45 protein-coding genes and 1 rRNA gene are annotated in these 49995 nt (G+C 51.4%); 39 read left to right on the forward strand and 7 right to left on the reverse strand.

Annotation, left to right across the window (positions count from 1 at the left end):
• Positions 1 to 311 precede the first annotated feature (311 nt).
• The 8 genes from livH (at position 312) to IV04_RS13130 (ending at position 8497) form a co-directional block, all read left to right on the forward strand.
• Positions 312 to 1238, forward strand: a complete 927-nt coding sequence (gene livH, locus IV04_RS13095) for a high-affinity branched-chain amino acid ABC transporter permease LivH (protein WP_037403687.1) — start codon at positions 312 to 314, stop codon at positions 1236 to 1238.
• A complete protein-coding gene (locus IV04_RS13100) occupies positions 1235 to 2518 on the forward strand; it encodes a high-affinity branched-chain amino acid ABC transporter permease LivM (RefSeq protein WP_037403639.1) in 1284 nt (427 codons plus the stop codon). Before livH ends, IV04_RS13100 begins: the two co-directional genes overlap by 4 nt.
• A complete protein-coding gene (gene livG, locus IV04_RS13105; protein WP_037403637.1) occupies positions 2515 to 3282 on the forward strand; it encodes a high-affinity branched-chain amino acid ABC transporter ATP-binding protein LivG in 768 nt (255 codons plus the stop codon). Before IV04_RS13100 ends, livG begins: the two co-directional genes overlap by 4 nt.
• 4 nt (positions 3283 to 3286) lie before the next feature.
• Complete coding sequence (gene livF, locus IV04_RS13110) at positions 3287 to 3988, forward strand: high-affinity branched-chain amino acid ABC transporter ATP-binding protein LivF (protein WP_037403636.1); 702 nt, start codon at positions 3287 to 3289, stop codon at positions 3986 to 3988.
• A 45-nt stretch (positions 3989 to 4033) separates the two neighbouring features.
• The gene (locus IV04_RS13115; RefSeq protein WP_037403635.1) at positions 4034 to 5221 is read left to right on the forward strand and encodes a PLP-dependent aminotransferase family protein; all 1188 of its coding nucleotides are present in this window, start codon (positions 4034 to 4036) and stop codon (positions 5219 to 5221) included.
• Positions 5222 to 5369: 148 nt separating this feature from the next.
• A complete protein-coding gene (gene ugpQ, locus IV04_RS13120; RefSeq protein ID WP_037403634.1) occupies positions 5370 to 6107 on the forward strand; it encodes a glycerophosphodiester phosphodiesterase in 738 nt (245 codons plus the stop codon).
• A 412-nt stretch (positions 6108 to 6519) separates the two neighbouring features.
• Positions 6520 to 7332 carry a molecular chaperone gene (locus IV04_RS13125; RefSeq protein WP_051916792.1) on the forward strand — a complete coding sequence of 271 codons (813 nt, stop codon included), beginning with the start codon at positions 6520 to 6522 and terminating at the stop codon, positions 7330 to 7332.
• A gap of 142 nt (positions 7333 to 7474) precedes the next feature.
• Positions 7475 to 8497, forward strand: a complete 1023-nt coding sequence (locus IV04_RS13130) for a fimbrial protein (protein ID WP_081893213.1) — start codon at positions 7475 to 7477, stop codon at positions 8495 to 8497.
• A 96-nt stretch (positions 8498 to 8593) separates the two neighbouring features.
• Here IV04_RS13130 and IV04_RS13135 read toward each other — a convergent pair whose 3' ends face one another.
• Both IV04_RS13135 and IV04_RS13140 read right to left on the reverse strand, forming a co-directional pair.
• Entirely contained in the window at positions 8594 to 9076 is a 483-nt protein-coding gene (locus tag IV04_RS13135; protein ID WP_037403074.1) for a hypothetical protein, read from the reverse strand.
• Positions 9069 to 9860, reverse strand: a complete 792-nt coding sequence (locus IV04_RS13140; RefSeq protein WP_161782095.1) for a winged helix-turn-helix domain-containing protein — start codon at positions 9858 to 9860, stop codon at positions 9069 to 9071. The genes IV04_RS13135 and IV04_RS13140 overlap by 8 nt, the downstream gene beginning before the upstream one ends.
• Positions 9861 to 10260: 400 nt before the next feature.
• On the opposite strand from IV04_RS13140, the gene IV04_RS13145 reads away from it, so the two are divergent.
• The 8 genes from IV04_RS13145 to IV04_RS13180 all read left to right on the forward strand — a co-directional run bounded on the left by IV04_RS13145 (position 10261) and on the right by IV04_RS13180 (position 19012).
• Complete coding sequence (locus IV04_RS13145; RefSeq protein WP_037403067.1) at positions 10261 to 11055, forward strand: hypothetical protein; 795 nt, start codon at positions 10261 to 10263, stop codon at positions 11053 to 11055.
• Positions 11056 to 11471: 416 nt separating this feature from the next.
• Positions 11472 to 12011 (forward strand): fimbrial protein, encoded by a 540-nt coding sequence (locus IV04_RS13150; RefSeq protein WP_037403065.1) that lies wholly within the window; start codon positions 11472 to 11474, stop codon positions 12009 to 12011.
• A 47-nt stretch (positions 12012 to 12058) separates the two neighbouring features.
• Entirely contained in the window at positions 12059 to 12799 is a 741-nt protein-coding gene (locus IV04_RS13155) for a fimbria/pilus periplasmic chaperone (protein WP_037403063.1), read from the forward strand.
• A gap of 50 nt (positions 12800 to 12849) precedes the next feature.
• Positions 12850 to 15417: a fimbria/pilus outer membrane usher protein gene (locus tag IV04_RS13160; RefSeq protein ID WP_081893214.1), complete on the forward strand. Its 2568-nt coding sequence runs from the start codon at positions 12850 to 12852 to the stop codon at positions 15415 to 15417.
• A gap of 2 nt (positions 15418 to 15419) precedes the next feature.
• Complete coding sequence (locus IV04_RS13165; RefSeq protein WP_037403060.1) at positions 15420 to 16154, forward strand: molecular chaperone; 735 nt, start codon at positions 15420 to 15422, stop codon at positions 16152 to 16154.
• A gap of 36 nt (positions 16155 to 16190) precedes the next feature.
• A complete protein-coding gene (locus tag IV04_RS13170) occupies positions 16191 to 17213 on the forward strand; it encodes a fimbrial protein (protein WP_037403058.1) in 1023 nt (340 codons plus the stop codon).
• Positions 17214 to 17336: 123 nt separating this feature from the next.
• Entirely contained in the window at positions 17337 to 18011 is a 675-nt protein-coding gene (locus tag IV04_RS13175; protein WP_037403055.1) for a hypothetical protein, read from the forward strand.
• Positions 18012 to 18151: 140 nt separating this feature from the next.
• Entirely contained in the window at positions 18152 to 19012 is an 861-nt protein-coding gene (locus IV04_RS13180) for a carboxylate/amino acid/amine transporter (RefSeq protein WP_037403052.1), read from the forward strand.
• 3 nt (positions 19013 to 19015) lie between these two features.
• Here IV04_RS13180 and metR read toward each other — a convergent pair whose 3' ends face one another.
• Positions 19016 to 19966, reverse strand: coding sequence for an HTH-type transcriptional regulator MetR (gene metR / locus IV04_RS13185; RefSeq protein ID WP_037403050.1), 951 nt, complete (start codon positions 19964 to 19966; stop codon positions 19016 to 19018).
• 231 nt (positions 19967 to 20197) lie between these two features.
• On the opposite strand from metR, the gene metE reads away from it, so the two are divergent.
• On the forward strand, positions 20198 to 22474 hold the full coding sequence (gene metE, locus IV04_RS13190; RefSeq protein ID WP_037403048.1) for a 5-methyltetrahydropteroyltriglutamate--homocysteine S-methyltransferase: 2277 nt from the start codon (positions 20198 to 20200) through the stop codon (positions 22472 to 22474).
• Between the two features lie 51 nt (positions 22475 to 22525).
• Here the strand turns inward: metE and IV04_RS13195 are convergent, their stop codons facing one another.
• Positions 22526 to 23362 (reverse strand): dienelactone hydrolase family protein, encoded by an 837-nt coding sequence (locus tag IV04_RS13195; protein WP_037403045.1) that lies wholly within the window; start codon positions 23360 to 23362, stop codon positions 22526 to 22528.
• 317 nt (positions 23363 to 23679) lie between these two features.
• Between IV04_RS13195 and udp the strand changes: the two genes are divergently transcribed.
• The 14 genes from udp (at position 23680) to hemB (ending at position 37131) form a co-directional block, all read left to right on the forward strand.
• Positions 23680 to 24441 carry a uridine phosphorylase gene (gene udp / locus IV04_RS13200; RefSeq protein ID WP_037403042.1) on the forward strand — a complete coding sequence of 254 codons (762 nt, stop codon included), beginning with the start codon at positions 23680 to 23682 and terminating at the stop codon, positions 24439 to 24441.
• A gap of 284 nt (positions 24442 to 24725) precedes the next feature.
• Positions 24726 to 25508, forward strand: a complete 783-nt coding sequence (locus IV04_RS13205; protein WP_037403041.1) for a tyrosine-protein phosphatase — start codon at positions 24726 to 24728, stop codon at positions 25506 to 25508.
• Between the two features lie 89 nt (positions 25509 to 25597).
• Positions 25598 to 26128: a DedA family protein gene (locus IV04_RS13210; protein ID WP_037403039.1), complete on the forward strand. Its 531-nt coding sequence runs from the start codon at positions 25598 to 25600 to the stop codon at positions 26126 to 26128.
• Between the two features lie 293 nt (positions 26129 to 26421).
• Positions 26422 to 27210 (forward strand): histidine phosphatase family protein, encoded by a 789-nt coding sequence (locus tag IV04_RS13215; RefSeq protein WP_081893215.1) that lies wholly within the window; start codon positions 26422 to 26424, stop codon positions 27208 to 27210.
• A gap of 136 nt (positions 27211 to 27346) precedes the next feature.
• Positions 27347 to 28612, forward strand: a complete 1266-nt coding sequence (locus IV04_RS13220; RefSeq protein ID WP_235212862.1) for an OprD family outer membrane porin — start codon at positions 27347 to 27349, stop codon at positions 28610 to 28612.
• A 209-nt stretch (positions 28613 to 28821) separates the two neighbouring features.
• Entirely contained in the window at positions 28822 to 30354 is a 1533-nt protein-coding gene (gene rmuC, locus IV04_RS13225) for a DNA recombination protein RmuC (protein WP_037403081.1), read from the forward strand.
• Between the two features lie 80 nt (positions 30355 to 30434).
• Entirely contained in the window at positions 30435 to 31190 is a 756-nt protein-coding gene (gene ubiE / locus IV04_RS13230; RefSeq protein WP_037403031.1) for a bifunctional demethylmenaquinone methyltransferase/2-methoxy-6-polyprenyl-1,4-benzoquinol methylase UbiE, read from the forward strand.
• A 13-nt stretch (positions 31191 to 31203) separates the two neighbouring features.
• Positions 31204 to 31812, forward strand: a complete 609-nt coding sequence (locus IV04_RS13235; protein ID WP_037403029.1) for an SCP2 domain-containing protein — start codon at positions 31204 to 31206, stop codon at positions 31810 to 31812.
• Positions 31809 to 33440: a ubiquinone biosynthesis regulatory protein kinase UbiB gene (ubiB, locus tag IV04_RS13240; RefSeq protein WP_037403027.1), complete on the forward strand. Its 1632-nt coding sequence runs from the start codon at positions 31809 to 31811 to the stop codon at positions 33438 to 33440. Before IV04_RS13235 ends, ubiB begins: the two co-directional genes overlap by 4 nt.
• 102 nt (positions 33441 to 33542) lie before the next feature.
• Positions 33543 to 33806, forward strand: coding sequence for a Sec-independent protein translocase subunit TatA (gene tatA / locus IV04_RS13245; protein ID WP_037403024.1), 264 nt, complete (start codon positions 33543 to 33545; stop codon positions 33804 to 33806).
• Positions 33807 to 33809: 3 nt separating this feature from the next.
• Positions 33810 to 34346, forward strand: a complete 537-nt coding sequence (gene tatB, locus IV04_RS13250; RefSeq protein ID WP_037403022.1) for a Sec-independent protein translocase protein TatB — start codon at positions 33810 to 33812, stop codon at positions 34344 to 34346.
• Between the two features lie 3 nt (positions 34347 to 34349).
• Positions 34350 to 35120 carry a Sec-independent protein translocase subunit TatC gene (tatC, locus tag IV04_RS13255; RefSeq protein WP_037403019.1) on the forward strand — a complete coding sequence of 257 codons (771 nt, stop codon included), beginning with the start codon at positions 34350 to 34352 and terminating at the stop codon, positions 35118 to 35120.
• 191 nt (positions 35121 to 35311) lie between these two features.
• A complete protein-coding gene (gene tatD, locus IV04_RS13260) occupies positions 35312 to 36094 on the forward strand; it encodes a 3'-5' ssDNA/RNA exonuclease TatD (RefSeq protein ID WP_037403016.1) in 783 nt (260 codons plus the stop codon).
• A gap of 14 nt (positions 36095 to 36108) precedes the next feature.
• Positions 36109 to 37131, forward strand: coding sequence for a porphobilinogen synthase (gene hemB, locus IV04_RS13265; RefSeq protein WP_037403013.1), 1023 nt, complete (start codon positions 36109 to 36111; stop codon positions 37129 to 37131).
• A gap of 41 nt (positions 37132 to 37172) precedes the next feature.
• On the opposite strand, the gene rfaH is transcribed toward hemB, so the two are convergent.
• Positions 37173 to 37661: a transcription/translation regulatory transformer protein RfaH gene (rfaH, locus tag IV04_RS13270; protein WP_037403010.1), complete on the reverse strand. Its 489-nt coding sequence runs from the start codon at positions 37659 to 37661 to the stop codon at positions 37173 to 37175.
• Positions 37662 to 37905: 244 nt separating this feature from the next.
• Here rfaH and pepE point away from each other — a divergent pair, with 244 nt between their 5' ends.
• The 3 genes from pepE to fre are packed head-to-tail and all read left to right on the forward strand — an operon-like array spanning position 37906 to position 40945.
• Positions 37906 to 38631, forward strand: a complete 726-nt coding sequence (pepE, locus tag IV04_RS13275; RefSeq protein ID WP_037403007.1) for a dipeptidase PepE — start codon at positions 37906 to 37908, stop codon at positions 38629 to 38631.
• A gap of 41 nt (positions 38632 to 38672) precedes the next feature.
• Complete coding sequence (gene ubiD, locus IV04_RS13280; protein ID WP_037403005.1) at positions 38673 to 40193, forward strand: 4-hydroxy-3-polyprenylbenzoate decarboxylase; 1521 nt, start codon at positions 38673 to 38675, stop codon at positions 40191 to 40193.
• Between the two features lie 50 nt (positions 40194 to 40243).
• A complete protein-coding gene (gene fre / locus IV04_RS13285) occupies positions 40244 to 40945 on the forward strand; it encodes an NAD(P)H-flavin reductase (protein WP_037403004.1) in 702 nt (233 codons plus the stop codon).
• 226 nt (positions 40946 to 41171) lie between these two features.
• On the opposite strand, the gene fadA is transcribed toward fre, so the two are convergent.
• Positions 41172 to 42335 (reverse strand): acetyl-CoA C-acyltransferase FadA, encoded by a 1164-nt coding sequence (gene fadA / locus IV04_RS13290; RefSeq protein WP_037403002.1) that lies wholly within the window; start codon positions 42333 to 42335, stop codon positions 41172 to 41174.
• Positions 42336 to 42345: 10 nt separating this feature from the next.
• Positions 42346 to 44538 (reverse strand): fatty acid oxidation complex subunit alpha FadB, encoded by a 2193-nt coding sequence (gene fadB / locus IV04_RS13295; protein ID WP_037402999.1) that lies wholly within the window; start codon positions 44536 to 44538, stop codon positions 42346 to 42348.
• 331 nt (positions 44539 to 44869) lie between these two features.
• Here fadB and pepQ point away from each other — a divergent pair, with 331 nt between their 5' ends.
• The 5 genes from pepQ to IV04_RS26580 form a co-directional block, all read left to right on the forward strand.
• Positions 44870 to 46201 (forward strand): Xaa-Pro dipeptidase, encoded by a 1332-nt coding sequence (gene pepQ, locus IV04_RS13300; RefSeq protein ID WP_037403078.1) that lies wholly within the window; start codon positions 44870 to 44872, stop codon positions 46199 to 46201.
• Positions 46201 to 46812 (forward strand): IMPACT family protein, encoded by a 612-nt coding sequence (locus IV04_RS13305; protein ID WP_037402996.1) that lies wholly within the window; start codon positions 46201 to 46203, stop codon positions 46810 to 46812. Before pepQ ends, IV04_RS13305 begins: the two co-directional genes overlap by 1 nt.
• 36 nt (positions 46813 to 46848) lie before the next feature.
• Positions 46849 to 48300 (forward strand): Trk system potassium transporter TrkH, encoded by a 1452-nt coding sequence (gene trkH, locus IV04_RS13310; protein ID WP_037402993.1) that lies wholly within the window; start codon positions 46849 to 46851, stop codon positions 48298 to 48300.
• A 21-nt stretch (positions 48301 to 48321) separates the two neighbouring features.
• Complete coding sequence (hemG, locus tag IV04_RS13315) at positions 48322 to 48843, forward strand: menaquinone-dependent protoporphyrinogen IX dehydrogenase (protein ID WP_037402991.1); 522 nt, start codon at positions 48322 to 48324, stop codon at positions 48841 to 48843.
• A gap of 447 nt (positions 48844 to 49290) precedes the next feature.
• Positions 49291 to 49995 (forward strand): 16S ribosomal RNA (locus tag IV04_RS26580); the annotation flags it as partial.

Below are 49995 nucleotides of genomic sequence, written 5' to 3' on the forward strand. Positions count from 1 at the left end.
CGCTGCTTGCAGCGGCCCCGAAGGAGCGAGGCCCAGTATGGGCCGAGTAACGCAGCCAACACCCAAGCAACTTGAAGTATGAAGGGTATAGTATGCCAATGCTTAAGGTGGTGCCCTCTCCCAGTGGGAGAGGGCCGGGGTGAGGGGCAATGGCTGCGCTAATCTCCTCTCACCTTAACCCTCTCTTTCTGTAAGGAGAGGGTTAGCCTTGACTTAAGTATCTACAAGCCGGGTTATTCCCGGTGCCTGCTGCTTTAGCAGGCCGTTGGGCCGATATTTACGGCCACGACAACACCTTAGAAGGCCAGAGTATGTCAGAGCAGTTTCTCTATTTCCTGCAGCAGATGTTCAACGGCGTCACGTTGGGCAGCACTTATGCATTGATTGCCATCGGTTACACCATGGTTTACGGCATTATCGGCATGATCAACTTCGCCCACGGCGAGGTGTATATGATCGGCAGTTATGTCTCATTTATCGTTATCGCCGCTCTGATGATGATGGGGATCGACGTGGGCTGGCTGCTGATCGGCAGTGCCTTCCTGGTCTCTATCGTCATTGCCAGCGCCTACGGTTGGAGCATTGAGCGCGTGGCTTATAAGCCAGTGCGTAACTCCAAGCGCCTGATCGCGCTGATCTCCGCCATCGGGATGTCGATCTTCCTGCAAAACTACGTCAGCCTGACACAGGGCTCACGCGATGTCGCGCTGCCAAGCCTGGTCACCGGCCAGTGGGTGCTTGGCGAAAGCAATGGCTTTGCCGCCACCATCAGCACCATGCAGATCATCATCTGGGCAGTGACTTTCCTCGCCATGCTGGCGCTGACGCTGTTTATCCGTTATTCACGCATGGGCCGTGCCTGCCGTGCCTGTGCAGAAGATTTGAAGATGGCCAGCCTGCTGGGCATCAATACCGACCGGGTGATTTCGCTGACGTTCGTGATCGGTGCCATCATGGCGGCGGTAGCCGGTGTGCTGCTCGGGCAGTTCTACGGCGTGATTAACCCCTACATCGGCTTTATGGCCGGGATGAAAGCCTTCACCGCCGCCGTGCTGGGTGGGATTGGCAGTATTCCGGGGGCGATGATCGGTGGGTTGGTGCTGGGCGTGGCCGAAGCGTTGACTTCCGCTTATTTGAGCACTGAATACAAAGATGTGGTGTCTTTTGCCCTGCTGATCGTGGTGTTGCTGGTCATGCCGACCGGGATTCTCGGGCGTCCGGAGGTTGAGAAAGTATGAAACTCGATCTGCTTAACGCCTGTATCGCCACGGTAGTGCTGTTTATCATGGCGTCCTTCCTGATGGGGATGCAACTGAGCCTTGATGGCACCAAGCTGGTGGTGCACGGCGCTGCCGAAGTGCGCTGGATGTGGATTGGCATCGGTTGTGTGGTGGTGTTCTTCTTCCAACTGTTGCGCCCGCTGATGCAGCAGGGGCTGAAAAAAGTCTCCGGCCCGTCGTTCGTGTTACCGAGTTTTGATGGCACCACCACGCGCCAGAAGCTGCTGGCAGCGGCGATTATTATCGCAGCGGTGGTCTGGCCGTTTCTGGTTTCACGCGGCACGGTGGATATCGCTACCCTGACGCTGATCTACGTGATGCTCGGCCTGGGCCTTAACGTGGTGGTTGGCCTTTCTGGCCTGCTGGTGCTGGGCTACGGCGGTTTTTACGCCATCGGTGCCTATACCTATGCGCTGCTGAATCACTATTACGGCCTGGGATTCTGGGAGAGCCTGCCGCTGGCGGGCATAGTGACAGCCATTTTTGGTTTTATTCTTGGCTTCCCGGTACTGCGACTGCGTGGTGACTATCTGGCGATCGTTACGCTCGGCTTCGGTGAGATCGTGCGTATCCTGCTGTTGAACAATACTGAAATTACCGGTGGCCCGAACGGCATCAGCCAGATCCCGAAACCAACCTTCTTTGGCTTGGAATTTAGCCGCAGCGTGCGCGATGGCGGCTGGGATACCTTCCACAATTTCTTTGGCCTGCAGTACGATCCCGGCGATCGCATCGTGTTCCTGTATCTGGTGGCGTTGCTGCTGGTGCTCCTGACGCTGTTCGTGATCAACCGCCTGTTGCGCATGCCGCTGGGGCGCGCCTGGGAAGCGCTGCGTGAAGATGAGATCGCCTGCCGTTCTTTGGGCCTGAGCCCGGCCAAAATCAAGCTGACCGCTTTCGTTATCAGCGCCGCGTTTGCCGGTTTTGCCGGGACGCTGTTCGCGGCGCGCCAAGGCTTTGTCAGCCCGGAATCCTTCACCTTTGTCGAGTCGGCGTTTGTGCTGGCAATTGTGGTGTTAGGTGGCATGGGCTCGCAGTTTGCGGTGATCCTGGCGGCGATCCTGTTGGTGGTTTCCCGTGAAATGATGCGCGACTTGAATGAATACAGCATGTTGCTGCTGGGTGCCTTGATGGTCTTAATGATGATTTGGCGACCACAAGGTTTGCTGCCGATGAAGCGGCCGCAGTTGAAGCTGAAAGTGGCAGAAACCCAGGCAACGAAGGGGGAGCAGGCATGAGCACTCAACCTTTACTGGCAGTCGAAGGGCTGTCGATGCGTTTCGGCGGCCTGTTGGCGGTCAATAACGTTGCCTTGGAACTGAACGAAGGCGAGATCGTGTCATTGATCGGCCCGAACGGCGCGGGGAAAACCACGGTGTTCAACTGCCTGACTGGGTTCTACCGCCCAACCGGCGGTACTATCAAACTGCGCGATCGCCACTTGGAAGGGTTACCTGGCCAGACGATTGCGCGCATGGGCGTGGTGCGTACTTTCCAGCACGTGCGGCTGTTCCGTGAAATGACGGTGATTGAAAACCTGCTGGTGGCGCAACATCAGCATCTGAAAAGCGGTGTATTTGCCGGTTTGCTGAAAACCCCGGCATTCCGCCGTGCCGAAGCCGATGCACTGGAACGGGCCACGGTATGGCTGGAACGCGTCGGCCTGCTGGAAATGGCTAACCGTTCGGCGGGTAATCTGGCCTATGGCCAGCAGCGGCGGTTGGAGATTGCCCGTTGTATGGTGACACGCCCGGAACTGCTGATGCTGGATGAACCGGCAGCGGGCCTGAACCCGAAAGAAACCGACGAGCTGGATGCGCTGATCGTAGAGTTGCGTAACCAGCATAAGGTCTCGGTGCTGCTGATTGAGCACGATATGAAACTGGTGATGGGGATTTCCGATCGCATCTATGTGGTCAACCAGGGAACCCCGCTGGCGCAGGGTACTCCGGCAGAAATCCGCAATAACCCGGACGTGATCCGGGCCTATCTGGGCGAATAAGCATATGTTGTCATTTAATCAGGTTTCCGCCCATTACGGCAAAATTCAGGCGCTGCATCAGGTCAGCCTGAATATTCAACAGGGTGAGATCGTTACCCTGATCGGCGCTAACGGTGCCGGTAAAACGACGCTGCTCGGTACGTTATGCGGTGAGCCGCGTGCCAGCGAAGGCACCATCCAACTGCTGGATCAGGACATCACCCAATGGCAGACCGCACGCATTATGCGTGAGGCGGTGGCGATCGTGCCGGAAGGGCGGCGGGTGTTCTCCCGCATGACGGTGGAAGAGAATCTGGCAATGGGCGGCTTCTTTGCCAACCGTGACCAGTACCAGCAGCGTATTGAGCGGGTGTTCAGCCTGTTCCCGCGCCTGCTGGAGCGCCGCAGCCAGCGTTCCGGCACCATGTCCGGCGGTGAACAGCAGATGTTGGCGATTGGCCGCGCACTGATGAGCCAGCCGAAACTGCTGCTGCTCGACGAGCCTTCACTCGGGTTGGCCCCGATCATCATCCAGCAAATCTTCGACATCATCCAGCAACTACGTGAAGAGGGGATGACCATCTTCCTGGTGGAGCAAAATGCTAATCAGGCGTTAAAGTTGGCGGATCGTGGTTATGTGCTGGAAAATGGCCGCGTGGTGTTGGAAGATACGGGGGCGGCATTGTTAGCCAACGAAGCAGTCCGTTCGGCATACCTGGGCGGTTAGGCTGTTCCCCTACAAACTAGACATTTTCAGGTAAGAGAAGAATCGATGAAGACAGAAGGACTCCTCGCGCAGCGCATGTTGAAGGTAAAAAGCTCAGCAATCCGTGAATTGCTCAAGCACAGTAAAATGGAAAATGTCATTTCGCTGGCGGGCGGCATTCCTTCTGATGCGCTGTTTGATTTCGAAGGATTGAGCATGGCCACACAGCAGGCGATTACTGAACAGGCGAAAAGCGCTTTTCAGTATGGATTAACTGAAGGCAGCTACCTGCTGCGTGAGCGCATCTGCACCCTTTGTAGCGAACGTGGTATCAGCGCCAAACCGGAAGATGTGCTGGTCACTGCGGGCTCTCAGCAGGCGCTGGATCTGGTGATGCGCGCGGTGGTTAACCCCGGCGATGTGGTTGTTGTGGAACGCCCGACCTATCTGGCGGCGTTGCAGACGCTGGAGCTGGCAGAGGCCAACGTGATGTCGGTTTCTTCTGACCGTGACGGCATGGTGGTGGAAGAGCTGGCAGAACTGCTGAAAACCCAGAAAATCAAAGGGGTGTATGTGGTGCCGAACTTCGGTAACCCGACCGGCCTGACTTTGAGCGCCGCCCGCCGTGAGCAACTGGTGAAACTGGCGGATGAACATAACTTCCTGATTATGGAAGATGACCCGTACGGTGAACTGCGTTTTACCGAAGAGCGCAACGCCACGCTGTATCAGGTTTCACAGCAGCTTCTGGGCCACACCGATAACGTGATTTACACCTCGACGTTCTCCAAGATCCTGGCTCCGGGCCTGCGCCTGGGCTGGGCTATTCTGCCGCCGTATCTGCTGCACAAGATCGCTATCATCAAGCAGGCAGCCGATCTGCATGCCAGCTCGCTGTCGCAGAGTATCGCTGAATGCTATCTGGGCCTGAACCGTTTACCGGCACAGATTGAGAAGATCCGCACGGCCTATAAGCAGAAATGCGGCATTCTGGCCGGATTGGTGGAAAAAGAGCTGGGTGATGTGATCAGCTTTGATATGCCAAAAGGCGGCATGTTCCTGTGGGCGCGTTTCCGCCAGCCGTTCAACGCTACCGAATGGCTGAAAACCACCCTGGATCAAGGCGTCGTGTTTGTGCCAGGGGAGTACTTCTTCTCTGATAAACCCGATCACTCCACGTTCCGCCTGTCGTTTGCTACCGCGACAGAACAGCAAATGCAGGAAGCGGTTGCCCGCCTGCGCCGCGCGCTGTAATCCCTTGGCGGCGTGGAGCACTCCATGCCGCCTATCATTGCTGCATCTGCAGTTCCAAATGGATGTTGTCTCGGGCCGTGCATATGTCCCCTGATTTCAACATGAGTTCCGCGCTCGCTCCTGCGGGCAGCAGATTACGGATGAAATGATGATCACAACCTGGCCTTACCCTCATATCGTTGCTCATCGCGGCGGCGGTTCTTTGGCACCGGAAAATACTCTGGCAGCGATCGATGTTGGTGCGCGTCACGGCCACAAGATGATCGAATTTGACGCTAAGCTGGCGCAGGACGGGCAGATCTTTCTGCTGCATGACGACACGCTCGATCGCACCAGCAACGGATGGGGTGTGGCGGGTGATCTGCCGTGGGAAAAATTAGCGCAGCTAGATGCTGGCAATTGGTACAGTTCGGCATTTAAAGGTGAACGCCTGCCACTGCTGGCAGATGTGTCCGAGCGCTGTAAGCGGCACGGCCTGATGGCGAATATTGAAATCAAACCCACATTAGGCGTGGAGGACGAAACGGGTCGAGAGGTCGCTTTGGCGGCTCGTCTGCTGTGGCAAGGCCAGACCGACCCGCTGCTTTCTTCGTTTTCCGTAGACGCGCTGGTAGCCGCGCAGAGTGCGGTACCAGAGTTACCACGTGGGTTGTTGCTGGATGAGTGGGATGACAATTGGCGCGAACTGACCACCAGGTTGGAATGTGTTTCGATACACCTCAATCACCACCTTCTGACCATCGAGCGGGTAAAAATGTTGCAAGATACCGGGCTACGCATTCTGGTGTATACCGTCAACAGCCCTGAGCGTGCGCGTTTATTGTTGAACTGGGGCGTGGACTGCATTTGTACCGATCGGATAGATTTAATCGGCCCAGATTTTTGATTGTCCGATGAATAAATCTGCGGTGCTTGAAGTTCGGTGACATGACGAATGTTTCAAATATAGATTATCTTTTATTGCTCCTGATGAGGGAGGCCGCAAGAGCACTATACCCTTCATACTTCAAGTTGCTTGGGTGTTGGCTGCGTTACTCGCCCCTTCGGGGCCGCTGCAAGCAGCGTTCAAATCTGCCAAGCAGATTTGTCACTCACCCCAGGAACGATCTTGAGTAAGCTCCTGGGGATGATGAGCCTCAAAGAGGCTCACCCTGCGGGCCAGCGCAGGCGCTGTTCAAATGGGTCGTAGACCCATTTGTCGTTCCGTTGCCGCCTACAGGCAACTCGAATTATTTTGGGTATAAGACTATTCTTTTTTTCTATCTCTATTGACATCCATCAGGATATGCTACCATTTTATGGTAAGCATTCATTGTGTAAATAAAAAAGGCTCTAGAATTGTGAAATACCGTGAAAATTCTGTGTCGGATTTATTCCGAGTCGGCATTTTATTGAGCCTAATATTTCCATTCTCAATGCGTGCGGCGGTGCAGTTTGATAATACTCGTGTTATTTTCCCGGCTAAAGAGCGTGAAGTTAGTATCAGGCTGATAAACAAAGGGAATGAGCCTGGATTGATGCAGGCTTGGGTTGATAAGGGTAACCTTGATATACAACCAGACAATGCGGATGCACCGTTTCTCGTTATGCCTCCAATATTCCGTTTAGACCCTAAAGAAGCAAAAAGCGTACGCATAATATTTGCAGGTGAAAAATTACCCCAGGATCGTGAGTCGCTCTATTGGCTTAACTTTCTTGAGGTCCCAGCTATCCCAAAAGAGAATGGGGTTGATTTTATTCAGTTTGCATTACGCTCTCGGTTTAAGTTGTTTTATAGGCCGATAGGTTTGCCTGGCAATCCCTCTGAAGCAATTAAACAGGTAAGATGGAGCATCATTGAGAAAGATGCCGGTCGTTATGCGCTCAAAGGTGAAAATCCCACACCATATCATATTACTTATCGATGGCTGAAACTATCTTATAGCGGTAAAGATTATGATATTGATGCGGGTATGATTAACCCTTTCACACAACGGGAGTACACGCTAGGTGAAATAGCTGTGGAGGGAGGGGATGGAAAGCTTCGCTATCGTGGGGTGAGTGACTACGGTATTTCGTCAGAGCAACAGGTTGTTGTTCAAAAGGTATCGATGAATAGAGCTAGTCCTTGATATATGACGAGTAATGAAAGTTATCCGTACATGGCTGTCATTATTTAATCTGCTTGAATTATTTTATATATAAATAAAGTAATTTCTCCCGTGTTTTAAACGGGTGAAATAATAGTTATCTTTGATTTTTTTGAGGTTTTTCATGCGAAAGATAGGGTGGCAATTTCTATTGCTATGTTTAGTGTTAGCCATAGTCAAACCAACTTTAGCCGCCTGTTCATTTACAGGTGGTGGAGCTGGCAATGCGGTAATAGATTTACCCTCAACACCTATTTCGATTCCGGATGATACAGCGAACGGTACGGTGTTATGGAGTTCAGGCTGGAAATGGTTTACAACAGGCCAGATAAATTGCACCACCAATGGTAAAGTTATGGGGATACTTTCTAGTGAAATTAGTACACCCTCGCCTATTCCTCGAGTTCGCGCTACCAATGTACCAGGCATTGGTGTTGTCATCTTCTGGTGTAATAAAAATGTCACGTCATGCCCAACCGATCCTTGGGGAAGCGGCTCTGTTGGTGGAGGGATCAATAGCGGGTGGTCTGAGCTATCAGCACTAGACTGGCAATTTACCGCAGGCAAATATGATCCTTTCACTCAGGTTTGGGCCTATCTGGTCAAAACGGGCAAAATTGAACCTGGTGTGCTTTCAATAGCCGGGACAAGTCTGGCTCAATACGATGGACTGGTCACCAGTAGAATCACTTTTGCTGGCACAACGAATGTTTCCAGTCGTTCTTGTGTGCAAACTAGTCCTTCTGCGATTAGGCTTGAACTGCCAACAATAGCAAAAAATGAATTCGGCAAAACGGGAACTCCACTCATTGCGGGTAAGGAACGTGCTTTCAATATTTCGCTGACATGTGATCCTTCACTTAATGTGAAGTTAAGCATTGCTTCGAATGGCAGTCCGGTGCAAAACGTACTTACCAATAGTATTGGTGGAAATATGGCAACAGGGATAGGTATTCAACTCTTTCAAGGTGGTGTGAGTAGCCAAACGGTGATGCCATTAGATGTCAAAAAAGACATAACGACAACCGCTTCGTCTGGTAACAATCAACCCGTTACTATCCCCCTTACTGCACGCTATTATAAGTTCGGTAATATTATTCCTGGTCAGATCCGGGTTTCTACCACCTATACGCTTACTTATGAGTAAACATGCTTATACTCGACTTTAGCTGAATATGGTTACCAGTACCTTATGTGTTCGTAATTACTCACTTTTTGAGGTGAGTATAAAAACAATATCCCGTTATTTGGGTGATACGGGGGTATCTCGGTCGCAATAGATTATTGTGGTATCTGCTCTTACAAAAACATAGCCGGAGGCATTTTGCCTGTAAATCTCCAGTTGCAGGCCGCTATTTTCAAGTAGGTAAAAATCGGGGAGTAACGTTCTCATAAATGCGGTGTATTCAGAGTTGTAAGGATCTTTGGAAACCAACAGATAACTATTGCCGGAGCGAATATAGTTGAAATCAAAAATGCGATCTATTCTTGCTATTTTATTACCATTTTTTATCAGGTTAAATGAACCTCTAACTTTGCCTTTCCCACCATTAAACACAAAAGATATGATGCCAGAGATAGTTCTGTCATCTAATTTTGTTTCAAAATTGCTTTCACAAGAGAAATGCTCCATCGGGTAGTTTTTATAATAATCAATGGCAATATTAGCCGTGGCCGTGAGTGCAACGAGGAGTAGTAAGCATTTTAATAACTGTACTTTAGTCATAGCTGACCTCTCTTAATAGATTATAAGAGTGGCATCTTACACCGGGTGTGAGTATATCTTTATCGCATATCACCATAGAAACCTGCGGTTTAGCTCGCGGCATAGTTAAATAAATCTTACTTTGTGCTTCACAGGGTATAGGATAATTTTTGACAAAAGAAAGGTATCTTTCTTCTGCGTTGTCCATGCCTGGTCTGAAGATCTTACAGCCGTTTATCTCGGCAAATTGGGAGTAATGATCAAAATATCCCATATGTGACTGATGATGATGATTTTCAAAAATGGAAAATGTCATCAGCCCCAGTGCCAACGCGACAAGAGCGCTCAGAAATAGGTTTGAAGTGAGCCATTTTAATTTTCCCGCACTTTGAATCCTTTCTGTATTTGCGGGGAGTATGGTCAACGTAGTGGAAGGCACGCTTAAGTCAACGTTATCATTTTCTATTTCTTGTACGTTGACAGTATCTGCAATAACGATTCCCTGTTTTGAAATTGTTTTCACAATGCCATCTAGATCCAAGCTTTTCAGCGCTTTACGCAGCAATGAAATGTTTTGATACAGCGTATTAGCGCTAACATAAGCCCCCTGATTCTTCCAGACAGATTCAAATAACACCTTCTGACTGATTACGTTATAACGGTTGGTGAGTAAAACCTCAAAGCACCGGCTGGCGGGAACATTCAATTGCACAATATCTTGCGGGCTAGTCACAAGATGCCGCCTTAGGTAATGCAATTTGGGATTGAAGATAACACTGTTATCAATAAGGTAAGCTTTGCTCATCGCCGCTCCGACCATTTGCAGATTCTTTGTGAATTGCTCAATACAACCATCATACTTCATGTCGCTTGGGGATACTTGGCCCTCGCCATGGCGCCTATCGCAAGTGCTGCTCAAATCGGTCTCTGAGCTATTTGTTGTTCTGTTGCCGTCTGCCAGCAACTCGAATGATTTTGACTTTATTCAAAATAATTATATCTTAAATTTCTTGATTAAGAAAATTCTTGAACGGATTTTTTTCTTAATTAAGAAATTTAAAATCAAATAACCTTATGATTTTAATCTATTTTTCTGTTTGTCTCCCACGGAATCTAAAAAGGTCTTATTCAGAGCAAAATTGATTACAACGTAACCATCCTCTCCCCTATCATTCACCTCGCTAACCCATTATCTGGCAACCTGGATGTCACAGCCTCACTCAATAAGTGTATTGAATGTATTGGATTCACTTGTCGAAGCATGGGTTTTTCTAAAACGTAATGATGATTTTTTGAATGAAAACGCGAGGAGTTGGGTGAATAACAACCACTTTACTATGAGTGCAGCTTGGTATCCTGAGAATATCATGGTGTTTGATAAGAATTTACTCTCAAGGAGAGCCATTTTAGCTACCTTGAGAGACGCTTATCCGACAAGTAAGATGAGTGAAAGTAATAGCTTGAGTAAGATATTGGCATCGCTTACCGATGAGGCTTTGTTACAACAGCCTGCTCTATTGGTGATTGATTTCTCTGGTGACAAAGAAGCTCCATTATTCTTCTTTAATCATTTGGGAGTATGGTTTGCTGAGCATCCTCACTCTCAGTTAAAAATATTATTATATACCTCTGTAGAGGATTGTTTCTTTATTTCAGCAATGGCAAGTTTTATCTCTGGTGGAATACTTTTGAAGTCGGAGTCGGTGCTATCTATGCCAAAAATGCTGAATAACTTCAGCCAACATAGCCAGGTTGTATTGAGTGATGCAGTGAGCAAGTTGGTTGGCGAATATAATTTACCCTTGTTGACCGATAAGGAGCTACAAGGTTACTTTGCTGAACTTGCTGAACATCGGTTGGTATTAAGTTCACTAAAAACTGCAAGCAAGTATAAAACATTCTATAGCCGACGTTATAACACCATAGATAAGTTAGGATTTAAAAATGTGAAGCAATACTATCTTTATATTTCAAAAATAAGCAGCATGTTGTGCAAGTGACCTTTGTAAAAATATAAGTCCTGATTTTTTTGTTAAATAAAAGTTCAGTCGTTAACATTTATTTTATTTTTTAGGATTTTTCTTTTTTTCAGGGTAATTTTTAGGATAATTCTTTTGTTAATAACACTGTCACTAAGACTATTCTTTAAGGTTCGTCTATGAATAGCGTTTTTTTGAGGGTATATTATGCAGCGAGCTTAGGGTAGTAGCGTATCAAATGAGCGTAGTAGACAAACAAACAATAAATAAAGGCAATGACGTTTATTGTTAGGTTTTAACTCTGCTCGTATCACAATGCTTCCTATTTACAACAGAAAACCTCAGCTATTTTGCAAACCTCATTTAATTACGAGGTGGTTTTTTGTATTCAGGAAGTACAGTTTATGACTTGGTAAATAAAAATTTGGAGTTTCAGTATGAAAAAGAATTTCTATGTTAGCGTTATGGCCGTAATGGCTTTGGGCTTGGCAACACATGCTTCAGCGGTTGATGGCACTATTACTTTTGAAGGTGTGGTTAACGATACAACCTGTACTTTGGATACCAATAGCCAAAATATGTCAGTACTCCTGCCATCGGTGACTTCAACAGACTTCACCGGGGCGAATACTGCGGCTAATTCATCTGCCGTTAAATTCAGCCTGAACGCAACAGGCTGCGATGTGGGTGCAGTGAGCGCTTCTGTATTGTTTGCTACTGGCGGTAATGTTGATAGCACCAATGGTAACCTGAATAATAGCTTTGCGGGTGGTACTGACGCACAAATTCGTATTTATAAGGCTGATGGCACTACGCCAATTAATCTGGCTAACTACGGTGAATCTGCAAGCAACAAAGGTAATATCGTGAGCGGTAACGCGACTATCGATTTCTATGCCAACTATTTCAGCAAAAATGCTAAACCCAGTGCTGGCGTGCTGAAAACCAGCATCCAGTACAGCATGCAGTATCTGTAATCCCTATACCCCGGGATAATTCCCGGGGTTTTTATAAAGGCTATACGATGAAGTCTCTTTTTTTTCTTTGCAGCACACTGCTACTGAGTGTTGCTACCTATTTGTTTTTTCCCTGCATGGCCAATGCTGCCGTGTCGATTGATGGCACCCGAATTGTTTACCCTGCTAAAGCAAGCGAAATAACCATAAAAATGATGAATAAGGGAAATTCGCCTTCATTAATGCAGATTTGGATCGATCGTGGCAACCCGGAAACTCAGCCTCAGAATAGTGATGCGCCTTTTGTGATTACGCCGCCGATTGTGCGTATAGACCCTAAGAATGGGCAAAGTATACGCCTGATGTTTACCGGCGAAAAAGTACCGCAGGATCGAGAAACCCTCTTTTGGTTCAATGCATTGGAAATTCCGCCTGTAAGCGCAGAACAGGATAAAAGCTCGCTACAGATTGCGGTGCGCTCTCGTTTAAAACTGTTCTATCGCCCAGCGGGCTTGGCAGGTGATGCGGCGAGTGCGCCAAACCTGGTGAAATGGCAGATTATACCTACGGCTAAAGGGGGTTATACATTACGTGGGCAAAACCCGACGCCATATTATGTTACTTACAGCAAATTGAATTTACAGTCTGGCGGGCAACATTACGATCTGGGTAATGGAATGATTGCACCTTTATCCAGTGAAGAATTCAGTATTAAAGGCATGCAGAGTCATTCCAAACAATCTCAGCTTATTTATCGCCCCATGAGTGACTATGGCGTTGGTGCTGAAAATAAAACCACTGTTCAGTGATAATTGAAGATAGGTATATCAGTATGTTCAGTAAGGTAAGAGAGACCTCGATGGATTGTGGTAATAAAATTTCTTCTATAAGAATATCGCCTCTTATCGTTTGGCTTACACTTTGCTCATCATGCTTAACCTATGCGGTGACAACCGCTTCTGCTATTGCCGATGATGATCTTTCTACGCGTTTCAACACGGATTTTTTGGTCAACAAGAACGGTTCTCCGTTAGATCTATCTGCTTTTGAGCGTGGTAATCCAGTTAATTCCGGTAACTATCGGTTAGACATTTATATCAACCAAAAATCTATCGGGATACAGGAAATTACCATTGGTAAAAATGAAAGTAATGAAACTTATTATTGTTTCAAAATGGCTAACATTGAGAGCCTAGGCATTGATTTTGATAAATTGCCTAATAAACATCACTATGCTCAGAGCGAGCAAGAGTGTGTAGATATCAAGAAATGGGTGCCAGACAGCAACATTGATTTTGAGCAATCGAATTTGAAGCTAAAGGTCAGCATCCCCCAGGCTTATATGCAACAGTTTGATAATAACTATGTGACTCCAAGTAAAGCTGATGCGGGTGTCACTGCAGCATTTATCGACTATAACGCGAATGCCTGGCGAGCATTAATGCAGGGTAATGCGCAGACACAATATTATGCGGGATTTAACACCGGGCTTAATCTGGCACATTGGCGTTTGCGCCATAACGGCTATTACAATCAGAGCACTGGATCCATAGAGACTCAGCGCAAATATACGTCGATCAGCAGTTATTTACAGCGTGATATTGCCGCACTTAAGGCTCAATTAACGCTGGGCCAATATTATACCGCGCCAGACTTGTTCGACAGCGTATCTTACAGCGGGATCCAATTGGCTTCTGATAAGCGCATGTTGCCCGATTCCCAGCGAGGTTTTGCGCCGACCATACGCGGTACCGCAGAGAGCAATGCAAAGATCACTGTGCGTCAAGGGGGCAATATTCTTTATGAAACCAGCGTTGCGCCAGGGCCTTTTGTCATTGACAAGCTGTATGGCAGTGGTTACGACGGCGATATGGAAGTGACGGTCACCGAAGCTGATGGTCGTCAACGTACTTTTGTTATCCCGTTTGCTACGGTGCCGCAGTTATTACGACCCAGCATCGCCCGTTTCAACGCCGTGTTGGGGAAATATCGTGACGATCGCTTGAATAAAACGCCAGAATTTTTCCAAGGGACCTATCAACGTGGGATATCTAACCTGCTGACGGCGTATAGCGGGGCGATTGTATCGCAAGACTATCAGGCTATGCAGGTCGGTCTGGCGTTGAGTACCACGTTGGGGGCTTTTGCTGTAGACGCAACGCAATCAAATGCCGCTATTCCTTTGTCGATCAACGAGAGTGCTCAGCAGGCCCGTGGGCAGAGTTACCGTTTTACCTACAGCAAGCTGTTGGAAACGACCCAAACCAACTTTACGGTGGCTAGCTACCGTTTCTCGAACAAAAACTACTACAGCTTTAGTGACTACGCACTGGCCGCAGGTAGAACGGATAACGATATGCCCGCGCCTTCTCGCCAACGCAGCCGGGTGCAGGCCAACGTCAGCCAAAACCTGGCTGAGGGCTTTGGTAGCTTTTACCTCAGTGGCTCGATTCAGAACTACTGGAGTGCCGATCAGGGCAGGGACATGACCTATCAGTTGGGGTACTCCAACGCCTTTGGCTGGGGAGGGTTTAACCTTTCTGCCGGGCGCAGTCGTTCTGCATACGGTACCAGTGAAACGCAATACATGTTGAATTTCTCGCTGCCTCTGGGGCGCAACACGCATTCCGCTCATTTGAGTACATCGCTGACGCGTAGCGCTCAGGGAGGATGGAATACACAAACCGGTATTTCTGGCTCATTGGGTGAAGAGAATCTGCTGAGCTACGGTGCTTATGCCAGCCGCAACTATCACAACAACGTGAATAACTACGGTGGCAACGCACAGTATCGTGCCGATAAAGCGATATTGACGGGCAGCACCAGCAACGGTAGCGGGTACTCGCAATACGGTTTGGGTGCCAGCGGGAGCCTGGTGATACACCCTGGTGGTGTCACGCTGAGCCAGGTACAGGGTGAAACCAAAGCCGTCATTTCTGCACGTGGTGCCAGTGGCGCGGCGTTGCTTAACAATAAAGGGGCGTACATTGATCAGCGTGGGTATGCCGTTACCGCAGGATTAACACCGTACCGAGAAAATACCGTCACGCTTGATCCCAAAGATATCTCGGACAGGGTGGAACTGAAAGTCACTGAGCAGAAGACGGCACCACAATATGGCGCTGTCGTTATGCTCGATTACCCGACGGTGACTGGCTACCCGCTGTTATTGGTATTGCGCGATGAGGCGGGTAATCAGCTTCCTTTAGGGGCTGAGGTTTTTGACCAACAGGGTAACGGTACAACCTTTGTCGGACAGGGGAGCCGAGTATTCCTGCGTGCCAGCGAATCGCGTGGGCGTGTGCGCGTCCAATGGGGCCAAAGTGCCGATCGCCAATGTCTGGCGGATTATATTTTGCCCAGCAACATGGCTGAGGGAAAAACCAACATGGTGCATTTAACCGCCATCTGCAAACGCCAAGGTTAAACATGAGACTGACTATTGTGTTATTGGCTCTGGCAGGGGGTCTGTTAGCGGGCATCACGTTGGCACAGGCCAGCCTGACCGTGGGGGGAACCCGGCTGATCTACCTGGAAAGTGCCAAAGAGGTGAAGGTACCACTGAGTAATCCAGAATCAGCAGAGAAACTGGCACAGGCCTGGGTCGATGATGGCAACCCGGAGACTTCGCCTGACAGTGCAGATGTCCCTTTTTTGATTATTCCTCCTTTAACACGTATTGAGGGAAAAGGAACACATAGATTGCAGTTGATATTTACGCAACAGAAAAACTTGCCTAAGGATAGAGAGTCATTGTTCTGGTTTAACGTGTTGGATATCCCACCACTCAAGACGGCACAAACGCAAAATTATGTTGAGCTGGCCTATCGGACGCGGATTAAATTATTTTACCGCCCTTCTGCGCTTACCGGCAGCGTAGGACAGGCCGCTGAGTCAATCGTCTGGCAGTTGATTACGGACGCCAAGGGTTATCGATTAAAAGGGATAAACAGCAGCCCCTATTACGTCTCGTTAAACCGCGTAACGTTGAACAATGCCGGGCAGCGTTATAGCCAGGAGGGTGAAATGATTGCACCGGCAGGCAGTACCGAATTTATATTACCGGAATTACCCACATTCTCTGCAGAAAAAGCCAGTATTGAGTATGAGTGGATTGATGATTATGGCGCAATACATCATCAGCGTGGCGTATTGCAGCATTAATACTGCTCATTAATTTAACGATTTGGATTATTCAGAATGTACATAAGCATCTGCTATAAAAAGCTGGGCTATACCATGGTTTTTCTGGTCGCCAGTCTCTTGCCGCTACGCACGGTTTTAGCCGTATGTAACTTTACCAGCGGTAATGGCTTACAAAGTTACACGATAAAATTAGGGTCCGCACAGATGACTGCCGATAATATTGTATTGGCCCGCGATCAATTCAGTACTGGTGCCACGATCGCCTCTGGTGAGGCTGCCAATGCCGTATCTGGAACGTATGCGAATTGCAGCGGGTCCAATCCTTATTCCTATTATGTTAGTGGTGCGACAGGTAGCACCGTCGGTGGCGTGAGCAATGTTTTCCCAACCAATATTCCAGGGATTGGCCTGCGTTTTTATTCGCGTGATAACGGGGGCAAAAACTATCGTTTTGGCAACCAGGGAACGGGGGGCTCAAGCAGTTCAATCACGTGGGGATGGAACCAGAACGGGAACACGTTTTGGGGCGTTGAGGCTATTGTTACCGGGCCGGTCAGCAGCGGGACCTATAATGATGGCCTACTGGCGGTATTTAGCCTGGGGGGGTTAACCGTTCTTAATGTGCGCATCGCTCCTTTTAGCGTGACAGCCAGCAGTTGTAATGCAGCGACCACGCAACCGATGGTTGATTTGGGGACCCACAGTAAAAAAGAATTCCCTACTCAGGGTAGCATTGCGGGCAAAACCCCTTTTACGATTGAGCTAAGCGGTTGTTCAACCAGTGGGTTATCAAGCGTGGCTTACACGTTAACTCCGTTAAACAGTCTCGTTAATGCCAACCAGGCAGTCATGGGGATCAATGCCATGCCGGGGGCCGCTACAGGTGTCGGAGTACAAATCATGAATCAAAGCGGAACGCCTGTGAGCTTCAATAGCGCGACCAATGTATCGTCATTTGTCCCTGGCAGTCAGGTGGTGACTATTCCCTTTCAGGCGGCCTTGTATCGTACCTCTTCGACGCCGATTGTTCCTGGCCTGGTCCGTGCACCTTTAACTTTTACCATGACGTATCGTTAATCATTCGCGCAATTCTTAGCGTCTGGCAATGAGTCACCGGGTGGCGTATTTTACTCTCGATAATGACTCATCAACCAGGGTAGAAATAATTTATTTTAATGGACTTCTCTGGGGAATATTGAGATGGAGCTTTCCACTTTTAAAACATGGCGTCCTAATAATATCGTTGTTTTTGATAAGAATACCTATTCAAGAGAAGGTATTGTTGATACGGTGAGTGGGATTTACCCTCTAAGCGATATTGTCTGCTTTGACTGTATAGTCAAAGCGTTGGATTTCTCTATTCAGCAGAGCCAGCAGCAGACATCCTCGCTGATTATTATTGATTTTTCTGGTGACAAAGATTCCCCATTATTTTTCTTCAGTGCGATGAGCGCATACTTTGCGCATAAACAACAGCGTGATTTAAAGGTGCTGTTATATACCGCTATTGAAGATCAATTTTTTATCGCGGCCATGGCTAAGTTTGTCTTCGGTGGTATTGTTTTTAAAAGTGAACCAGTTCTGTCAATGAAGCGGGTGCTTTATTCTTTGAGCCATGATAGCCGTGTAGTACTCAGTGAAAAAGTCAGTGGTTTATTGTTGGATTATCGAGTGCCTAAGGTGTCGTATAATGAGCTGCAGGGATATTTCTCGGAAATCGGCGAGCATCGACTGGCACTGAGTTCACGTAGAATTGGCAGTAAATATAAAACATTTTATTCAAGAAGGTATAACACAATAGCCAAAATAGGCTTTAAAAGCGTTAAACAGTATCATATATATATTTCAAAAATAATCGGCAAGCTGTCAGAGTGAAAAGGGTGGGCGAGCAGGGCTCAGATGCCGCTCAACGCTTCGGTTGGTTGTTTATTATGCAAACGTAAACCACCTTTCCTTCACGCCGTTTTCTGCCTTCCGCTACAATCGCCTTTTTAGATCTTTAAGGTGAATTTGACGTGTGGCTTCTGGTTATTACCACCATTTTATGGGCATTTTCTTTCAGCCTGATCGGCGAGTATCTGGCAGGTCATGTTGATAGCTGGTTTTCGGTGCTGATGCGCGTTGGGCTGGCCGCTTTGGTGTTCCTGCCGTTCCTGCGCTGGCGTAATATCAAACTGAAAGTGATCCTGCTGTATATGCTGGTAGGGGCATGCCAGCTTGGCATCATGTATCTGCTCAGTTTCCGCGCCTTTATGTATCTGACCGTGTCGGAGTTTCTGCTGTTCACCGTGCTGACGCCGCTGTATATCACGCTGATTTATGACCTGATCAGCGGTCGTCGCCTGCGCTGGGGTTACCTGTTCAGCGCGATGCTGGCGGTGTTAGGGGCAGCGATCATCCGTTACCACCAGTTGAGTGAGCATTTCTGGTTCGGGTTGTTGTTGGTGCAGGCGGCGAATATCAGCTTTGCCATCGGCATGGTGGGTTACAAGCGGCTGATGGAAGTGCATCCGCTGCCGCAACATACCGCATTTTCCTGGTTTTACCTGGGGGCGCTGGCGGTATCCGCGATCGCCTGGTGCCTGTGGGGCAACCCGAACCAACTGCCAACAACCCAACTGCAATGGGGCATTCTGGTATGGCTGGGCGTGGTGGCCTCCGGGCTGGGTTACTTTATGTGGAACTATGGCGCAACGCAGGTGGATGCTGGCACGCTCGGCATTATGAACAACATGCATGTGCCCGCCGGGCTGCTGGTTAATCTGGCGATCTGGCAACAGCAACCGCACTGGAGCAGTTTTATCATCGGTGGCGCGGTGATTGTGGCTTCGCTGTGGGTACATCGCCGCTGGGTGGCACCGCAAGCCACCCAGTGATGGTTAACCCTGTGGTGCCAGTGGTTTGGCGTTGGCAAAACCAGCGCGGGGCTGGGCGGCATCGCGCACGAACGGCAGATGATCGCAGGCATGCTGGCGGGCGGAGCGGATAAAGGCCTCGATCACCGCCTGGCGTTGTTCGCCGTCGCGCACGGCGGCATATAATCGGCTCCACAGGCCGTCGCCCAGGGTTTTGGTCACCACCAGGCCCTGGCGTTCAAAACTTTCCACTACCCAGTGCGGTAATGCGGCGATCCCCATGCGTGCCGACACCATCTGAATCAATAACAACGTGTTATCGACACTTTTCAATGTTGGGCTGACGCCTGCCGGTTGCAGAAAATGCCGCCAGATATCCAGCCGCTGGCGCTGCACCGGGTAAATCATCAGCGTTTCATCACACAAATCTTCCGCTTCAATGTGCAGTTTGTTGGCCAGTGGATGATCGGGAGCCAGCACCAGTCGCACTTCAAAATCGAACATCGGCGAGTAGTACAGCCCGCTGCGCGGCAGGATATCCGAAGTCAGTACCACATCCAGTTCCCCCTGCTGCAAAGCGGGCTGCGGATCAAAGGTAACGCCGGATTTGAAGTCCATCACCACCTGCGGCCAGCTCTGGTGGAAGTTGTCCAGCGCCGGGGTGAGCCACTGGATGCAACTGTGGCATTCAATGGCAATACGCAGCGTAGCCTGATGCGGTTCGTGGCAGGCTTGCAGCGCCTGTTGGATCTGCGGCAACACCCGTTCTGCCAACTGCAACAGGATCTCGCCCTGTGCGCTGAAGCGCAGCGGCTGGCTTTTACGAACGAACAGTTTGAAACCCAGGCGCTGTTCCAGATCGCTGAACTGATGGGAAAGCGCCGATTGCGTCTGATGGAGTTGCGCTGCGGCGGCGGCCAGCGAGCCGGTATTACGCAGCGCCTGTAACGTCCTTAAATGTTTCAGTTCGATCATGAGAGTCCTTCACAGTGACAGTGAATATATTGCGCTTGTGGTTCATACAGTACCTGCGGATTATGGATGTGTAAACATCTGGACGGCTATACCTGTCATCCTTCAAGTTGCAGGTGTGTTGGCTGCTCCCACTCACCCCAGTCACATAGTTGGCCTATGCTCCTGGGGATTCTTGGGCTTGCCGCCTTCCTGCAACCTGAATTATTTAAGGTATCAATGAGGAATATAACGATGGCAATTCTGAATCACACACTGGGTTTTCCACGCGTTGGTCTGCGTCGTGAGCTGAAAAAAGCGCAGGAAAGTTACTGGGCAGGCCATTCAACACAGGCAGAGCTGCTGGCGGTTGGCCGTGAACTGCGTGCCCGCCACTGGCAACAACAACAGCAAGCCGGGGTGGATTGGGTGCCGGTGGGCGATTTCGCTTGGTACGATCATGTGCTGACCACCAGCCTGATGCTGGGCAATGTGCCCGCGCGTCACCAAAATCAGGATGGCTCAATCGATCTGGATACGCTGTTCCGCATTGGCCGTGGCCGTGCGCCAACGGGGGAGGCGGCGGCAGCGGCAGAAATGACCAAATGGTTTAATACCAACTATCACTACATGGTGCCTGAGTTCACTCAGGGCCAACAGTTCAAACTGAGCTGGACCCAACTGCTGGAGGAAGTTGACGAAGCGTTGGCGCTGGGCCACAAGGTTAAACCGGTGTTGCTGGGGCCAGTGACTTATTTGTGGTTGGGCAAAGTGAAGGGTGAACAGTTTGATCGCCTGTCACTGCTGAACGATATTCTGCCGGTGTACCAGCAAGTGCTGGTGGAACTGGCCAAACGCGGTATCGAGTGGGTGCAGATCGATGAACCTGCGCTGGTACTGGAATTGCCACAGGTTTGGCTGGATGCCTTCAAACCGGCTTATGCGGCGTTGCAGGGCCAGGTTAAACTGCTGTTGACCACCTATTTTGACAGCGTAGGCCACAATCTCGACACCATTCGCGCTTTACCGGTACAGGGGCTGCATGTGGATCTGGTGGCAGGTCATGACGATATTGCAGCATTGAACGCTGTACTGCCCAAAGAATGGCTGCTGTCGCTGGGGGTGATCAATGGCCGCAACGTGTGGCGTGCCGATCTGAGCAACTGGTTTACTCGGTTGCAACCGCTGGTAAATAGCCGCCCGCTGTGGATTGCTACTTCTTGTTCGCTGTTGCACAGCCCGATCGATCTCAGCGTGGAAACCCGTCTGGATGACGAAGTAAAAAGCTGGTTCGCCTTTGCGCTGCAGAAATGTGCGGAGTTGGCGTTACTGAGTGGTGCCTTGAATACACCCGTGGCCGAAAGGCAGGCTGAACTGGATGCTTACAGTGCGCCGATTCGCGCCCGCCGCCAGTCCAGCCGCGTGCATAATGCTCTGGTGGAACAGCGCCTTGCCGCTATCACCGCCAAAGACAGCGAGCGCCAGCAGCCGTATCAGCAGCGTGCTCAGGCCCAGCGCGAGCGTTTCGATCTGCCAGCCTGGCCGACCACCACCATCGGCTCCTTCCCGCAGACCACCGCAATCCGCGGCCTGCGTCTGGACTTCAAACAGGGGCGCCTGGACGGCAACAATTACCGCATCAGCATTGGTGAGCATATCAAGCAGGCGATTACTGAGCAGGAACGTTTGGGGCTGGACGTGCTGGTGCATGGCGAAGCCGAGCGTAACGATATGGTGGAATACTTCGGCGAAAACCTCGACGGCTTTGTGTTCACTCAAAACGGTTGGGTGCAGAGTTACGGTTCCCGCTGTGTGAAACCGCCGGTCATTATCGGGGATATCAGCCGCCCAGAGGCGATTACCGTTGAGTGGGCCAAGTTTGCCCAATCGTTGACCGACAAGCCGGTAAAAGGCATGTTGACCGGCCCGGTCACCATTCTTTGCTGGTCGTTCCCGCGCGAAGATGTGGCGCGTGCGACGATTGCCAAACAGATCGCGTTGGCGCTGCGTGACGAAGTGGCCGATTTGGAGCAAGCCGGTATTGGCATCATCCAGATCGATGAGCCTGCCTTGCGTGAGGGCCTGCCGCTGCGCCGTTCCGATTGGGCGGCCTATCTGGAATGGGCGGTGGATGCGTTTAAACTGAACGCTGCCGTGGCACAGGATAGTACTCAGATCCACACCCATATGTGTTACTGCGAGTTCAATGACATTATGGATTCGATCGCGGCGCTGGATGCAGATGTGATCACCATAGAAACTTCACGTTCCGATATGGATCTGCTGGAGGCCTTCAAAGAGTTCGAATACCCGAATGAAATCGGGCCGGGTGTGTATGACATCCATTCGCCGAACGTGCCGAGCGTGGCGTGGATCGAAGCGTTGCTGCGCAAAGCGGCACAGAACATCCCGGCTGAACGCCTGTGGGTGAACCCGGATTGTGGCCTGAAGACCCGTGGCTGGCCGGAAACCCGTCAGGCGCTGGCCAACATGGTGCTGGCGGCGCAACGGCTGCGTGAGCAGCAGGTGTAATCTTCAAGGGGGCTACTGCGTTAATTCAGGGGCAGGATCTGCCCCTGAAGATTATTTCACACCCACCACGCCGTGCTGGATAAACCAACTGAGCATGCGTTGCCAACCGTCAGCAGAGGCTTCGGCGTTATAGCTTGGGCGGTAATCGGCGTGGAATGCGTGACCTGCCTCGGGGTAAACCACAATCTCGGCATCAGCGTTAGCCGCGCGGATCGCCTGCCGCATGCTCTCGACCGTCTCTAGCGGTATGCTGCTGTCTAGAGCGCCATACAGGCCAAGTACCGGTGCGGAAAGATGCGTTGCAATATCAACCGGGTGTTTCGGGGAGTTCAGCGTTTTGTCCCCCACCAGTTTGCCATACCAGGCCACGGCGGCTTTCAACTGCGGATTGTGTGCTGCGTACAACCAGGTGATGCGCCCGCCCCAGCAAAAACCGGTGATCGCCAGTTTGTTGGCATCGCCACCGTGGCGCGTTGCCCAGTGCGCGGTATGATCCAGATCGGCCAATACCTGTTTGTCTGGAACTTTACTGACCAGATTTTGCAGCAGATCGCCGATTTCACTGTAATCCTTGGCATCCCCCTGGCGGAAATAGAGTTCTGGGGCAATCGCCAGATAACCCTGTTTTGCCAGGCGACGGCACAGATCCTGAATATGTTCATGCACGCCGAAAATCTCTTGCACCACTAAGATCACCGGCAGTGGCCCTGGGTGTTCGGCGGGTTTGGCGATATAGGCGGGCAGATCGTCGCCCTGTGACGGAATGGTGGTTTCCCCAGCATGGATGTCCCGCTCGTCGGTTTGAATCGTCGATGTGGCTAACGGCGTCACTGCCGGGGTGAATCCCCCCTGAGCCTGCTTTAAGATTATCTCTTGTTCGTTTTTCATGCGGTCTCCATGCAATCAATGAGAGAAAAGCTCGGGAACGGTTAACTATAGGTAAGATTACCGCTTATTGGCATCTTGTGGGGTATTTTTAGCCAAGGAGGTGAAAAAGGTCCATGATTTGGCATGCCAGCTTTTTCTTTTTAGCGTATGGGAAAGGTGTCGAGTTCCTGGTTATTTTGTGATTAAAATCACAAAATAATTGTAATAAAATTATCGTTTCTTATTTAAGAGTGAATTAATTCACAAAAATAACCGGGGATTTTCAGTAGAGTACTTTTTTGTTCCTCCCAATAAACAGGATCCAAGAGGAGTCTTCTATGTCTCAGTCTGACGTTTTCCACCTCGGTCTCAATAAACACGATTTACAGGGAGCGACGCTCGCTATCGTCCCCGGTGATCCACAGCGCGTAGAGAAAATTGCCACGCTGATGGCGAACCCGGTGCATCTGGCAACACATCGCGAATTTACCTCATGGCGTGCAGAACTGGATGGCAAAGCAATCATCATCTGCTCCACCGGGATCGGTGGCCCATCAACGTCGATCGTAGTTGAAGAACTGGCACAGCTTGGTATTCGTACTTTCTTGCGCATTGGTACGACCGGCGCGATCCAGGCCAATATCAACGTTGGCGATGTGTTGGTGACCACGGCAGCTGTGCGCCTTGATGGTGCCAGCCTGCACTTTGCGCCGATGGAGTTCCCGGCAGTGGCCGATTTCGATTGCACCACGGCGCTGGTAGCCGCCGCTAAAGCCAGCGGTGCCACAACCCACATCGGCGTCACCGCCTCTTCTGATACCTTCTACCCAGGCCAGGAGCGTTACGATACCTATTCAGGCCGGGTGGTCAGCCGTTTCAAAGGCTCAATGGCAGAGTGGCAGGCCATGGGAGTAATGAACTATGAAATGGAGTCTGCCACCCTGTTGACCATGTGCGCCAGTCAAGGGCTGCGTGCCGGTATGGTGGCAGGAGTGATCGTCAACCGCACCCAGCAGGAGATCCCTGACGTGGAAACCATGAAGAAAACCGAAAGCCAGGCCGTGCAGATTGTGGTCGAGGCAGCCCGTCACCTGTTGTAACCTTTGCTCGGGCCGTTCAACGGCCCGTAAGACGGCTGATAAAGTTAGATATTAGGGAGAGCGTGCCGAAGGGGTCGTAGCGGCGTAAGCCGCCGGAGCGCCCCTCGGTGCGCTAGGCCCGAGTATCTCAGGTTAAAAGACCACTTTTTCATCAAGTTCTCGGCCTGTTTCGCCATCCCGCAATAATCTGCTACGGTAGAGCCCACTTGCGTCATGCTCCCGGCTATTTTTCCGGCTGGTACTTGTGATGACATTCCCCAAAGATAATTGCAATGAGGATGTTTATGACTGCTCCACTCCCGCTTCATCTTTCACTGGCCCCGCTGGCTGGTGGCATCAATTTTCGCGATCTCGGCGGTAACAGCGTGGCTGATGGCCGCCGTATCAAACGTGGGTTGTTGTTCCGCTCCGGCTCACTCGAGCGCTTAACCGAAAGCGATTGTGCTTTTCTGGCCGAAGTGCCTGTCCGTTCGGTGCTTGATTATCGCGACGCAGATGAAGTGCAGGTCAAACCGGACGTGTTATGGCAAGGCGTCGATTACCATCATTGCCCGGCAAACCCGCTCAGCAACGAAGTGAATGCCAACCTGGAAAAGCTCACCAGCGAAACGTTGGCCGGGTTCAATGCACGGGCGTTTATGCTGGAACTGTATCGCCGTTTGCCGTTTAACAATTTGGCCTATCGCCAATTGGCGCAATTGCTGATGGCCTCAGAACCGGGGGCGATTGTGCAGCACTGTGCGGTGGGCAAGGATCGCACCGGGGTCGGTTCGGCGCTGGTGCTGCTGGCGTTGGGGGCCGATGAAGCGACAGTGGTGGAAGACTATCTGCTGACCGAAACCACGCTGGCGGTTTTTCGTGAACACATGTTGGAGCAGCTCTCCAACCGTTTGAATGCGGCGGCAATGGCGCAGTTTGCCTATGTGCTGAGCGCTCGTGAAGAGTTTCTGATGACTGCACTGGACTGCATCCATGAACAATATGGCTCTGCCGATCGCTGGTTAGCCAATGAATACGGGTTGGGGCAAACCCAACGTGAGCAGTTACAGGCGTTCTACCTAGAGTAGTAATGATGTATGTTTAGCCAGGGTTTAACCAAAACGGGCTGGTATTGCGTATCCTTGGGGCTGGATTTTTTCTCTAAAGGAGCCTGCTATTGAGCCTTAATGATATTGTTTATTGGGTCAGCGATGTAGTGCGGCAGCACGAAGGCTGGGCCATTCCGATTATCTTTTTTCTGGCCTTCGGTGAATCGCTGGCTTTCATCTCCCTGTTATTACCTGCCACGGTTATTCTGCTGGCGCTGGGGGCTTTGATCGGTGAAAGCGGTATTGCCTTCTGGCCGATTTGGGCCGCCGCCGCTGCAGGTGCATTCTTTGGTGACTGGCTTTCTTACTGGGTGGGTTATCACTATCAGGATCGCGTTGCCCATATGTGGCCACTGTCACGTAATCCACAACTGCTGGTGCGTGGCCATGCATTTTTTGAACGCTGGGGCGTGCTGGGCATCTTTTTTGGCCGCTTCTTTGGCCCGTTGCGCGCTGTGGTGCCGCTGGTCGGAGGGATTTGTGCGATGCCGCAAACCTCTTTCCAGATTGCCAATATTACCTCGGCGATGATTTGGGCCTTCGGTATTCTTGCTCCAGGCGTGTATGGCATCAAATGGCTCAGCCAATGGATGGGGTGAGCCACCTTGCAGTATGACGGGTATATATTGCGGGCTCGATTTACGTGATTTATTAACGACGGCAGACAGAGTGAGAATACGATCACGAATTTGCCGTTAATTTGACTGTTTTATTTTCTTTATTTTTCGATAGTGTTAATTTACCACCAAGTGGATTGTTACTGTTAATAAACAGGCAAAACCCAAACCTTTTTGACATCAATGTCGGGGGTTTGGGTTTTTTTTTGCCCTGATTATTAATAGATTCTGCTAAGCATTAATTAAACTAACCTATACGCGTTACGGAGTTTCAGATGAAAATAAAAATAGGGTTATTTGCTTCTCTGCTTTCTCTCTCTTTGGTCACCATTCCCAGTGCGTTTGCGGCTCAGGATGATAGCGTGACGATTTACTTTGCCCGCCACGGAAAAACCATCCTTAATACTTACGATCGCGTTCAGGGGTGGGCAGACTCACCGTTGACGGCGCCGGGGCTTGAAACCGCACGTTATCTTGGTGCGGGCTTAAAAGACATATCATTCGACCGTTATTACACCAGCGATGCTGGCCGCCAACGTGAAACCATGCAGGTGATCCTGAAAGAAATGGGCAAGTCAGACGTCAAAGTCACCGAACTGCCTGACATGCGCGAAATGTTCTTTGGCGGGTTTGAAGGCTTGCCGAATCCAGAGATGGCAGACGCTGCCGCCAAGAAAATGGGGATGGCCTCTGGGGCGATGATGTTCCAGCAGGCCGGTGAAGGCAAGCTTGATCTTACCTCAATGGTCAATGCCATCAGCCAAAGCGATGAGAAAAAGGAAGCAGAAAATGCCCTGCAGGTAAAAACCCGCATGCAGCGCGCATTACATACCATCGTGCAGGACGCGTTGAAAGCAGAGGACAAAAATGTGTTGGCAGTGTCTTCCGGCCTATCAATGCTGATGATGGTTTCGGATATGACCGATAATCCGAACAAGAATAAACCATTGGCTAATGCAGCAGTGGTGAAAATTACTTATAAAAATGGCAAATATACGGTCACCGATTTGGGGGATATGAGTTATGTCGCTAAAGGAAAAGAAGCGTTAAATAAAAGCCACTAACTTCCAACGTATATAAAAAATAAATGCCAGGGTGAATATATTGAATTCCCCTGGTAAGGCTTTCCTATGCCAACTCCAGGGAATAATGATGAGAAATTCTGCCTCATGGTGTTTGATTACGCTTACTTTATTTTCAATGACTGCAAAAGCTACTGGTGACGATCTCTTCTCTTCGCCCTTTTTTACCGATAGCAAAGCCGAGTTATCGCTGAAAAACTACTGGAAATACCTCAAAGAAGACGCCGCCAACCCCACCACGGTGCACAATGCCTGGGGGCAAGGGGTAGCGTTGGGGTATCAGTCCGGTTATCTGGCCGATACGGTCGGCGTGAACATCGATTACTACGGTGCGGTTAAATTGGGGGCCAGTGACTATTTCAACTCGCGCGGGGTGCTGTACAACAATGGCCCCGGCAACAGCAAAGATAACGCGACCGGTTTCAGCAAATTCGGCCAGCGCTATGTCAAATTGAAAGGGGAAGTGGTTGATACGGCATTGAACGCTCAGTTCGGCTGGCAAACGCTGCGTAACTATGGCGTGATCTCCAATTCAACCCGCCTTTCACCCACCACTTATCTGGGGTGGTCCGGGGGCGTCGCGAGAGAGGGGGTGTCACTGCGTGGGGCTTATGTTGATCGCTCGATGGAGCGCAACTCGCCAGACAGCCTGCGCCTGCAAACCAACGATGGCCGTGAGATCAATCATCTGGCTACCGGGGAACTGGGTTATGAAAATAACCTGTTCAACGGCCAGTTGGCCTATGGCGAATCGCAAAATTACCTGCGCCGCCAGATCCTGCGTGTAGCGTTGAAGCCCAATGAAAACCTCAGTTTGGGCAGCCAGATTTACGCTACTCAGGCGTTAGATGATTACAAAGAAATGGCGTTAAGCAGGCGTAATTTCGATCGCAATGCCAACCACTATGCGTTTGATGCCAAATGGCAGGAGAAGCTCTGGAGCCTTAAGCTCGGCATTGCCCACACGCGGGCACCAAAGGCCGATGGTGAGCTTGGGTTTTACCCGCGCCACATGGCGAGAAACTCGCGCGGTACCTTTACTTCGATGGCCTATGCGGGTGAAGACTATATGCGAGATGGTGAAACCATGCTGGCGTATGTTGCCGAGTATTATATTACGCCTGAATTCACCGCAGGTTTGACCGGCATCTACAGCCAGTTCGGCTACCAGAGTGCTACGGTGCGTACCGGTGAGGTCAATGTTTTTGGCCGTTGGGTTCCTTCTCATCCGAAGCTGAAGAATTTGACGGTGTTTGCTATGTTCGGCCCCGGTTGGTCCTATAAAAACGTGAATAAAACACCCATATTATCCCAGGGTGATTACCTCACGTCGCAGTCACTGGCGGCTGAGTTTATCGCTGAATATCGTTTCAAACTGTTTTAACTCCGCTTTAATCCGCGCAGTGCTCGATTAGGCACTGCGCCCTTCTGAATGTACCCAAAATAATTCGGGTTGCTTGTAGGCGGCAACTGAATGAAGGCAGCCAACACCCAAGCAACTTGAAGTATAACGGGTATAAAACCCGCTGGACATCCATACAGGCACCCTTTAACGTGACAGGCAATGTCATGTTACAGGCCGCAGGAGGCAGGGTGGAGTCCAGTTTGGTTTACGGTATTGGCGGTGTGGCGATCGGTATGCTGCTGGGCTGGCTGATTGCCAGTTTGCGGCTGCAACAGCACAGCGCTCAGCATGAGACCGATCTTCGTTTGTTGGAACAATCTCTGCAGCAGGCGCAGCAGGAGATTGCCACCCGCCAAGAAGTGCAGCAACGCTACGAACAGCAATTGCGGCATAGCGATCTGGAACTGCGCCAGCTGCATAGCCAAGTGGCCGCAGGGCAAGAGCGTATGCAGCAGCTCAACCACTGGCGCAATGAATGTGAGCAGTTGAATCAGGAACTGCGCGCCCAACGTGAAGTGAACAGCGCCCAGGAAGCAGAACTCCGTGAAGTCACGATTCGCCTGGAAGAGACCCGCATGGCCGCCGAAGAGAAACAACGATTGTTGATTAACAGCGAACAACGGCTGACGACGCAATTCGAAAACCTGGCGAATCGTATTTTTGAACACAGCGGGCGCAAGGTGGACGAGCAAAACCGGCAAAGCCTGGATCGTCTGTTGCTGCCGTTGCGTGAGCAATTGGACGGCTTCCGCCGCCAAGTCCAAGACAGTTTTGGTCAGGAGGCCCGTGAGCGCCACACGTTGACGCACGAAATCCGTAATCTCCAGCAATTGAATGCGCAAATGGCGCATGAAGCCCTCAACCTCACCAAAGCGCTGAAAGGCGACAACAAAACCCAAGGAAATTGGGGAGAGGTGGTGCTGAGCCGGGTATTGGAAGCCTCTGGCCTGCGTGAAGGGCACGAATATGAAACGCAGGTTAACGTGCGGCTGGATCATCAAAGCCGTATGCAGCCGGACGTAATTGTGCGTTTGCCACAGGGTAAAGATGTGGTGATTGACGCCAAAATGTCGCTGGTGGCTTACGAACGTTACTTTAACGGGGAAGACGAGCAGGAGCGTGAGGCGGCATTGAGTGAGCACATTGCGTCGCTACGTGGCCATATTCGCCTGCTGGGCCGCAAAGATTATCAACAACTGCCCGGCCTGCGCTCGCTGGATTACGTGCTGATGTTTATCCCGGTGGAACCGGCCTTCCTGTTGGCGATCGATCGTGAACCGGAACTGATTAGCGAAGCCTTGAAACACAACATTATGTTGGTCAGCCCCACCACCCTGTTGGTTGCGCTGCGTACCATCACCAATCTGTGGCGCTACGAACATCAAAGCCAGAACGCCCAGCGGATTGCCGATCGCGCCGCCGGGCTGTATGACAAAATGCGTCTGTTCGTGGACGATATGTCAGCATTGGGGCAAAGTCTGGAGAAAGCGCAGGGCAGCTATCGTCAGGCTTTGAGCAAGCTAAGCGAAGGCCGTGGTAACCTTATCAGCCGGATCGAAGGTTTCCGCGCCTTGGGAGTGGAGGTTAAACGGCCAATCCAGCCGTTGCTGGCGCAACAGGCCAGTGCCCAACATGCTGTTGCCGATGGCGATAACGATGCGTTGCCCGCAGCCTCCGATGAAGATAACCCCGAACAACCACGCTCCGTATCGCAGGGCTGAAAGCCGCTGCAAGGTGGGGTATTTCGCCGGTTTTCTGGTACACTCCCCAACACAAAATTGACTGAATAGCAGGCAGGACAATGGCAGATCAAACGCAGGAAACCACTGATTTCGGTTTTCGCACCGTGGCAAGAGAGGAAAAACAGGCCATGGTGGCCAACGTTTTTCACTCGGTAGCCGCAAAATATGACGTGATGAACGATCTGATGTCGTTTGGCATTCACCGTATCTGGAAGCGATTTACCATTGATTGCAGCGGCGTGCGCCGTGGGCAGCGAGTGCTGGATCTGGCGGGTGGAACCGGCGATCTGGCGGCCAAGTTTTCCCGCATGGTGGGTGAGCAGGGGCAGGTGATCCTGGCGGATATTAACGACTCCATGCTGAAAATGGGGCGCGAGAAGCTGCGCGATCTCGGCATCGTCGGCAACATCAATTATGTGCAAGCCAACGCTGAAGCCTTGCCATTCCCAGATAACTATTTCGATTGCATCACCATCTCGTTCGGCCTGCGCAACGTCACCGATAAAGACAAAGCGCTGCGCTCGATGTTCCGTGTGCTGAAGCCGGGCGGCCGCCTGTTGGTACTGGAGTTCTCCAAACCGCTGCTGGAACCGCTGAGCAAAGCTTACGATGCCTACTCTTTCCACGTACTGCCAAAAATTGGTGAGCTGGTGGTGAAAGATCCTGACAGTTACCGTTATCTGGCGGAATCGATCCGCATGCACCCCGATCAGGAGACGCTGAAGGGCATGATGGATGATGCCGGTTTCGAAAACGTCACTTATTTCAACCTGACCGGTGGCATCGTCGCCCTGCACCGGGGCTTCAAGTTCTGATATGGAAATGCCGATGCTGTTAACTCCGTTACTGACTGGCGTAGTGGAAACTTCGCTCAATAGCCTGCTGTTTCGCGATCGCAGTATGAAGGCCGCGCGTCAGCGGCTGGCGGGGAAAGTGTTGCGTATTGAATTACAGGAGCTCAATGCGCCGCTGGTGCTGGTATTCAGCGAACAGCGGGTTGATGTGCTCGGCCAGTCTGAAGATAGTGCGGATTGCACCGTGCAAACCCGCGTAGCGGTGCTGCTGAAATTGCGCGATCGCCAACAGCTTTCGCCGCTGATGCGCAGCGGTGAACTGATCGTTGAAGGTGATATTCAGGTAGTGCAACAGTTGGTCGCACTGCTCGATCTGGCGGAATGGGATCCGGCGGAGTGGTTGGCGCCCTATATGGGTGACATTGCCGCGCAAGGGCTCAGCCAAATCGTCGGCAAAGGTGCCAGTCTGTTTAAGTCAGGTTTACAGCGCCAGCAGCAGTATGTGGCAGAAACCTTGACGGAAGAGTGGCGCGTGGCTCCTGGGCCGCTGGAAGTGGTGTGGTTTAACGAAGAGGTTGATGCCGCTGCCCGTAGTGCGGAAGCACTGATTGCCCGAATGGACAAGTTGGAGGGTAAACGATGACCCCTGGCGAACTATGCCGCTTGTATCTGATCATCCGCGTTTTTCTCAGCTACGGCCTGGATGAGCTGATCCCCAGAATGCGCCTGACATGGCCACTGCGCTTTGGCCGCCGCTTGCTGTTCTGGATGCCGAATCGGCATAAAGATATGCCGCTGGGCGAACGCTTGCGCTTGGCGTTGCAGGAGTTGGGCCCGGTGTGGATCAAGTTCGGCCAGATGATGTCGACGCGTCGTGATTTATTCCCACCGCATATTGCCGATCAGTTGATGCTATTACAGGATCGCGTCGCGCCGTTTGATGGCGCGCTGGCTCGCCAGTATATCGAACTGGCGATGGGTGGCCCGCTGGAAACCTGGTTTGATGATTTTGATGAGCAAGCGTTGGCTTCCGCTTCTATCGCGCAAGTACATACTGCACGGCTGAAAAGCAACGGGCAGGAAGTGGTGTTGAAAGTGATTCGCCCAGACATCGGGCCAATTATCAAGGCTGATGTGCGGTTGATGTACCGCTTGGCAGGTTGGGTGCCAAAGCTGATGCCGGATGGCCGCCGCTTGCGCCCGCGTGAAGTGGTGCGCGAATACGAGAAAACGCTGCTGGATGAACTGAATCTGCTGCGCGAAGCCGCCAACGCTATTCAGCTACGCCGCAATTTCGACGGCAGCCCGATGCTTTACGTGCCTGAAATCTACTCTGATTACTGCCGCGAAAGCGTGTTGGTGATGGAGCGGATTTACGGCATACCGGTGTCAGATCTCGACGCTTTGGAAAAGCAGGGCACCAACATGAAGCTGCTGGCAGAGCGCGGTGTACAGGTGTTCTTTACTCAGGTGTTCCGCGACAGTTTCTTCCATGCTGACATGCACCCCGGCAATATTTTTGTCAGCTACGAACACCCGCAGGATCCGTGCTATATCGGTATTGACTGCGGTATTGTTGGCTCGTTGAACAAGGACGATAAGCGCTATCTGGCGGAAAACTTTATCGCTTTCTTCAATCGCGATTACCGCAAGGTGGCGGAGCTGCACGTCGATTCCGGTTGGGTGCCGGTTGACACGAATGTAGAAGACTTTGAGTTTGCCATCCGTACCGTTTGTGAGCCGATTTTCGAAAAGCCGTTGGCGGAAATTTCATTTGGTCACGTGCTGCTTAACCTGTTCAATACGGCGCGTCGTTTCAATATGGAAGTGCAGCCGCAACTGGTGTTATTGCAGAAAACCTTGCTGTATGTGGAAGGTTTGGGGCGCCAGCTTTATCCGCAGTTGGATCTCTGGGTTACGGCGAAGCCATTCCTGGAGAGCTGGTTGCGTGATCAGGTGGGGATCCCTGCGGTAATCCGGGCGCTGAAAGAAAAAGCGCCGTTCTGGGCCGAGAAGCTGCCTGAATTACCAGAATTATTTTACGATAGCCTGCAGCAACACAAGCGGCTGCAACAGAGCGTCGATAAACTGACGGGCCAGATGCAGGCGCAGCGTATTCGCCAAGGCCAGTCACGGTATTTGTTTGGCGTTGGCGCTACACTGCTGGTCAGTGGTACGATCTTGCTGCTGGGGGGCGAAGGCGCACTACCAGTATGGTTGATGGTTGCCGGTGTGGTAGCCTGGGGCGTGGGGTGGAAGCGCACGGCCTGAATGAGTCAAAATCTGTTTATACGTTGTCACATATCCCATTGGAAAATGAAAAGGGTATAATGCGGCAACATGGAATAATCCTTTAATCTAGAGGCGGTTGGAATGGGCGGTATTAGTATTACGCAATTGTTGATCATCGCAGTGATCGTTGTGCTGTTGTTTGGTACCAAAAAGCTCCGCACGCTGGGCTCCGATCTCGGTGCGTCAATCAAAGGCTTTAAAAAGGCGATCGGTGACGATAATACGCCTCCTGCCAACACGGCTGAAAAAAGCAATCTTGAAGACGCTGACTTTACGGCCAAGCCTATCACCGATAAGCAGCCAGAAGTGAAAACCGAAGAGTCGAAGAACAAAGAGCAGGTATAAACCGTGTTTGACATTGGGTTTGGTGAACTGCTGCTGGTGATGGTAATCGGCCTGGTTGTACTCGGGCCGGAACGCTTGCCGGTGGCGGTCAAGACAGTTGCGGGCTGGATCCGGGCACTGCGCTCGCTGGCGGCGTCGGTGCAAAATGAACTTTCGCAGGAACTGAAACTGCAGGAATTGCAGGAAAGCCTGAAGAAGGTGGAAAATGCCGGTTTGCAGAATCTGACGCCGGAACTCAAAGCATCCATGGATGAGTTGAAAGAGGCGGCAGAGTCACTGAAACGTTCTTATCATGGCGATCTGAGCGAACCGTCGCAGACCATCCATAATCCGGCGGTAACCGAGCCCGAAGCAATGCACGATGCTGCCATCCCAGCGGTTACGCCAACCTCGGCACCGGCTACTGTACCGAATCCGGCAGAACCTGTGCCAGCAGTGGAAACTGTTACACCTGTGACGCACTCCCCTATTACCCAAATCATTCAAGAGCCGGTAGCGGATAAAGTGCCTGCGTCTCAACAACCTAGTGGCGAACGTTAAAACATGGCCGTTGAAGATACCCAACCGCTTATCAGTCATTTGATCGAACTGCGTAAGCGGCTGTTGAATTCGATTATCAGCGTGCTGGTGATCTTTCTTGTGTTGGTGTTTTTTGCCAACGACATTTATCAGTTGGTCTCGGCACCGCTGATCAAACAGTTGCCTGCCGGGGCGAGCATGATTGCCACTGATGTGGCTTCACCGTTCTTTACCCCGATTAAATTGACGATGATGGTTTCGGTGATTGTTGCCGCGCCGATCATTCTTTATCAGGTTTGGGCTTTTATCGCCCCTGCGCTGTATAAACATGAGCGCAAGCTGATGATGCCTTTGCTGGTGTCCAGCAGCCTGCTGTTTTATCTTGGAATGGCATTCGCCTACTTTATTGTGTTCCCGCTGGCCTTTGGTTTCTTTGCCAAAACGGCACCTGCCGGGGTATTGATTGCTACTGATATCAGCAATTATCTCAACTTTGTCATGGCGCTGTTTATGGCGTTTGGCGTGGCGTTTGAGGTGCCAGTGGCCATCGTTCTGCTGTGCTGGAGCGGTGTGACAACGCCGGATGATCTACGCAAGAAACGCCCATATGTGCTGGTTGGGGCCTTTGTAGTGGGTATGTTGTTAACGCCGCCGGACGTGTTCTCGCAAACTCTGCTGGCGATACCAATGTACCTGCTATTTGAGGTAGGGGTATTTTGTGCCCGTTTCTATGTGGGTAAACGGCGTAAACCTGCAGAAGAAGACGAAGGTGAAGAAGAGCCGCCTGCGGTTTAACCTCTGTTATTGGATGAGCAGCTGAGATTGATGGCGAAGTGGTCTTTTAACCCGAGATACCCGGGCCTAGCGCACCGAGGGGCGCTCCGGCGGCTTACGCCGCTACGACCCCTTCGGCACGCTCTCCCTAATATCTGACTTTGTCAGCCGTCTGAACCGCCCTGATGGGCGGTTTTTGCTTTGGAAAAACCATGTTTGATATCGGCGTTAACCTTACCAGTTCACAATTTGCCAAAGATACTGTGCAGGTGGTTGAACGGGCCAGAACCGCGGGTGTTACTGGCATGCTGATTACCGGTACCAGCATGCAGGAAAGTCTGGCGGCCAGTACATTGGCTCAGCAACAGTGTGACTATTGTTGGTCTACTGCCGGTGTACATCCGCATCATGCCAGCAGTTGGAATGCCGAAGTGGCGCAGCAAATCCGCCAGCTTGCTTTGCGGCCTGAGGTGGTGGCGATCGGTGAATGTGGGCTCGATTTTAACCGTAACTTTTCTACTCCGGCAGAGCAGGAGGCCGCATTCAGTGCTCAACTGGCGCTGGCGGCAGAGCTCAATATGCCGGTATTCCTGCATTGCCGTGAAGCACACGCACGTTTTGCCGCGCTGCTGATGCCCTGGTTGGATAAACTGCCCGCCGCAGTCGTACACTGTTTTACCGGTACGGAGGACGAGTTGGTGGGCTGCTTGGCGCTTGGCTTGTCGATCGGTATCACCGGCTGGGTGTGCGATGAACGCCGTGGCCTGGAATTGCGGGCGCTGTTGCCGAAAATCCCTGCCGACCGCCTGCTGTTGGAAACCGACGCCCCCTATCTGTTGCCCCGGGATTTGCAGCCAAAACCAGCATCTCGCCGCAATGAACCCTGTTTTCTGCCTCACCTTGTCCGGCAGGTTGCTGCCTGGCGACAGGAAGACCCTGAATGGCTGGGCAGGAAAACCGATGAAAACGCCCGCCGGTTGTTCCGGCTGGTATGAGCAAGGAGAAAACCATGAGCTATGCATTCCCAGGCACTTTCCCAGGCCGCCGTATGCGCCGCCTGCGCCGTCATGATTTCAGCCGCCGCTTGATGGCCGAAAATCAAGTGACGGTGAATGATCTGATTTATCCGGTATTTGTTATGGAAGGCAGCAACCGTCAGGAAGCTGTGGCATCGATGCCCGGCGTGTCGCGCATGACCATCGATCTGCTGATCAAAGAGGCAGAAACCATCGCTAAACTGGGCGTGCCAGTGATCTCTTTGTTCCCGGTGATTGAGCCTGCGCTGAAATCACTGTATGCGGAAGAGGCTTATAACCCGGATGGCTTGGTGCAGCGTACCGTGCGTGCGTTAAAAGATGCCGTGCCTGAGTTGGGGATCCTGACCGATGTGGCGCTCGATCCGTACACTACCCACGGGCAAGATGGGGTGATCGACGAACAAGGTTATGTGATCAACGATATCAGCAAGGATATCCTGGTACGTCAGGCGTTGTCGCATGCGGAAGCCGGTGCCGAGATTGTGGCCCCCAGCGATATGATGGATGGCCGCATTGGTGCGATCCGCGAGCGGCTGGAGCTGCAAGGGCTGGTCAACACCCAGATCATGGCCTACTCCGCCAAGTATGCTTCCTGCTATTACGGCCCGTTCCGCGATGCGCTGGGGTCGAGTGGTAACCTGAAAGGCGGCAACAAGAAGACCTATCAGATGGATCCGGCCAACAGCGACGAAGCGTTACAGGAAATCGCCCAGGATCTGCAGGAAGGGGCGGATATGGTGATGGTGAAGCCGGGGATGCCGTACTTGGACGTGGTGCGCCGCGTGAAAGATAGTTTCGGTGTACCGACCTTCGCCTATCAGGTTTCTGGGGAGTATGCGATGCATATGGCAGCGATTCAGAACGGCTGGCTGCAGGAGCAACCAGCGGTGATGGAGTCTTTGTTGTGCTTTAAACGTGCCGGAGCGGATGGGGTGCTGACGTATTTCGCCAAGCGCGTTGCGCAGTGGCTGCATGATGATGCAATGCGGCGTTAATCGGCCCACAACAAACAGGCACCTTTGGGTGCCTGTTTGCATTACAGCTTCTGGAATTGGCGGTTATCAATGCTTTGGCTGACCTGCTTGTTGATTAGATTCAGCAAGAGCATGGAGCGGTTTTCACCGTCTGGTTCAGTGTAAATCGCCTTTAAACCTTCAAATACGCCGTTGGTAATTAAAACCGCATCGCCGGGCTGTGGCGTTTGCGGGTCGACATAATACTCATGATTGTGGGCCTGAAGTTCTTCGATAACCTGCAGCGGAATGACTGCTGGCAAAGCGCCAAAGCGTACAAAGTGACTGACCCCCCGCGTTGCGCTGATCGTGGTAGTGTGAATCCGCTCCGGATCGAACTCAACAAACAGATAGTTGGGAAATAACGGTTCATCGACCGCAATACGCTTACCGCGTACGATCTTTTCCAGCGTGATGGTCGGGCTTAGACAGTTCACTTCTTGCCTTACCAAGTGTTCTTGCGCCCGCAAAAGTTGACCACGCTTGCAATAAAGTAGATACCAAGATTCCATAATTTCACATGCCTTTCTGTCAGCCGATAAGCATAGCAAAAGCCGTAACGGATACCTAGTAACGCGGGTTTCTGACGGTGAGATTCTCTATCTGTATGAATCTTTGGCAGTCAGCGGAATATCACACACTTATCTATCCAGCTCAGGTATAACAGTAAGTCTTAAATTTGTTACTGTCACAGTATGGTCAGCGTGCCAGACGCTCAATGTGACGTTATTATCATTTCTGGATCGAGGGAGAGACATGGAGCTATTTCTGCTGAGTAACGGCAAACTTTCTGGCGAGGCTGAACTGCTCGGCTATGCCAAGAACCAACTGTTGGCGATGATTGAACGCTGCAAGATCGCTTCTGCTGTTTTGATTCCCTATGCGCTGATCCGCAGCGATTATGATCAACGGGCACAAGAGTTGGCCCAGGCATTGGGTATCAAGGTCACCAGTATTCACCATGCCGAGTCTCCGGCAGAAGCGATCGCCCAAGCTGAATGTATTCTGATCAGTGGCGGTAATACCTGGATGCTGAACCAGATGCTGCACGAAAAGAGCCTGATAGTGCCTATTCAGCGTGCGGTGCGTGAACGCAGCGTGCCTTACGTGGGGTGGAGCGCGGGTTGCAACGTGGCGACCCCGAGCATCCGTACCACTAATGATATGCCCGTGCGCAACAGCGTGGTGCTGCCCGCTCTGGGCCTGTTCCCGTTGCAGATTAATCCGCATTATATTGATGCGCATATCAGCGGCCACATGGGGGAAACCCGTGATGAGCGCCTGGCAGAGTTTTGCGCGGTCAACCCGAGCGAGTCGGTGGTGGCGCTGCGTGAAGGCAGCCTGTTGTACGTCAGCGGTAATGAGCTGCATTACTTTAGTGCCAAGCAACAGGGCTTCAAGGTGTTTCGCCATGGGCTGGAGACGCAGGAGTATCACGACACGCAGGCATTGCGCGCGCTGGTGCCCTTTACCTGCCGTTGAGTTTAACAAAATTGCAGCAACAACCGTGAAGAGGGCTTATAATGCCCTCCTCACTGGCCGTTATAATGATCATCATGAAATACCGTGACTTACGTGATTTCCTCTCGTTGCTGGAAAAGAGAGGGGAATTAAAACGCATCAGCCAGCCGATTGATCCTTATCTGGAAATGACAGAAATTGCCGATCGTACTTTGCGTGCGGGCGGCCCAGCACTGCTGTTCGAAAACCCAAAAGGCTACGATATGCCTGTGCTATGCAATCTGTTCGGTACCACTAAACGCGTGGCGATGGGAATGGGCCAGGAAGACATCAGCGCGTTGCGTGACGTTGGCAAGCTGCTGGCGTTCCTTAAAGAGCCTGAACCACCGAAAGGCTTCCGCGATCTGTTCGATAAAATCCCCAAATTCAAGCAAGTGCTTAATATGCCAACCAAGGTGTTGGGCGCTGCGCCTTGTCAGGAACAGGTCTGGCAAGGTGACGATGTCGATCTGAGCCGTATCCCGATTATGCACTGCTGGCCAGAGGATGCTGCCCCGTTGGTGACTTGGGGGCTGACTGTGACGCGTGGCCCGCACAAAGAACGCCAGAATCTGGGCATCTATCGCCAGCAGGTATTAGGCAAGAATAAGCTGATTATGCGTTGGCTGTCGCATCGCGGCGGTGCGCTGGATTATCTTGAATGGTGTCAGACTCATCCCGGTGAACGCTTCCCGGTCGCTGTCGCTTTGGGGGCCGATCCGGCCACGATTCTTGGTGCCGTCACGCCAGTGCCGGATAACCTTTCTGAATATGCATTTGCCGGGCTGCTACGCGGCAATAAGACCGAAGTCGTCAAATGCCTCTCTAACGATCTTGAAGTCCCTGCCAGCGCAGAAATTGTGTTGGAAGGCTATATTGAACCGGGTGAAATGGCACCGGAAGGCCCGTATGGCGACCATACCGGTTACTACAATGAGATTGACCACTTCCCGGTCTTTACCGTTACCCATATCACCCAGCGGCGGAACGCGATTTATCACTCGACCTATACTGGTCGGCCACCGGATGAGCCAGCGATTTTAGGCGTGGCACTCAATGAAGTCTTTGTGCCGATCCTGCAAAAACAGTTTCCGGAAATTGTGGATTTCTATCTGCCGCCTGAAGGGTGTTCTTACCGCCTGGCGGTGGTTACCATCAAAAAACAGTACGCAGGGCATGCCAAACGCGTAATGATGGGGGTCTGGTCTTTCCTGCGCCAATTCATGTACACCAAGTTTGTTATCGTATGCGATGACGATGTGAATGCGCGTGATTGGAATGACGTGATTTGGGCTATTACCACCCGCATGGATCCGGCAAGGGATACCGTATTGGTGGAAAATACGCCGATTGATTATCTGGACTTCGCTTCGCCCGTTTCTGGTCTTGGCTCGAAAATGGGCCTGGATGCCACGAATAAATGGCCAGGAGAAACCCAGCGTGAGTGGGGCCGTCCGATCAAGATGGATGAGAAGGTGCGTGCGCGCGTCGATGAAATCTGGGACGAGCTCGCCATATTCAGTGACAGAGAACCGACGTTATAGCGTCAGGCTTTGTACTCAGCTTTGCATTGATGACCCGACAGAGGGAACGCATGACAATATTGAGCTGTAAAGTGACCTCCGTAGAGGCCATTACCGATACCGTTTATCGGGTACGTTTAGTGCCTGAGGGTTCGTTTTCGTTCAAGGCAGGGCAATACTTGATGGTGGTGATGGAAGAGCGCGACAAGCGTCCGTTCTCTCTCGCTTCGACACCGGCACAACAAGAGTATATCGAATTGCATATCGGCGCTTCGGAGCTGAATCTGTATGCGATGGCTGTGATGGAGCGAGTGCTCAAAGAGCAAGCGATCACCGTGGATATTCCGCACGGTGACGCTTGGCTGCGCGAGGAGGGCAGCCGCCCGCTGGTGCTGATTGCGGGTGGAACCGGTTACTCTTACGCCCGTTCGATACTGCTTGCCGCCCTGGAACAGCAACCGGATCGTGATATCTCCATTTATTGGGGTGGGCGTGAGCTGAAGCACCTTTATGATCTCAACGAACTGAAGAACCTTTCGATGCAGTATCCTAATCTGAAGGTGATCCCGGTGGTGGAACAGCCCGAAAGTGATTGGCGTGGCCGCAGTGGAACCGTATTAAGCGCGGTCTTGCAGGATTTCGGTTCACTTGCTGAGCATGACATCTATATTGCTGGCCGTTTCGAGATGGCGAAAATTGCCCGCGAGCGTTTTTGTGCTGAGCGCGGTGCTTTAGAAGCACATATGTATGGTGATGCGTTCTCGTTTATCTGATATATCCTTCCGGTTGTCTGGGTGTTGGCTGTGTTTTGTCGCCTGCAAGCAACTCGAATTATTTAGGGTATGGAACACGCTGCAGTGAAAACGGGGTGGCCAAGCGCGCCCCATTTTTATTAGGGCCAGTGCGGATTTTGGGCATAAAAAAACCCGCCCCTGACAGGCGGGAAGTACGACAACTAAACTCTTAGGGATGCCCCAGTGGGCACCCAAGCAGACACAGCTAAACGCGTTCAAACACCGTTGCGATCCCCTGACCCAAACCAATGCACATGGTTGCCAAACCGAACTGCACGTCGCGGCGTTCCATGTTATTCAGTAAAGTGGTAGAGATGCGCGAACCGGAACAACCCAGTGGGTGGCCGAGTGCGATCGCACCACCATTGAGGTTAACTTTATCGTCCATACTTTCCAGCAACCCAAGGTCTTTGATACAAGGCAGAGACTGGGCAGCAAAAGCTTCATTCAATTCAAACAGACCGATATCCTGCACGTTTAAACCAGCGCGTTTCAGCGCCAGCTTACTGGCAGGCACCGGGCCGTAACCCATGATAGAAGGATCGCACCCGACAACGGCCATGGCACGGATGCGGGCGCGGGCTTTCAAACCCAAAGCTTTGGCACGCGATTCGCTCATAATCAGCATTGCGGAAGCACCGTCGGACAAGGCCGAAGAACTGCCTGCCGTGACGGTGCCGTTCACCGGATCGAATGCCGGGCGCAATGCGGCCAGGCTGGCGACGGTGGTTTCTGGGCGGATCACTTCATCGTAATCGTAACGCGTCAGTACACCATCGGCATCGTGGCCGCTGGTCGGGATAATCTCATTCTTGAAATACCCGGCCTGTGTGGCGGCATGTGCGCGCTGGTGTGAACGTGCGGCGAATTCATCCTGCATTTCACGGCTGATACCGTGTATTTTGGCCAGCATTTCTGCGGTCAGGCCCATCATTCCGGCAGCTTTGGCCACCGTACGGCTCAAACCGGGATGGAAGTCCACGCCGTGGCTCATCGGCACATGGCCCATATGCTCAACGCCGCCAATCAGGCTGACATGCGCGTCGCCGACCATAATGGCACGGGCGGCATCGTGCAGGGCCTGCATGGATGAGCCGCACAAGCGATTCACCGTCACAGCGGGTACGCCATGAGGGATTTCTGCCAGCAGCGCAGCGTTGCGGGCGATGTTAAAACCCTGCTCCAACGTTTGTTGCACACAGCCCCAATAGATATCGTCAATTTCGGCAGCATTTAACGCTGGATTACGGCTTAGAACAGCACGCATCAGGTGAGCGGAAAGATCTTCAGCGCGTACCTGACGGAAGGCACCGCCTTTTGAGCGGCCCATCGGCGTGCGTACGGCATCAACAATCACTACATTTTCCATCTTTATGACCTCATGCCGGTTGGCCAGTGGAGATATCAGACAGCGCCGCTGCCACCACCGGATAGTAGCTTTCATTACGCTCTGCTTTAGCGCGCAGGCCTGCTGGCACTTGATACAGCGCCCCTAAATGGGCATAACGCTGCGCCATTTCAACATACTGAGTGGTGCCGAGCGTATCCAGATAGCGGAATGCGCCACCGTGGAATGGTGGGAAACCAAGGCCATACACCAGCGCCATATCGGCTTCCGCCGGGCTGGCCACAATGCCCTCTTCCAGGCAACGCACCACTTCGTTGATCATTGGGATCATCATACGTGCGATGATCTCATCACCGCTGATGGTTTGTGCCGGCTGGCTCACTTCTGCCAGTAATGTATCGCTCTGCTCATCGTTGTCCTTACGCGGCTTACCTTTGCTGTCTTGGCTGTAACGGTAGAAGCCCAACTGGTTTTTCTGGCCGAAACGCTGGTTGTCGAACATAACGTCAACCGCATCACGATAATCTTTACTCATCCGCTCAGGGAAGCCAGCCGCCATCACGGCTTGGGCGTGGTGTGCAGTATCAATACCGACTACATCCAGCAGATAAGCCGGGCCCATCGGCCAGCCGAACTGTTTTTCCATCACTTTATCGATCTGGCGGAAGTCTGCTCCGTCACGTAGCAGCAGGCTGAAACCGGCAAAGTAAGGGAACAAAACGCGGTTAACAAAAAATCCCGGGCAATCGTTGACTACGATCGGCGTTTTACCCATACGGGTGGCATAAGCCACCACGGCAGCAATGGTGCTATCGCTAGTTTGCTCACCGCGAATAATTTCGACCAGTGGCATACGATGAACCGGGTTGAAGAAATGCATGCCGCAGAAGTTTTGTGGGCGCTGCAGCGACTTGGCCAACTGAGTAATCGGAATGGTTGAAGTGTTAGAAGCCAACACCACGTTTTCACCGATCAGCGCTTCTACTTCGGATAGCACTGCCGCTTTCACTTTCGGGTTTTCTACCACCGCTTCAACAATCAACTGGGCCCGTTCAATACCGGCATAATCTAGCCGGGGTTGAATGGTTGACAGTACCTGGGCCATCTTCAAACCATCCAATTTACCGCGCTCCAGCTGCTTATTCAGCAGCTTAGCGGCCTCATTCATACCGAGCGTCAGGGATTTGTCATTAATATCTTTCATAATGACCGGTACGCCTTTCAACGCGGATTGGTAGGCAATCCCACCGCCCATGATCCCCGCGCCTAATACCGCAGCCTGATTTGGCGCTTCGACATTTTTTGCCAGCTTTTTCGCTTGGCCTTTCACAAACTGGTCGTTGAGAAAAATACCCACCAAAGCGCGTGCTTCATTTGAGCGCGCCAGTGGTACAAAACTGGCGGTTTCCAGTTTCAAGGCCTCATCGCGGCCCAGTTTGGCGGCGGCTTCAATGGTTTTTACTGCAACCATTGGTGCTGGATAGTGCTTACCTGCAGTTTGTAGCACCATACCTTTGGCGGTGGTGAAGCTCATTATTGCTTCGGTTGGGCTGAGCTTCAGTGGATCCAGTTTTGGCTGACGGTAAGCACGCCAGTCGAGCTGGCCGTTTATCGCCTGTATCAACACCTTCAAAGCACCTTCAACCAGTTGTTCTGTTGCCACTACCGCATCAACCAGACCGACTTTCAGCGCCTCTTTGGCACCAATATCTTTGCCGGCAGCAATAATTTCCAACGCGCTGTCATTACCCAGCAGACGTGGCAAACGCACCGAACCGCCAAAACCCGGCATAATCCCAAGCTTGGTTTCCGGCAGGCCGATGCGGGCGTCAGGGGAGGCAATGCGGAAGTCAGTAGCCAGGATACATTCACAACCACCACCAAGTGCATAGCCGTTGATGGCGGCAATGGTTGGTACCGGTAAATCTTCCAGGCGGTTGAAAATACTGTTGGCAAATATCAGCCATTCATGCAGTTTTTCAGCCGGTGCGGCAAACAACGAAAGGAATTCAGTGATATCAGCACCGACAATAAATGCGGCTTTGGAAGAGCGCAGTAGCAACCCTTTCAGCTCGGTTTGCTTTTCCAGCACGTCAAGAGCAGCACCGAGACTGGCAACGGTGCTGGTATCGAGCTTATTGATCGAACCGGGTGCGTTGAACACCAGCTCGGCAATACCGTTTTCGAGCCAGTGTACTTGTAATGTTTCGCCTTGGTAGAGCATGTCTATCTCCTGAGTCAGCGCAGATGATCTGGTATGACCAGATGATGAGGAGTGTGGTTTTTATGTTAAAAATATGCAAATAAAACATTGCGTATTTGCAAGGCCGATCACATGGGATACGAATAATTCATTGATATAAATATAGGTTATTTTTTCTTCTGGTAGCGAAAAATGCAGAAGTTTAGAACTTGCTGCCAAAATACTGAATCGGGATGCAATGCATTCGGATAAGGTTTGCGAAGCAACCCGCATGCAAGAGGTGATGGGGTTGGAGCGCGGATACAGTGTGTTAAGATGGCGCATTCCGTTTGAAGGGTATAAAGGTACTGTGATGGAAACGCTGGCTTCTTTGTATAACGACCACTTGGCAACGCTGCAAAAACGGGCGCGTGAAGTGTTAGAACGCAATAACTTGGACGCGCTACTGATCCACTCTGGGGAACTGCAACGGGTATTTCTGGATGATCATCATTATCCGTTTAAAGTGAATGCGAACTTTAAAGCTTGGGTGCCCGTAACTTCCGTACCAAACTGTTGGCTATGGGTGGATGGTGTTAACAAACCAAAGCTCTGGTTCTATTCCCCGGTTGATTATTGGCATAGCGTTGAGCCGCTGCCCAACAGTTTTTGGACCAAGTCCATAGAGTTGCAACCGCTGGCTAATGCGGGCGATATTGCCAGCAAATTGCCCTCACAGCGTGAACGTGTCGGCTATATCGGTTATGCCCAACAGCGAGCACGTGAACTCGGGATTGCTTCTGAAAATATCAACCCGAAAGCGGTGCTGAATTATCTCGACTTCCATCGCTCGATCAAAACCGGTTATGAACTCGCTTGCATGCGTGAGGCGCAGAAAACCGCCGTAATGGGCCATCGTGCTGCGCACGAAGCTTTTATGTCCGGGATGAGCGAGTTTGATATCAATCTTGCCTATCTTACAGCAACCGGCCACCGCGATACTGATGTCCCTTACGATAATATTGTGGCTTTGAATGAGCACGCGGCGGTACTGCATTATACCAAGCTGGACCACCAACCACCTGCTGAGGCGCGGAGTTTCCTGCTCGACGCTGGGGCCGAGTACAATGGTTATGCGGCCGATCTGACGCGTACTTATGCGGCGCAGAGTGGCAATGCTTTCGCACATTTGGTGAAAGATCTTAACGATGAACAACTGGCGTTGATTGACACCATCAAAGCTGGGGTGCGCTATACCGATTACCACGTACAGATGCATCAGCGTATCGCCAAGCTGCTCAAAAACCACAAACTGGTGAGTGGCATCAGCGAAGAGGCAATGGTTGAGCAGGGGATTACCTGTCCATTCCTGCCGCATGGCTTGGGGCATCCTCTTGGATTGCAGGTTCATGATACGGCTGGTTTTATGCAGGATGAAAGCGGTACCCATCTGGCGGCTCCGGCAAAATATCCTTTCCTGCGTTGCACGCGGGTGTTGCAACCGGGCATGGTACTCACCATCGAGCCTGGTTTGTATTTTATTGAGTCACTACTGGCTCCATGGCGTAGTGGTGAGTTCAGTAAACATTTTGCCTGGGATAGGATCGACGCGCTGAAGCCATTCGGCGGTATTCGTATTGAGGACAATATCGTGATTCATGACAAGCGTATTGAGAACATGACGCGCGATTTGAATTTGGCCTGATGCAGTCTTATCCGATCCCCAGTGCTGCGATTAGCGTCAGTGAAGAAGTAAAGAAAAGCCGTTTCATCACGTTGTTGGCACCGACCTGTGGGGTGGAAGCAGCTAAAGCCTTTATCCAGCAGGTGCGTGAGGAGCATCCTGCCGCCCGGCATCATTGCTGGGCGTTTGTTGCCGGGGCTCCTGATGATTCACAACAATTGGGTTTTTCTGATGACGGTGAACCTTCAGGAACTGCGGGTAAGCCGATCCTTGCGCAGTTGATGGGGAGCGGGGTGGGTGAGATAACAGCCGTAGTGGTGCGTTACTATGGGGGGATCAAACTGGGAACTGGCGGATTGGTAAAAGCCTACGGTAGTGGTGTACAGCAGGCATTGAAACAGCTGATTGTCAGCCACAAGGTTCTGCAGGCCGAATACACTTTGCACTGTGACTACGCGCAGTTGGCGTTGGTAGAAAGTTTGCTGCAGCAAAGTGAAGGGCGGATTGTACATGGGGAATATGGTGCAACTGTGAGGTTGCATCTGTCCTTGCCAGCAACAGGTGTTGAAGTATTCGGTAGTCGATTACGCGATCTGAGTCGCGGTAATTTGCAATTAACCCCTATTTCGTAATAATTCCCCAACTGAGTCGCTAAGGATCGTGCTGAAATGCATTTTCGCGCCATAACCCGTATCGTGGGCCTGTTAGTCATCCTATTTTCCGGGACGATGTTTATTCCCGGTCTGGTGGCATTGATATATCGCGATGGAGCAGGGCGGGCATTTAGTCAGACCTTCTTTGTGGCGGTGACGATTGGCCTCATGCTGTGGTGGCCGAATCGTAAACAAAAGAACGAATTAAAACCGCGTGAAGGCTTCCTGATTGTGGTGTTGTTCTGGACGGTACTGGGCAGCGTCGGAGCATTACCTTTTCTGTTTGCGGAACGGCCAAACCTGTCTCTTACTGACGCATTTTTTGAATCTTTCTCCGGCTTAACCACGACCGGTGCCACCACGCTGGTGGGGCTGGATGCTTTGCCAAAAGCGATCTTGTTCTATCGTCAGATGCTGCAATGGATGGGAGGGATGGGAATCATTGTTCTGGCTGTAGCCATACTGCCTATTCTTGGCGTCGGGGGAATGCAGTTATATCGTGCGGAAATGCCAGGCCCTCTGAAAGACAACAAGATGCGCCCGCGTATTGCTGAAACCGCCAAAACCCTGTGGCTGATTTATGTTTTATTGACCGTTGCTTGTGCGCTTGCGCTATGGGGCGCTGGCATGTCGGCATTTGATGCTATCGGCCACAGCTTTGCGACCATCGCCATCGGTGGGTTTTCCACGCATGATGCCAGTGTTGGTTACTATGCCAGCCCTACAATCAACACCATTATTGCTGTTTTCCTACTGATCTCAGGCTGTAATTTCGGTCTGCATTTTGCCGTGTTGAGTGGACGTAGTCTGAAGGTGTACTGGCGAGATCCCGAATTCCGTATGTTTATCGCCGTGCAATTTACCCTAGTGGCAGTATGCACTCTGATACTCTGGTGGCATGGCATCTATAAAAGCGGCATGGAAACCGTCAATCAGGCTTTCTTCCAGGTAGTATCAATGGCGACAACGGCTGGCTTTACTACCGACAGTTTCTCTAAATGGCCGTTGTTCCTGCCAATGTTGCTACTTTGTTCAGCATTTATTGGGGGTTGTGCCGGCTCAACGGGCGGTGGGCTGAAAGTGATCCGCATTCTGCTACTGTATTTGCAAGGTTCGCGGGAATTGAAGCGGTTAGTACATCCTAATGCGGTTTACACCATCAAGTTAGGTAATCGTGCCTTACCAGAACGGATCCTTGAAGCGGTATGGGGCTTTTTCTCGGCTTATGCATTGGTGTTTATCGTCAGTATGTTGGCAATTATCGCAACCGGTGTGGATGATTTTTCAGCATTCGCTGCGGTAACCGCCACACTTAACAACTTAGGGCCCGGTCTTGGCGTGGTTGCCGATAACTTCACTACCATGCCGCCACCGGCAAAATGGATATTGGTGCTGACCATGCTATTTGGTCGTTTGGAAGTCTTTACGCTGTTGGTTCTTTTTACGCCAACCTTCTGGCGTGAGTGATCCTATTAAAGGAGTAATACCATGAAGGCACTGATTCTTTATTCGAGCCGTGATGGGCAAACACGCGCTATTGCTTCTTATATAGCAAGCAAATTGCAGGATACCCTGAGCTGTGATGTTATTGATTTGCTGCAGGCTGATGCGATTGAGTTGGGCCAGTACCAGCGGGTATTAATTGGAGCATCTGTGCGTTACGGCCATTTCCATCCCGTGCTGGAAAAGTTTGTTAAGCGCCATGCTGAGCAGTTAAATCAAATGCCAAGTGCTTTCTTTGCGGTGAACCTGACCGCCCGTAAACCAGAAAAGCGCGCACCACAAACCAATGCTTATACGCGTAAGTTCTTGTTGTCATCGCCTTGGCAACCAAAACAATGCGCTGTTTTTGCTGGTGCGCTGCGTTATCCGCGTTATCGCTGGTTCGACCGCTTCATAATTCGTTTAATCATGAAGATAACGGGGGGGGAAACTGATACCAGTAAAGAAATAGAATATACAGATTGGCAGCAGGTTGAACGCTTTACCCAGGAATTCCGTTGTATCTAGTACAAAAAATGACAAAAACGCTGACTTGCACAGCGTTTTGTTGAAAATAACCGCGCTTGAACCGTTTTTTGAATTTAGGGGTTGCGGCCTGCGCGGAACTCCCTATAATGCGCCTCCACTGACCGGGAACAACGACCAACACGTTGCCCAGGCAGGAAGAATCAACCCGGTAAAGATACCGGTTCTCGCAAGAGAAAAAAGGTTGACTCTTCAGCGGGAAAGCGTATTATCTGCCTCCCGCGTTACCGAGAAACAACCCGGTAACCACGCTCTTTAACAATTTATCAGACAATCTGTGTGGGCACTCACAAGACGATATCCAGCTGCTTCGGCAGCACAAAAAAATATCAAGTCTTGAAGAGTGACCAAGCAGTAATTCATTTAAGTGAATTATTACGAACGTTGATTTTCGAGCATCGCTTAACGTGTTTAAGCACATCAAGCTTTTAATTGAAGAGTTTGATCATGGCTCAGATTGAACGCTGGCGGCAGGCCTAACACATGCAAGTCGAGCGGCAGCGGAAAGTAGCTTGCTACTTTGCCGGCGAGCGGCGGACGGGTGAGTAATGTCTGGGAAACTGCCCGATGGAGGGGGATAACTACTGGAAACGGTGGCTAATACCGCATAACGTCTTCGGACCAAAGTGGGGGACCTTAGGGCCTCACACCATCGGATGTGCCCAGATGGGATTAGCTAGTAGGTGAGGTAATGGCTCACCTAGGCGACGATCCCTAGCTGGTCTGAGAGGATGACCAGCCACACTGGGACTGAGACACGGCCCAGACTCCTACGGGAGGCAGCAGTGGGGAATATTGCACAATGGGCGCAAGCCTGATGCAGCCATGCCGCGTGTGTGAAGAAGGCCTTAGGGTTGTAAAGCACTTTCAGTAGGGAGGAAGGCAACACGTTTAATACATGTGTTGATTGGTACCGCATCTGTCAGATGCTCCATCTTTAGTCGCGCCATCAGTTCTGTCAGTTCGCTCATCACAGCAACTCCTCATAATCGCTTAATGCACGCTGTGCCACTCGGCAGGTTTGCTGCCACAGGGGGCGGTGATGCGCGGCTACGGTCTGCCAGCCAGCTGGTTTTTCAGCCAGTAGGTGTGTCGCGATGAGGGCGTCATCTCCATACACCCTGAGCTCGTTAT

It is taken from the genome of Serratia sp. Ag1 (assembly GCF_000743355.1).
Classification (GTDB): Bacteria; Pseudomonadota; Gammaproteobacteria; order Enterobacterales; family Enterobacteriaceae; genus Chania.

Bases quoted from the DNA above. Each gene is read 5' to 3' on its own strand.
- IV04_RS13135 (WP_037403074.1), bottom strand. From the start codon at position 9,076: ATGACTAAAGTACAGTTATTAAAATGCTTACTACTCCTCGTTGCACTC.
- IV04_RS13205 (WP_037403041.1), top strand. From the start codon at position 24,726: ATGACTGCTCCACTCCCGCTTCATCTTTCACTGGCCCCGCTGGCTGGT.
- IV04_RS13215 (WP_081893215.1), top strand. From the start codon at position 26,422: ATGAAAATAAAAATAGGGTTATTTGCTTCTCTGCTTTCTCTCTCTTTG.
- IV04_RS13170 (WP_037403058.1), top strand. From the start codon at position 16,191: ATGTACATAAGCATCTGCTATAAAAAGCTGGGCTATACCATGGTTTTT.
- tatA (WP_037403024.1), top strand. From the start codon at position 33,543: ATGGGCGGTATTAGTATTACGCAATTGTTGATCATCGCAGTGATCGTT.
- ubiD (WP_037403005.1), top strand. From the start codon at position 38,673: ATGCCCTCCTCACTGGCCGTTATAATGATCATCATGAAATACCGTGAC.
- ubiE (WP_037403031.1), top strand. From the start codon at position 30,435: ATGGCAGATCAAACGCAGGAAACCACTGATTTCGGTTTTCGCACCGTG.
- fadA (WP_037403002.1), bottom strand. From the start codon at position 42,335: ATGGAAAATGTAGTGATTGTTGATGCCGTACGCACGCCGATGGGCCGC.
- rfaH (WP_037403010.1), bottom strand. From the start codon at position 37,661: ATGGAATCTTGGTATCTACTTTATTGCAAGCGTGGTCAACTTTTGCGG.
- IV04_RS13195 (WP_037403045.1), bottom strand. From the start codon at position 23,362: ATGAAAAACGAACAAGAGATAATCTTAAAGCAGGCTCAGGGGGGATTC.
- trkH (WP_037402993.1), top strand. From the start codon at position 46,849: ATGCATTTTCGCGCCATAACCCGTATCGTGGGCCTGTTAGTCATCCTA.
- livH (WP_037403687.1), top strand. From the start codon at position 312: ATGTCAGAGCAGTTTCTCTATTTCCTGCAGCAGATGTTCAACGGCGTC.
- IV04_RS13100 (WP_037403639.1), top strand. From the start codon at position 1,235: ATGAAACTCGATCTGCTTAACGCCTGTATCGCCACGGTAGTGCTGTTT.
- IV04_RS13130 (WP_081893213.1), top strand. From the start codon at position 7,475: ATGCGAAAGATAGGGTGGCAATTTCTATTGCTATGTTTAGTGTTAGCC.
- livF (WP_037403636.1), top strand. From the start codon at position 3,287: ATGTTGTCATTTAATCAGGTTTCCGCCCATTACGGCAAAATTCAGGCG.
- IV04_RS13140 (WP_161782095.1), bottom strand. From the start codon at position 9,860: ATGAGCAAAGCTTACCTTATTGATAACAGTGTTATCTTCAATCCCAAA.
- IV04_RS13125 (WP_051916792.1), top strand. From the start codon at position 6,520: ATGGTAAGCATTCATTGTGTAAATAAAAAAGGCTCTAGAATTGTGAAA.
- IV04_RS13155 (WP_037403063.1), top strand. From the start codon at position 12,059: ATGAAGTCTCTTTTTTTTCTTTGCAGCACACTGCTACTGAGTGTTGCT.
- hemB (WP_037403013.1), top strand. From the start codon at position 36,109: ATGAGCTATGCATTCCCAGGCACTTTCCCAGGCCGCCGTATGCGCCGC.
- tatC (WP_037403019.1), top strand. From the start codon at position 34,350: ATGGCCGTTGAAGATACCCAACCGCTTATCAGTCATTTGATCGAACTG.
- metR (WP_037403050.1), bottom strand. From the start codon at position 19,966: ATGATCGAACTGAAACATTTAAGGACGTTACAGGCGCTGCGTAATACC.
- udp (WP_037403042.1), top strand. From the start codon at position 23,680: ATGTCTCAGTCTGACGTTTTCCACCTCGGTCTCAATAAACACGATTTA.
- IV04_RS13175 (WP_037403055.1), top strand. From the start codon at position 17,337: ATGGAGCTTTCCACTTTTAAAACATGGCGTCCTAATAATATCGTTGTT.
- hemG (WP_037402991.1), top strand. From the start codon at position 48,322: ATGAAGGCACTGATTCTTTATTCGAGCCGTGATGGGCAAACACGCGCT.
- metE (WP_037403048.1), top strand. From the start codon at position 20,198: ATGGCAATTCTGAATCACACACTGGGTTTTCCACGCGTTGGTCTGCGT.
- pepE (WP_037403007.1), top strand. From the start codon at position 37,906: ATGGAGCTATTTCTGCTGAGTAACGGCAAACTTTCTGGCGAGGCTGAA.
- livG (WP_037403637.1), top strand. From the start codon at position 2,515: ATGAGCACTCAACCTTTACTGGCAGTCGAAGGGCTGTCGATGCGTTTC.
- ugpQ (WP_037403634.1), top strand. From the start codon at position 5,370: ATGATCACAACCTGGCCTTACCCTCATATCGTTGCTCATCGCGGCGGC.
- tatD (WP_037403016.1), top strand. From the start codon at position 35,312: ATGTTTGATATCGGCGTTAACCTTACCAGTTCACAATTTGCCAAAGAT.
- fre (WP_037403004.1), top strand. From the start codon at position 40,244: ATGACAATATTGAGCTGTAAAGTGACCTCCGTAGAGGCCATTACCGAT.
- IV04_RS13145 (WP_037403067.1), top strand. From the start codon at position 10,261: ATGTCACAGCCTCACTCAATAAGTGTATTGAATGTATTGGATTCACTT.
- IV04_RS13150 (WP_037403065.1), top strand. From the start codon at position 11,472: ATGAAAAAGAATTTCTATGTTAGCGTTATGGCCGTAATGGCTTTGGGC.
- IV04_RS13220 (WP_235212862.1), top strand. From the start codon at position 27,347: ATGACTGCAAAAGCTACTGGTGACGATCTCTTCTCTTCGCCCTTTTTT.
- IV04_RS13160 (WP_081893214.1), top strand. From the start codon at position 12,850: ATGGATTGTGGTAATAAAATTTCTTCTATAAGAATATCGCCTCTTATC.
- ubiB (WP_037403027.1), top strand. From the start codon at position 31,809: ATGACCCCTGGCGAACTATGCCGCTTGTATCTGATCATCCGCGTTTTT.
- IV04_RS13305 (WP_037402996.1), top strand. From the start codon at position 46,201: ATGCAGTCTTATCCGATCCCCAGTGCTGCGATTAGCGTCAGTGAAGAA.
- IV04_RS13235 (WP_037403029.1), top strand. From the start codon at position 31,204: ATGCTGTTAACTCCGTTACTGACTGGCGTAGTGGAAACTTCGCTCAAT.
- IV04_RS13165 (WP_037403060.1), top strand. From the start codon at position 15,420: ATGAGACTGACTATTGTGTTATTGGCTCTGGCAGGGGGTCTGTTAGCG.
- pepQ (WP_037403078.1), top strand. From the start codon at position 44,870: ATGGAAACGCTGGCTTCTTTGTATAACGACCACTTGGCAACGCTGCAA.
- IV04_RS13115 (WP_037403635.1), top strand. From the start codon at position 4,034: ATGAAGACAGAAGGACTCCTCGCGCAGCGCATGTTGAAGGTAAAAAGC.
- fadB (WP_037402999.1), bottom strand. From the start codon at position 44,538: ATGCTCTACCAAGGCGAAACATTACAAGTACACTGGCTCGAAAACGGT.